At 62.8% G+C, this 56,789-nt stretch carries 52 protein-coding genes (2 of these 52 cut by a window edge); 31 read left to right on the forward strand and 21 right to left on the reverse strand.

What is annotated here, in order from left to right; genetic code table 11:
* Together PHAMO_RS15925 and PHAMO_RS15930 are read left to right on the forward strand one after the other, a co-directional pair.
* Positions 1–58, forward strand: the 3' portion of a protein-coding gene (locus PHAMO_RS15925; protein WP_235720869.1) for an NUDIX hydrolase. Its footprint begins 554 nt before the window's first position; 58 of the gene's 612 nt are visible here — the last part of the coding sequence; the start codon falls outside the window, past its left edge; it ends in the stop codon at positions 56–58.
* Entirely contained in the window at positions 45–1,373 is a 1,329-nt protein-coding gene (locus PHAMO_RS15930; protein WP_002730831.1) for a CCA tRNA nucleotidyltransferase, read from the forward strand. The genes PHAMO_RS15925 and PHAMO_RS15930 overlap by 14 nt, the downstream gene beginning before the upstream one ends.
* Here the strand turns inward: PHAMO_RS15930 and PHAMO_RS15935 are convergent.
* Entirely contained in the window at positions 1,368–1,946 is a 579-nt protein-coding gene (locus PHAMO_RS15935) for a YqaA family protein (protein ID WP_002730833.1), read from the reverse strand. The two genes, PHAMO_RS15930 and PHAMO_RS15935, sit on opposite strands and share 6 nt — an antisense overlap.
* A gap of 130 nt (positions 1,947–2,076) precedes the next feature.
* On the opposite strand from PHAMO_RS15935, the gene PHAMO_RS15940 reads away from it, so the two are divergent.
* From PHAMO_RS15940 to PHAMO_RS15955, 4 genes are all read left to right on the forward strand, one after another.
* Complete coding sequence (locus tag PHAMO_RS15940) at positions 2,077–4,491, forward strand: PAS domain-containing sensor histidine kinase (protein ID WP_155801848.1); 2,415 nt, start codon at positions 2,077–2,079, stop codon at positions 4,489–4,491.
* Positions 4,492–4,610: 119 nt separating this feature from the next.
* Complete coding sequence (locus PHAMO_RS15945) at positions 4,611–5,642, forward strand: alpha/beta hydrolase (protein ID WP_002730837.1); 1,032 nt, start codon at positions 4,611–4,613, stop codon at positions 5,640–5,642.
* Entirely contained in the window at positions 5,639–6,565 is a 927-nt protein-coding gene (locus PHAMO_RS15950) for an SAM-dependent methyltransferase (RefSeq protein WP_002730838.1), read from the forward strand. The genes PHAMO_RS15945 and PHAMO_RS15950 overlap by 4 nt, the downstream gene beginning before the upstream one ends.
* A 78-nt stretch (positions 6,566–6,643) precedes the next feature.
* Positions 6,644–7,750: a hypothetical protein gene (locus PHAMO_RS15955; protein WP_002730839.1), complete on the forward strand. Its 1,107-nt coding sequence runs from the start codon at positions 6,644–6,646 to the stop codon at positions 7,748–7,750.
* Between the two features lie 64 nt (positions 7,751–7,814).
* Here PHAMO_RS15955 and PHAMO_RS15960 read toward each other — a convergent pair whose 3' ends face one another.
* The 3 genes from PHAMO_RS15960 to PHAMO_RS15970 are packed head-to-tail and all read right to left on the reverse strand — an operon-like array spanning position 7,815 to position 12,021.
* Entirely contained in the window at positions 7,815–8,444 is a 630-nt protein-coding gene (locus PHAMO_RS15960; protein WP_002730841.1) for a carbonic anhydrase, read from the reverse strand.
* Positions 8,441–10,432: an acetyl-CoA carboxylase biotin carboxylase subunit gene (gene accC / locus PHAMO_RS15965; protein ID WP_002730843.1), complete on the reverse strand. Its 1,992-nt coding sequence runs from the start codon at positions 10,430–10,432 to the stop codon at positions 8,441–8,443. Before accC ends, PHAMO_RS15960 begins: the two co-directional genes overlap by 4 nt.
* Before the next feature lie 56 nt (positions 10,433–10,488).
* Positions 10,489–12,021, reverse strand: a complete 1,533-nt coding sequence (locus PHAMO_RS15970) for an acyl-CoA carboxylase subunit beta (RefSeq protein ID WP_002730846.1) — start codon at positions 12,019–12,021, stop codon at positions 10,489–10,491.
* A 178-nt stretch (positions 12,022–12,199) separates the two neighbouring features.
* On the opposite strand from PHAMO_RS15970, the gene PHAMO_RS15975 reads away from it, so the two are divergent.
* Positions 12,200–13,624, forward strand: coding sequence for a helix-turn-helix domain-containing protein (locus PHAMO_RS15975; RefSeq protein ID WP_002730848.1), 1,425 nt, complete (start codon positions 12,200–12,202; stop codon positions 13,622–13,624).
* Between the two features lie 8 nt (positions 13,625–13,632).
* Here the strand turns inward: PHAMO_RS15975 and PHAMO_RS15980 are convergent, their stop codons facing one another.
* On the reverse strand, positions 13,633–14,142 hold the full coding sequence (locus PHAMO_RS15980) for a DUF721 domain-containing protein (RefSeq protein ID WP_002730850.1): 510 nt from the start codon (positions 14,140–14,142) through the stop codon (positions 13,633–13,635).
* A 27-nt stretch (positions 14,143–14,169) separates the two neighbouring features.
* Here PHAMO_RS15980 and mutY point away from each other — a divergent pair, with 27 nt between their 5' ends.
* Together mutY and PHAMO_RS15990 are read left to right on the forward strand one after the other, a co-directional pair.
* Positions 14,170–15,264, forward strand: a complete 1,095-nt coding sequence (gene mutY, locus PHAMO_RS15985) for an A/G-specific adenine glycosylase (RefSeq protein WP_002730851.1) — start codon at positions 14,170–14,172, stop codon at positions 15,262–15,264.
* 14 nt (positions 15,265–15,278) lie between these two features.
* Positions 15,279–15,890 carry a hypothetical protein gene (locus PHAMO_RS15990; RefSeq protein ID WP_002730852.1) on the forward strand — a complete coding sequence of 204 codons (612 nt, stop codon included), beginning with the start codon at positions 15,279–15,281 and terminating at the stop codon, positions 15,888–15,890.
* 71 nt (positions 15,891–15,961) lie between these two features.
* Here the strand turns inward: PHAMO_RS15990 and PHAMO_RS15995 are convergent, their stop codons facing one another.
* Positions 15,962–16,306, reverse strand: a complete 345-nt coding sequence (locus PHAMO_RS15995; protein WP_002730853.1) for a hypothetical protein — start codon at positions 16,304–16,306, stop codon at positions 15,962–15,964.
* Positions 16,307–16,445: 139 nt separating this feature from the next.
* Here PHAMO_RS15995 and nudC point away from each other — a divergent pair, with 139 nt between their 5' ends.
* On the forward strand, positions 16,446–17,387 hold the full coding sequence (gene nudC / locus PHAMO_RS16000; protein WP_002730855.1) for an NAD(+) diphosphatase: 942 nt from the start codon (positions 16,446–16,448) through the stop codon (positions 17,385–17,387).
* Positions 17,388–17,426: 39 nt separating this feature from the next.
* On the opposite strand, the gene cobD is transcribed toward nudC, so the two are convergent.
* The gene (cobD, locus tag PHAMO_RS16005; RefSeq protein WP_002730857.1) at positions 17,427–18,437 is read right to left on the reverse strand and encodes a threonine-phosphate decarboxylase CobD; all 1,011 of its coding nucleotides are present in this window, start codon (positions 18,435–18,437) and stop codon (positions 17,427–17,429) included.
* 281 nt (positions 18,438–18,718) lie between these two features.
* Between cobD and PHAMO_RS16010 the strand changes: the two genes are divergently transcribed.
* Complete coding sequence (locus PHAMO_RS16010; RefSeq protein WP_002730858.1) at positions 18,719–19,651, forward strand: ribose-phosphate pyrophosphokinase; 933 nt, start codon at positions 18,719–18,721, stop codon at positions 19,649–19,651.
* Positions 19,652–19,723: 72 nt separating this feature from the next.
* Here the strand turns inward: PHAMO_RS16010 and PHAMO_RS16015 are convergent, their stop codons facing one another.
* From PHAMO_RS16015 to PHAMO_RS16030, 4 genes are all read right to left on the reverse strand, one after another.
* Entirely contained in the window at positions 19,724–20,743 is a 1,020-nt protein-coding gene (locus PHAMO_RS16015; protein WP_002730860.1) for an aspartate-semialdehyde dehydrogenase, read from the reverse strand.
* 327 nt (positions 20,744–21,070) lie between these two features.
* On the reverse strand, positions 21,071–22,348 hold the full coding sequence (locus PHAMO_RS16020; RefSeq protein WP_002730862.1) for an HlyC/CorC family transporter: 1,278 nt from the start codon (positions 22,346–22,348) through the stop codon (positions 21,071–21,073).
* Positions 22,349–22,352: 4 nt separating this feature from the next.
* Entirely contained in the window at positions 22,353–23,462 is a 1,110-nt protein-coding gene (aroB, locus tag PHAMO_RS16025) for a 3-dehydroquinate synthase (RefSeq protein WP_040567615.1), read from the reverse strand.
* Complete coding sequence (locus tag PHAMO_RS16030) at positions 23,459–24,046, reverse strand: shikimate kinase (RefSeq protein ID WP_051002466.1); 588 nt, start codon at positions 24,044–24,046, stop codon at positions 23,459–23,461. The genes aroB and PHAMO_RS16030 overlap by 4 nt, the downstream gene beginning before the upstream one ends.
* 354 nt (positions 24,047–24,400) lie before the next feature.
* On the opposite strand from PHAMO_RS16030, the gene PHAMO_RS16035 reads away from it, so the two are divergent.
* The 6 genes from PHAMO_RS16035 (at position 24,401) to PHAMO_RS16060 (ending at position 32,233) form a co-directional block, all read left to right on the forward strand.
* Complete coding sequence (locus PHAMO_RS16035) at positions 24,401–26,104, forward strand: hypothetical protein (protein ID WP_002730864.1); 1,704 nt, start codon at positions 24,401–24,403, stop codon at positions 26,102–26,104.
* Positions 26,101–26,505, forward strand: coding sequence for a site-specific integrase (locus PHAMO_RS16040; RefSeq protein ID WP_002730868.1), 405 nt, complete (start codon positions 26,101–26,103; stop codon positions 26,503–26,505). Before PHAMO_RS16035 ends, PHAMO_RS16040 begins: the two co-directional genes overlap by 4 nt.
* Entirely contained in the window at positions 26,502–29,966 is a 3,465-nt protein-coding gene (gene addA / locus PHAMO_RS16045; protein ID WP_002730872.1) for a double-strand break repair helicase AddA, read from the forward strand. The genes PHAMO_RS16040 and addA overlap by 4 nt, the downstream gene beginning before the upstream one ends.
* Before the next feature lie 85 nt (positions 29,967–30,051).
* Entirely contained in the window at positions 30,052–30,324 is a 273-nt protein-coding gene (locus PHAMO_RS16050; protein WP_002730874.1) for a hypothetical protein, read from the forward strand.
* Between the two features lie 34 nt (positions 30,325–30,358).
* Positions 30,359–30,832, forward strand: coding sequence for a YbaK/EbsC family protein (locus tag PHAMO_RS16055; protein ID WP_002730877.1), 474 nt, complete (start codon positions 30,359–30,361; stop codon positions 30,830–30,832).
* Positions 30,833–30,862: 30 nt separating this feature from the next.
* On the forward strand, positions 30,863–32,233 hold the full coding sequence (locus tag PHAMO_RS16060) for an MATE family efflux transporter (RefSeq protein WP_002730879.1): 1,371 nt from the start codon (positions 30,863–30,865) through the stop codon (positions 32,231–32,233).
* Between the two features lie 46 nt (positions 32,234–32,279).
* Here the strand turns inward: PHAMO_RS16060 and PHAMO_RS16065 are convergent, their stop codons facing one another.
* A complete protein-coding gene (locus PHAMO_RS16065; protein WP_002730881.1) occupies positions 32,280–33,497 on the reverse strand; it encodes an MFS transporter in 1,218 nt (405 codons plus the stop codon).
* Positions 33,498–33,970: 473 nt separating this feature from the next.
* On the opposite strand from PHAMO_RS16065, the gene PHAMO_RS16070 reads away from it, so the two are divergent.
* The 5 genes from PHAMO_RS16070 (at position 33,971) to PHAMO_RS16090 (ending at position 38,070) form a co-directional block, all read left to right on the forward strand.
* The gene (locus PHAMO_RS16070; protein ID WP_002730883.1) at positions 33,971–34,198 is read left to right on the forward strand and encodes a hypothetical protein; all 228 of its coding nucleotides are present in this window, start codon (positions 33,971–33,973) and stop codon (positions 34,196–34,198) included.
* Positions 34,199–34,552: 354 nt separating this feature from the next.
* Positions 34,553–35,707, forward strand: a complete 1,155-nt coding sequence (locus PHAMO_RS16075; protein ID WP_002730885.1) for an MlaE family ABC transporter permease — start codon at positions 34,553–34,555, stop codon at positions 35,705–35,707.
* Positions 35,708–35,709: 2 nt separating this feature from the next.
* Entirely contained in the window at positions 35,710–36,510 is an 801-nt protein-coding gene (locus tag PHAMO_RS16080; protein WP_002730887.1) for an ABC transporter ATP-binding protein, read from the forward strand.
* Complete coding sequence (locus PHAMO_RS16085; protein ID WP_002730888.1) at positions 36,507–37,436, forward strand: MlaD family protein; 930 nt, start codon at positions 36,507–36,509, stop codon at positions 37,434–37,436. Before PHAMO_RS16080 ends, PHAMO_RS16085 begins: the two co-directional genes overlap by 4 nt.
* 1 nt (position 37,437) lies before the next feature.
* Complete coding sequence (locus PHAMO_RS16090; protein WP_002730891.1) at positions 37,438–38,070, forward strand: PqiC family protein; 633 nt, start codon at positions 37,438–37,440, stop codon at positions 38,068–38,070.
* Positions 38,071–38,118: 48 nt separating this feature from the next.
* Here the strand turns inward: PHAMO_RS16090 and pufA are convergent, their stop codons facing one another.
* Positions 38,119–38,292 (reverse strand): light-harvesting antenna LH1, alpha subunit, encoded by a 174-nt coding sequence (gene pufA / locus PHAMO_RS16095; RefSeq protein WP_002730894.1) that lies wholly within the window; start codon positions 38,290–38,292, stop codon positions 38,119–38,121.
* Positions 38,293–38,326: 34 nt separating this feature from the next.
* Positions 38,327–38,467, reverse strand: coding sequence for a light-harvesting antenna LH1, beta subunit (gene pufB, locus PHAMO_RS16100; RefSeq protein ID WP_002730895.1), 141 nt, complete (start codon positions 38,465–38,467; stop codon positions 38,327–38,329).
* Positions 38,468–38,956: 489 nt separating this feature from the next.
* Between pufB and PHAMO_RS18725 the strand changes: the two genes are divergently transcribed.
* Together PHAMO_RS18725 and PHAMO_RS20245 are read left to right on the forward strand one after the other, a co-directional pair.
* Positions 38,957–39,409, forward strand: coding sequence for a BLUF domain-containing protein (locus tag PHAMO_RS18725; protein WP_002730899.1), 453 nt, complete (start codon positions 38,957–38,959; stop codon positions 39,407–39,409).
* Between the two features lie 348 nt (positions 39,410–39,757).
* Positions 39,758–39,892 carry a hypothetical protein gene (locus PHAMO_RS20245; protein ID WP_268869809.1) on the forward strand — a complete coding sequence of 45 codons (135 nt, stop codon included), beginning with the start codon at positions 39,758–39,760 and terminating at the stop codon, positions 39,890–39,892.
* Positions 39,893–40,182: 290 nt separating this feature from the next.
* Here the strand turns inward: PHAMO_RS20245 and guaA are convergent, their stop codons facing one another.
* The 4 genes from guaA to ilvC form a co-directional block, all read right to left on the reverse strand.
* Positions 40,183–41,736 carry a glutamine-hydrolyzing GMP synthase gene (gene guaA / locus PHAMO_RS16110; RefSeq protein WP_002730901.1) on the reverse strand — a complete coding sequence of 518 codons (1,554 nt, stop codon included), beginning with the start codon at positions 41,734–41,736 and terminating at the stop codon, positions 40,183–40,185.
* Between the two features lie 175 nt (positions 41,737–41,911).
* Positions 41,912–42,580 (reverse strand): arylesterase, encoded by a 669-nt coding sequence (locus tag PHAMO_RS16115; RefSeq protein WP_002730903.1) that lies wholly within the window; start codon positions 42,578–42,580, stop codon positions 41,912–41,914.
* A gap of 67 nt (positions 42,581–42,647) precedes the next feature.
* A complete protein-coding gene (locus PHAMO_RS16120; protein ID WP_002730904.1) occupies positions 42,648–42,887 on the reverse strand; it encodes a hypothetical protein in 240 nt (79 codons plus the stop codon).
* Between the two features lie 168 nt (positions 42,888–43,055).
* Positions 43,056–44,075 (reverse strand): ketol-acid reductoisomerase, encoded by a 1,020-nt coding sequence (ilvC, locus tag PHAMO_RS16125; RefSeq protein WP_002730905.1) that lies wholly within the window; start codon positions 44,073–44,075, stop codon positions 43,056–43,058.
* 222 nt (positions 44,076–44,297) lie between these two features.
* On the opposite strand from ilvC, the gene PHAMO_RS16130 reads away from it, so the two are divergent.
* Positions 44,298–46,592 carry an ATP-dependent helicase gene (locus PHAMO_RS16130; RefSeq protein ID WP_002730906.1) on the forward strand — a complete coding sequence of 765 codons (2,295 nt, stop codon included), beginning with the start codon at positions 44,298–44,300 and terminating at the stop codon, positions 46,590–46,592.
* Between the two features lie 18 nt (positions 46,593–46,610).
* Positions 46,611–47,510: a 50S ribosomal protein L11 methyltransferase gene (locus tag PHAMO_RS16135; protein WP_002730907.1), complete on the forward strand. Its 900-nt coding sequence runs from the start codon at positions 46,611–46,613 to the stop codon at positions 47,508–47,510.
* A 59-nt stretch (positions 47,511–47,569) separates the two neighbouring features.
* On the opposite strand, the gene PHAMO_RS16140 is transcribed toward PHAMO_RS16135, so the two are convergent.
* The gene (locus PHAMO_RS16140) at positions 47,570–49,243 is read right to left on the reverse strand and encodes a methyl-accepting chemotaxis protein (protein WP_162136968.1); all 1,674 of its coding nucleotides are present in this window, start codon (positions 49,241–49,243) and stop codon (positions 47,570–47,572) included.
* 186 nt (positions 49,244–49,429) lie between these two features.
* Between PHAMO_RS16140 and PHAMO_RS16145 the strand changes: the two genes are divergently transcribed.
* Positions 49,430–50,899 carry a carbohydrate porin gene (locus PHAMO_RS16145; protein ID WP_002730909.1) on the forward strand — a complete coding sequence of 490 codons (1,470 nt, stop codon included), beginning with the start codon at positions 49,430–49,432 and terminating at the stop codon, positions 50,897–50,899.
* Positions 50,900–50,986: 87 nt separating this feature from the next.
* Here the strand turns inward: PHAMO_RS16145 and PHAMO_RS16150 are convergent, their stop codons facing one another.
* Complete coding sequence (locus PHAMO_RS16150; protein WP_002730910.1) at positions 50,987–51,736, reverse strand: ABC transporter permease; 750 nt, start codon at positions 51,734–51,736, stop codon at positions 50,987–50,989.
* A complete protein-coding gene (locus tag PHAMO_RS16155) occupies positions 51,733–52,452 on the reverse strand; it encodes an ABC transporter ATP-binding protein (RefSeq protein ID WP_002730911.1) in 720 nt (239 codons plus the stop codon). The genes PHAMO_RS16150 and PHAMO_RS16155 overlap by 4 nt, the downstream gene beginning before the upstream one ends.
* A gap of 204 nt (positions 52,453–52,656) precedes the next feature.
* Between PHAMO_RS16155 and PHAMO_RS16160 the strand changes: the two genes are divergently transcribed.
* From PHAMO_RS16160 to mreD, 4 genes are all read left to right on the forward strand, one after another.
* Positions 52,657–54,201: a 2-isopropylmalate synthase gene (locus PHAMO_RS16160; RefSeq protein WP_002730913.1), complete on the forward strand. Its 1,545-nt coding sequence runs from the start codon at positions 52,657–52,659 to the stop codon at positions 54,199–54,201.
* Between the two features lie 102 nt (positions 54,202–54,303).
* Complete coding sequence (locus PHAMO_RS16165; protein ID WP_002730915.1) at positions 54,304–55,344, forward strand: rod shape-determining protein; 1,041 nt, start codon at positions 54,304–54,306, stop codon at positions 55,342–55,344.
* Positions 55,345–55,415: 71 nt separating this feature from the next.
* Positions 55,416–56,300, forward strand: a complete 885-nt coding sequence (gene mreC, locus PHAMO_RS16170) for a rod shape-determining protein MreC (RefSeq protein WP_002730917.1) — start codon at positions 55,416–55,418, stop codon at positions 56,298–56,300.
* Positions 56,300–56,789, forward strand: the 5' portion of a protein-coding gene (mreD, locus tag PHAMO_RS16175) for a rod shape-determining protein MreD (RefSeq protein ID WP_002730919.1). It continues 26 nt past the right edge of the window; 490 of the gene's 516 nt are visible here — the first part of the coding sequence; it begins with the start codon at positions 56,300–56,302; its stop codon lies beyond the right edge, outside the window. Before mreC ends, mreD begins: the two co-directional genes overlap by 1 nt.

Genomic DNA, 56,789 nt, shown 5'->3' on the forward strand with positions numbered 1-56,789 from the left:
GGCCACCGCCGGAATTCTGGTCAATCTGTCCGAGGTGCTGGCGGATGCCGAAGGCTGATCCGTCCGTGCCGGATGGGCTGTACCGGCCATCTCTCACCGAACCAATCGGTCAATTGTCGCCGCAGCGCTGGATGCAAGCGCCCGAAACCCGTGCGGTGATCGCGGCTTTGATGGCCGATGGCGTCACGGTGCGGTTCGTCGGCGGTTGTGTCCGCGATTCGGTGCAGAACCGTCCGATCTCGGATATCGATATCGCCACGCCCGATCCGCCCGAACGGGTGCTGGCGCTGCTTGACGACGCTGGTATCCGGGCGATCCCAACCGGGCTGGCGCACGGCACCGTTACCGCCGTGATCGGCGAAGCCCATTTCGAGATCACCACGTTGCGCCGTGACGTCGCCACCGATGGCCGTCACGCCAGCGTCGTCTTTACCGACGATTGGGTTGCCGATGCCGCTCGGCGCGACTTCACCTTTAATGCGATGTCGGCCGATCCACAGGGGCGGATCTATGACCCGTTCAACGGTCTGGCCGATCTTGGAGCAGGGCGGGTGTGCTTTGTCGGCAATCCGGTTCACCGGATCGAGGAAGATACTCTTCGGCTGCTGCGATTCTTTCGCTTTCAGGCTTTCTACGGCCGGGGGGCTGCCTGCGATAAGTCCGCTCTGGCCGCCTGCCGTCAATTGGCTCCGCGTCTGGTCGATCTGTCGGGCGAGCGGGTGGCGTCCGAGTTGCTGCGGTTGCTGGGCTCCGACGATCCGGCGACGATCCTGCTGGTGATGCAGGGGGTGGGGGTGCTGTCGGTGATCCTGCCCGAGGGCGAGGACGTGACCCGGCTGCGTCAACTCGCCTGGCTGGAACGCCGGGGCTTGGTTCGCTCCGATATCCATCCCGATCCGTTGCGACGGTTAGCGGCGTTGCTTGGCTCCGATCCCGTCGCGGCTCGGTCGGTTACGGCCCGGCTGAAATTGTCGGGAGTGGCGCGTGACCGATTGGTGGCGATGGCCGCGCCCGATTCCGAAATCGCTCCCGGTCTCGATTCCGCCGCCCGTCGCCGGATACTGCGCCGCCTGGGTAGCGATTTGGTCCGCGATCTGGTTCTGCTGGCCTGGGCACGGCACCGGATCGGGATTGTCCATGCCGATCCGGTCGATACCGTCGGCTGGATCGGCCTACTTGACGACGCTGCCGCCTGGGTGCCGGTTGAACTGCCGGTTAAGGGCCGCGATCTGCTGGCCCTTGGCGCGCCCGCTGGACCGGAGATTGGCCGCGTGCTGGCTCGCCTCGATGGGTGGTGGGAAGAACGGGACTACCGCCCGACGCGGGACGAATGCCTAGAGGCGGCGCGTCGGGCGGTGGCAGGATCGTTATAGGAACTTCAGAGCGAAGAACCCGCCTATCAGCAACAAGATGAACACGGTGGTGACCAGGGTCAGCCGCCGTTCAACGAAATCGCGGATTGGGGCGCCAAAGCGCCATAACAGCGCCGCGACCAGGAAAAAGCGCATTCCGCGGGCGATGATCGAGGCGACGGTAAAGTGGGCCAGATCGAAATCGAACGCCCCGGCGGTGATCGTCACCAGTTTGTAAGGGATCGGCGTCATGCCCTTGATGATGATGAACCACACCCCCCACTCGTCGATGATCGGCTTTAAGGCGTGGAACTTGTCGCTGAGGTGGAAGGCCGAGAGGATCGCCGCGCCGATGGTGTCCATCGCGAAATAGCCGATGGCATAGCCGAGATAGCCGCCCAGAACCGAGGAGATGGTGCAGACCAGTGCGATTCGCCACCATTGGGTCGGCGCGGCCAGAACCATTGGGATCAGCATGATGTCGGGGGGAATCGGAAAGACCGAGCTTTCGATGAACGAAACCGCCGCCAGCCACCAGAGGGCATGGCGATGGGACGCCTTGGCCATCATCTGGTCGTACAAAGCCTTCAACATCGCAACACCTCTCGTGGGGAAAGCCGGTATTATCAGTCGGGGCGGAGGACGGCAACCGTGGCCGCCCGTGCGCCCTTGTCTTTTTATCTCTGGCCCGGCACCCTCGTTCGTGACAGGGGAGGCATAGGTGATGCGCGCGGCTGTCGCGGCGGGAATGACGATGCTGGTCGCGGGATCGGCGGTAGCGGTGGCGGCGGATCCGGTGGTTCTGGCCGAGTTGGTGGGCGAGCTTGATCCGTTATCGCTGGCGGTTGGCGCGATAGCCGCCGTGCCCGCACTGGTCTGTCTGGGCTGGCGGTGCTGGCAACTGGCCGAGGCGAGGCAAACGGCGGCGGCAGCGGTCGCCGAGGCGGAGCGGCTGCGTCGTGGCCTTCAGACCGCTCCCGACGGCTTCTTCGCCTGGATCGGGGGCGGCGGTGGCGAAATCTGTTCGCGCCGTCTGGCGGTGCTGTTGGGGTTGGCACGAGGGACGCAAGCCGGATTCGCCGAAATGCTGGACGCCTTCGCGGTCGCCGATGCCGCCCGGCTTGATGCCGCCGTGGCGCTGTTGCGCAGCGAGGGCGAAGGTTTCGAACTGGATCTCGATTTACGCGATGGGTCGCGCCGGGTGCGGGCGGTCGGGGTGCGGGCCGAGGCTCCCGAGGGTGACGAAGCGGCGGCGGGCGCGGTGGTGTGGGTCCAGGATGTGACCGAGGCGGCCTCGGCTCTGGCCGATCTGACCCGGCAATTGAGCATCGCCACCGCCGCGCGCGAGCGGCTGGAGGGGTTATTGGATGTCGCCCCGATGCCGGTATGGGTCCGTGACGACGACCTGTCGCTGGTTCAGGTTAATCGCGCCTATGCTCAGGCGGTCGAGGCCGACGCGGCTTCGGCCGCAGTGGCGGGACAGATCGAGTTGGCCTCCGACTCAATGGTGCGCGAGGCTCGCGCCCTGGCCGCCCGTGCCCGCGCCGCCGGAGAACGGCGCGCCGAGACCTTTCACTTTGTTCTGGGCGGACAACGCCGCTTGGCCGAGATCACCGAAGCGCCCTTTACCGTGGCGGGAGGGCTGCTGACTGGCGGTTTTTGTGTCGATCTGACCCGGATCGAGGAGCTTCAGGCCGAACTGGATCGCCATATCAGCGCCCAGGCCGAGGTGTTGGAGCGTTTGGCCACCGCAATCGCGATCTATACCCCCGACACCCGGCTCGCTTTTTTCAATACGGCCTTCGTCCGGTTGTGGCGGCTGGACCGCGACTGGCTGGCGACGCAGCCGACCAACGGTGCGGTGCTGGATGCCTTGCGCGAGCGGCGGTTGTTGCCCGAGGTGGCCGATTATCGTGCCTATAAGGACAGCGAACTGAAACGCTTCGTCTCGCTGATCGATGCCGACGAGACCCTGCTGCATCTGCCCGACGGTCGCACCCTGCGCCAGATGATCTCGGCCCACCCTCATGGCGGGCTGATCTTTACCTTCGAGGATGTAACCGACACCCTGGCGCTGGAACGCTCGTTCAATACGGTCTTGGCGGTGCAGCGCGAAACCCTCGACCACCTGCACGAAGGGGTGGCGGTGTTCCGGGGTGACGGACGGTTGAGCCTGTTCAACCCCGCCTTCGCCCGGATTTGGGCGCTCAATCCGGTCAATCTGGGCGAAGAGCCGCATCTTTCCGAATTGATCGCCGCGCTGGGCGGCTATTTTGTGGGACGCCGCGACCGCGCTTCGGACTGGCCGGCGGTCCATGAGCGGTTGCTCGGTCTGTTCCGCGACCGGGTGCCCCGTGCCGGGCGGTTGGAGCGTCAGGACGACACCGTGGTCGATTACGCCACGGTGCCGCTGCCCGATGGGGCGATGCTGCTGACGTGCCTCGACGTTACCGATTCGGTACGGGTCGAGCGAGCCTTGCGCGAGCGAAACGAGGCGCTGGCCGCCGCCGACCGGCTGAAAAGCGAGTTTATCGCCAATGTCTCGGCCGAAGTCCGTCAGCCGCTGACGGCCCTGATCGGTTTTGCCGAAATGCTGGCTGCCGAATATGTCGGTCCGTTGGTCGAGCGTCAGAAGGATTACGTCCACGGTATCGTCGAGGCCGGGCAAGGTCTGGAGACGCTGATCGCCGATATCCTTGATCTTGCCGCGATCGAGGCCGGGCAGATGACGCTGGAACTCGATACCGTCGATATCCATCCGCTGCTGACGGCGGTGCTGGGATTGGCGCGTGAGCGGCTGCGGGAGAAGAAGCTTGCGCTCGATCTCGATTGCCCGATCGATATCGGTTGGTTGGTGGCTGACGAGCGGCGGCTGAAGCAGGTTCTGTTCAATCTGGTCGGCACCGCGATTAAGCGTGCGCCCCAGGGCGGGCATATCGCGGTGCGGGCCGAGCGTCGCGCTGCCGAAATCGCCTTTTCCGTCAGTGACGGAACAGTGGAGCCGATACCCGAGCTTGGTTCTGGGTTGGCTCTGGTCGAACGTTTTGTCGAGCGCCATGGCGGCCGTATCGAGACCGCCTTCGTCGATGGCCGTGGCACCGTTGTCACCGTGCGGCTGCCTACCGGAACCGAGTCCTAGTAAGATATCGGGTTGCCTTAAAGTCCGTATCTTATACCAAAAGCCCAGGGGGGGTTTTATCGCCGTGGCGGTGCGGCCATCATGCAGCACGCTTCCCATCGCGAGAAGGTGATAGAACGATGAGGCATCCGGCGAGGTTCGTGGGCCTGTTTTTGCTGATCTGGTTGGTTCTGATCCCGCCGGCCCTGGCGGTTGACGTTGTTACCGAGGAGTTCTCGGTTTCGTCCCGTCTGTCGGGGGTTGACCTCTATCTCCGCAACAAGCACCGCGATGGCTCGGTCGAGCCGAGACCGGATCGGACGATTTTGTTTCTGCACGGAGCATCCTACCCGGCACATACCGCGTTCGATCTGCCAATCGAAGGGCGGAGCTGGATGGACTGGCTGGCGGCGCGTGGCTACGACGTCTACAGCCTCGATATAAGGGGCTATGGCCGGTCGGGTCGCCCTTCCGAGATGTCTCAGCCCGCCGAGTCCAATCCCGCCATTGTCGATAGCGCCCAGGCAGTCGAGGACGTAACCCGCGCGGTTGATTTCATCCAATCGCGCCGGGGCGTGTCAAAGGTGACTCTGATCGGCTGGTCGTGGGGGGCGACGATTGCCGGTCTTTACGCCACCCAGGTTCCAGACCGGGTTGAGCGGCTGGTTCTGTACGCGCCGCAATGGCTGCGCGATGGCCCCACTCCCTCCGAGGCCGAGATCGCCCGAGTACCGGCATGGCGTCAGATCGACCCGCGCGACGCCCGCGATATCTGGCTGAAATCGGTTCCGCCCGACCGCCGCGACAGCGTGTTGCCCAAAGCGGTGTTCCTTGACTGGATGAAGGCGACTTTGGCCAGCGATCCGGCCCCGACCGCACCGGGAACGGTGCGGGCACCGAACGGGGTGGTGGTTGACACCATGCGCTATTGGGCCTCGGGCAAGCCGCGCTGGTCTCCCGAGCGGTTGTCTGTTCCGGCTTTGGTAATTCAAGGCGAGTGGGATTCCGAAGCCCCTCCGGCAATGGGAATGGCGTTGTTCAATCATCTAACCCGCTCGCCGTTCAAACGGTATGTTATGGTCGGCGGCGCGACCCATGCCGCTTTGTTCGAAAGCAACCGGGTCCAGCTCTATAATGCAGTCCAACAATTTCTCGAAGAACCTGTCCGTTGAGTTCCTCTGTCACCGCTTATCTTGCCGCTCCAGGGTTCGAGGCCGATTTACGCGCCGAACTGGGCGATGTCGTTGCCGAGCACGGCCGACTGATGTTGGCCCCCGGCCCGGCACGTCCCGCCGCCTGGGCGCTTAATATCTGGCGCGATCCGGTCGAGATCGCCGCCGATTCGATTGGAACCGCCGCCAAGGCGTTGCGGGCGATCCAGCGCAATTGGTGGCCCTATGCCTTTCACCTGCACCGCCGCACCGGATTGCTGGTCGAGAAGCTGCCCAAGGTATCAGCCAAGCCGCTGATCTTCGGGCAGGCCGCGCCGACCGCGCCGCTTGGCTCGTTCGTGTGGCTGGACGAGGGGCGCCTGCTGGCGGCGGCGGATTGTTCCAGTCGCTTTCCCAATGGCGAGGTCGGCTTTGTCGAGGACCGCGCCGTCCCCCCCAACCGCGCCTATTTGAAGCTGTGGGAAGCCTTGACCCTGGCCGGACGGAGACCGGGACCGGGCGAACTCTGCCTTGACCTGGGAGCCAGCCCCGGCGGTTGGACCTGGGTTCTGGCTTCGGGCGGTGCCCAGGTGATCGCGATCGACAAGGCTCCGCTGGCTCCCTCTATCGCCGCGATAGAGACCGTCACCTGTCGGCAGGAGAGCGCTTTCGGGCTTGATCCAGTCTCAATCGGCCCAGTCGATTGGCTGTGCTCAGACGTGATATGCTATCCGGAACGGCTGCTGCGGCTGGTCGAACGCTGGCGCGACTCGCGGCTTGCCCGTAATTTTATCTGTACCCTGAAGTTCCAGGGCGAGACCGATCACGCTATTGCCGCCCGCTTCGCGGCGGTGCCGGGATCGCGGTTGCTGCATCTGTCGCACAACAAGCATGAGCTGACATGGATGCTGATCGAAGGTGATAGGGCAACCAATGGTCGCTGACGACTAGGCCAACTGCCTTGCCTAGGCCAGACCTTAGGAGTAAACCTAGACCATTCGCGAATAGGATGCGGGTGAGCCATGGACGTAGCAATACTTCCGCCTCCGATCGAAATCGATACGGAGACCAAGAAATCCGTGATCGGCGGATTGAAAAAGGTGCTGGTCACCTTTCAGAAATCCGGCCATTTCGATCCGGCCGTAACCTATCAGGCGCTGATCGCCGACCCGGCGCTGCTCCGCAGCTTTATTGAGGCGTATCTGGCTCATCGCGAGGAGGTCGATGATATCGTCCGTACCGCCGACGCCGCTTATCCCGTTCGTGACGAGCAGGTCGAACTGATCTGTGGCGTGACGTTGGCCCAGGTGCAGCAATTATTGGTTCGGACCTGCGCCCGTAAGGTGTTCGACTCACTTAAGATCGTCGAGACCGTCACCGAGACCGTCACTCGCAAAAGCATGTTCGGCCTGATCAAAAAGACCGAGCAGATCGAGCGTCTGAGCGTCGATCCGGCCGAGGAGCGCAAGGCCCGCGAGTTGCTGCGCTATATCGCTTTTGCGTGGCAATTGCCGTTGATCGAAGCCTATCTGGCCAATCTCAGCTATCCACATCTCTTCGAGATTGGCGAGGACATCCTATGTCTACCAACGGTCGAGAAGATTGAAGCGATCGCGAAATTCGAACCGGCTCAGATCAAAAAGGTCAAGGCCGCAACCGGTGCCGATTTCGGTGCCATTCTGGCCGACCGGCCCCAGGCCATCGCCGGGATCGCGGTATGGAACCGCGAAATGTACGAGTTCTATCGCAATTTGCTGGGCGATCAGTCCTGGACGTTCTTCTCCCGCGAGAACGCTTTCTTCAACGTCTGCGCTTCACTCGATAAGTCGGTCCTGAAGCTGTTCGGCGATATGCTGTGCTACATTGCCACCGAGAACCTAGTCGAGATTCAACGCCTGAATATCGATAAGGTCGAAGTGGTGGTCTATGCGCTGAAATCCGCCCTCGGTCCCCGCTTGCCGGAGATCCTGTCGGTGCCAGCCTTCGCCAAGGACATCCTGCGTAAGGTGGTGGACAATCTGATCCACACCAACCAGGAAAAAGACAAGCTGATGACCGCCTTTGCGATCAGCTTTAAGGCGATGGCCCCTAATATCGAGGAATGGCTGGTCGCTATCCGCGCGGGTTGACGCGGTATCCATTCGCTTGCGCGACTGGGCTATCGCCCAGTTTCGCTTGTGGGTGGCGGTCGCTCTAAAGACCGGCTTTGGCCGGACTGGGGCCGTCGAGCGACGGGGCGAGCGTGCGGACCAGTCCGTCACGCAGGCCATAGATCCACGAATGGATCGACAGCGCCTGACCGCGTTGCCACGCCCGGCGGACAATCGGGATACGGCACAGGTTGCGGACCTGCTCCAACACGTTCAGTTCGCACAAGCGATCAACCTGCGCGTCTCCGCCCTCAAGGCGGCTCAGTTCGTCCTGGTGGCGGTGGGCCAGCTCACGTAAGGGGTGAAGCCAGTGTTCAGCGATCCCCAGGCTATCCTCGCGCAAGACCGCCCTGACTCCGCTACAGCCGTAATGACCGCACAGGATGATGTCGCGGACCTGTAGCTGGTCGATGGCGAATTGCAGCACCGACAGACAATTGAGGTCGCCGTGCTGGACCAGATTGGCGATGTTGCGATGAACGAACAACTCGCCCGATGCCAGACCGACGATTTCGTTGGCCGGAACCCGTGAATCGGCGCAGCCGATCCACAGGTAGCGGGGGGCCTGCTGCCGCGCCAGATCGGCGAGCAGGCCCGGTCGGGTACGCTCGACCATTTCCGCCCACTGGCGGTTATTGTCGAGCAGCCGGTTAATGCCGGCTAGGTCTGTCACGCAGCGAACTCGATGATCTTCTGATCGACCGCGAGAGAATCGCCGGCATTGGCATGCAGCTTGGCGATGACGGTATCGCGCTCGGCTCTCAGAGTGTTTTCCATCTTCATCGCTTCGACGACTGCCAAAGCCTCGCCAGCCTTGACCTCCTGGCCTTCCTCGACCATCAGACGGACCAGCAGGCCGGGCATCGGCGACAGCAGGTACTTCGACATATCCGGCGGCAGCTTGAACGGCATCAGGCGATACAGTTCGGCGGTGCGGCGGGTGAACACGAACGCTTCGGCGCGCAGGCCCGCATGAGACAGCCGGAACGACACGCCGGTACGATCGACCTGGACACAGACCGGACGGCCATCGACGGTAGCGCGGATCAGCGGATCACCGACCTGCCAGTCAGTTTTGACCTCGACCGCTTCGTCCTTGATCACCACGGCATAGCCGCCCGGAGCCGGGTGGACATCGACGTCGTGATATTGCTTGTCGAAATAGACCGACCACTGTACCGGCGGCTTCATTTCGTGGCCGGGGAACTGACCGGAAATACGAACATTGCGTTCGATGATCCGCCGCTTCATCGCGGCGGCGACCGCGATCAGGTCCGAGGGATCTTCGGCGGGCAGCTGGTCGGTGGTCAGGCCGTGGGGGTATTCCTCGGCGATGAAGTTGGTGGTGATGTCGCCCCGCACGAAGCGTTCTTTCGAGAACAACGAGGCGAGGAACGGGATGTTGTGCGACAGGCCGCGGATATAATACTCGTCCAGCGCCTGACGCATGTGGTTGATCGCCGCGTCGCGGGTCGGGCCGTGGGTGATCAGCTTGGCGATCATCGGATCGTAATACATGCTGATCTCGCCGCCCTCATCGACGCCGGTATCGACGCGGACGTGGTTGCCTTCCTGCGGGGGCTGATAGCGGGTCAGCCGCCCGGTCGAGGGCAGGAAGTTGCGGAACGGGTCTTCGGCATAGATGCGGGCTTCCATCGCCCAGCCATCCAGTTTCACCTCGTCCTGGGTGAAGCTCAGCTTCTCGCCATTGGCGATGCGGATCATCCACTCGACCAGATCGAGGCCGGTGATCATCTCGGTGACCGGATGTTCGACCTGGAGACGGGTGTTCATTTCCAGGAAGTAGAACTGTCCGGTCGAGCCACCGACGATGAATTCGACGGTGCCGGCCGACTTGTAATTGACGGTGCGGGCCAGGGCGCAGGCCTGTTCACCCATCGCCTTGCGCATTTCGGGGCTGAGGAACGGCGACGGCGCTTCCTCGATGACCTTCTGATGGCGACGCTGGATCGAGCATTCGCGCTCGCCGAGATAGACGGTGTTGCCGAACGAATCGGCCAGCACCTGGATCTCGATATGGCGCGGTTGTTCGATGAACTTTTCGATGAAAACGCGGTCGTCGGCGAAGGAGGATTTCGCTTCGTTGGTGGCCGAGACAAAACCCTCGCGGGCTTCGTCGTCGTTCCAGGCCAGACGCATGCCCTTGCCGCCGCCGCCCGCCGACGCCTTGATCATCACCGGATAGCCGATTTCGCGGGCGATCTTCACCGCTTCTTCGGCATTCTGGATGACGTCGAGGAAGCCGGGGACGGTCGAAACACCTGCCTCGCGCGCCAGCTTCTTCGACTCGATCTTGTCGCCCATGGCGAAGATGGCGTGGGCATCGGGGCCGATGAAGGTGATTCCGGCGGCGGAGAGCGCCTCCTGGAATTCACGCTTTTCGGACAGGAAGCCGTAGCCGGGATGAACCGCCTGAGCGCCGGTCTTTTTGCAGGCGTCGATGATGGCGTTGATCTGCAAATAGCTCTGAGCCGACGGTGCCGGGCCGATATAGACCGATTCATCGGCCATCAGGACGTGCGAGGCTTGCTTATCGGCTTCGGAATAGACCGCAACCGTCTTGATACCCATCTTGCGTGCGGTCTTGATGACCCGGCACGCGATCTCGCCGCGATTGGCGATCAGAATCTTCGAAAACATCCGTTTATCCCCCGTTGGAGACCCGCGCGGGCAACGCGCGAAAACCCTGATGAACCTTAGAGCGGAATGTTCCCGTGTTTCTTCCACGGGTTCTTCAGATCCTTGCTTCTCAGCATCGTGAGAGACCGGCAGATCCGCTTGCGGGTGGTGCGCGGCATGATGACGTCATCGATGAAGCCGCGATGGCCGGCGATGAACGGGTTGGCAAACTTCTGGCGGTATTCTTCCGTCCGGGTGGAGATCTTTTCCGCATCGCCGATGTCGCCGCGGAAGATGATCTCGACCGCGCCTTTCGGCCCCATCACCGCGATTTCGGCACTGGGCCAAGCGAAGTTGACGTCGCCGCGCAGGTGCTTCGAGCTCATGACGTCATACGCGCCGCCATAGGCTTTGCGGGTGATGACGGTGATCTTCGGCACGGTGCACTCGGCATAGGCATAGAGCAACTTGGCGCCGTGCTTGATGATGCCGCCGTATTCCTGGGCGGTGCCGGGCAGGAAGCCGGGCACATCGACGAAAGTAACGATCGGAATATTGAAGGCATCGCAGAAGCGGACAAAGCGCGCCGCCTTGATCGACGAGGCGATATCGAGACAGCCCGCCAGGACCATCGGCTGGTTGGCGACGATGCCGATGGTGCGTCCTTCCATCCGGGCGAAGCCAACGATGATGTTGCCCGCGTAGTCGGGCTGGATTTCGAAGAAATCGGCCTCATCGACGACCTTCAGGATCAATTCCTTCATGTCGTAGGGCTTGTTGGGATTTTCGGGGATCAGGGTGTCGAGCGAGCGCTCGATCCGGTCGGGAATGTCGGCGGTGGGGCGGTGGGGCGGCTTTTCACGGTTGCTGGCGGGCAGGAAGTCGATGAAGCGGCGCAATTGCAACAGCGCCACCACATCGTTTTCAAAGGCCAGATCGGCCACGCCCGACTTGCTCGAATGGGTGACGGCCCCGCCCAGTTCCTCGGCGGTGACGGTCTCGTGCGTCACCGTCTTGACCACGTCCGGCCCGGTGACGAACATGTAGGAGCTGTCCTTCACCATGAAGATGAAGTCGGTCATGGCGGGGGAATAGACCGCGCCGCCCGCGCACGGACCCATGATCAGGGAAATCTGCGGCACGACGCCAGAGGCCAGCACGTTGCGCTGGAACACTTCGGCGTAACCGGCGAGGCTGGCGACGCCCTCCTGGATGCGCGCGCCGCCGGAATCGTTCAGCCCGATCACCGGAGCGCCGACCTGGACCGCCTTGTCCATGATCTTGCAAATCTTCTCGGCGTGGGCTTCGGAGAGCGAGCCGCCGAACACGGTGAAATCCTGGCTGAAGACGAACACCAGACGGCCGTTGACAGTGCCATAGCCGGTAACGACGCCATCGCCGGGGATCGACTGTTCCGCCATGCCGAAATCGTGGCAACGGTGTTCGACGAACATGTCCCATTCTTCGAACGAATCTTTATCGAGCAACAGCTCGATGCGTTCGCGCGCTGTCAGCTTGCCTTTGGCATGCTGGGAAGCGATGCGCTTCGTTCCGCCACCGAGGCGGGCGCGGTTCCGCTTCTCTTCAAGCTGGCGAACAATATCTTGCATTGACCAAGACCTCCGGGCGGGCAGGGGGGGAACGAACCGCCCCCTGTTATTCACAATCCCGTAACCGTGGCAACCTTGACGCCTTGAGAAAAGGGTGGTGGTGCAAATGTGTTCGCAAACATGCCCTCGTGGTTTGCGAATGTTGCGAATTGGCGCTGGATCGGGTATTAAATTCACCATGAGTGGAAAGCTATATATCGGCCACAAATTGCGGCGTCTGCGGGAACGCCACACCCTAAGTCAGGCGGCTTTAGCCGCCCGGTTGGGTGTTTCCCCCAGTTACCTCAATCAAATCGAAAACAATCAGCGCCCGTTGACGGTGCCGGTTCTTTTACGAATCGCCCAGGTTCTCGATGTTGACCTTGCAAAACTTGTCGAAGACGAGGAATCCAGACTCGTCGCCGATCTGCGCGAGGCGTTGAACGATCCTTTGTTCGGCGGCGACGGGATTCCGTTGGCAGAACTACGTAACGCCGCCGCCGCCTCGCCCGATCTGGCCAAGCGTGTGCTCGCTCTGTACCGAAGCTTTCGTCAGGCCGATGAGCGTCTGCACGCCTTGACGGAAGATCTGTCGAAGGGCGGGGGAGAAATGCGCACGGGGCGTGCTCACTTCCCCTACGAAGAGGTGCGCGACTTTTTTTATTACCGCGATAATTATGTCGGCGGACTGGACGAGGCCGCCGAGGCGCTGGCGATGGCCGAGGGCTTTAGTCTGGGTCAGATGTATAATGATCTTGCGGCCTATCTCGACATTCATCTCGGGGTGCGGGTGCGGATCATTCCCGCCGATGAGGCCGAGGGAATGCGGCATTTCGATCCGATCTCCGGCACGCTGACTTTGTCGTCGCAATTGCCGATGCCGTCTCGCAACTTTCACCTCGCCCATCAGATCGGGATGCTGGCCTATCGCTCTTTGATCGATGGCATCGTCGATACCGCCGATCTGTCGTCCGACGAGGCCTGCGCGATCTGCCGGGTCGAGTTGGCGAATTACTTCGCTGGGGCGCTGTTAATGCCTTATGGCGTTTTCTCGGAGCAGGCACGGGCGTTGAAGCACGATATCGAACAGCTTCAGGGCCGCTTCGGTGCCAGCTTCGAACAGGTCTGCCACCGCCTGTCGACTCTGCAACGGCCCGGTGCGCGGGGAATTCCGTTCTATTTCGTCCGGGTCGATCGCGCCGGCAACATTACCAAGCGCCATTCCGCCACCCGCTTTCACTTCACTCGTTTCGGCGGGGCTTGCCCGCAATGGAACGTCCACGAAGCCTTTGCCCAGCCCGGCCGTATCCTGGTCCAACTGGCTCGGATGCCTGACAATGTTAGTTATGTCTGCATCGCCCGCACCGTGACCCGGCGCGGCGGCGGTTGGAAGCGTCCCAACCGATTATGCGCGATCGGGTTGGGTTGCGAGGTCGCTCACGCTCCAGATTTTGTCTATTCCGCCGGGCTTGACCTCAGCCATGACGAATCGGCGACGCCAATCGGAGTCAATTGTCGCATCTGCGAGCGCCGCGATTGCCGCCAGCGCGCATTTCCTCCGATCGGCAGCCGGATCAGCATCGACGAGAACACGCGCGGCTTCGTCCCCTATCAATTCTGTTAAGGGGGGTGTCAAGACTTGGCGATGCGGCGGCCCAGGCGGGCGAGAGCCTCGCGCAGGTCGGGGTCTTCGACGCGGGCGAGGTTGATTGCCGCCTGACTGTCGGGGGGGAGCGGGGGCGGTTCGGGCGCGGGCGGCTTGCGCCGTGTCGTCTCGGGCAGCGGCCCCTGGATCAGCCTCAGCCGCGCCACGGCGTTCCAGCCGAAATAGCCGTTGATCTTTTCCAGAATCAGCGGCTCCAGATGCTGCATCTCTAATGCAAAAGCGCCAGAGGCAACCTTGACGATTAAGGTGCCATCGGTGCGTTCCTTCGCGGGAAAGCGAATCCGTACCGGCAAGGTGTGGTGAGCGATTGCCGCGCCGACGATGGCGGGCCAGTCGGTGACCAGCGCGCCCTCGGCAAAGCCGTGGCGGCCAAAAACCGGACGGGTCACCCGCCCGGACGGCACCGCCACTGCCACCAATCCATAGGTGGGGCGGGGGGGAGCCGGAACTGGCGCTGGCTTGGGCGGCTGGGTCATCCTAGAACCATACCGCAATCGGCTGGGATGCTCTATTCTTCCCCGATGCCCCTGTCCAATGCCCGTGCCCTGTCCGACCGTCTTCTCGCCTGGTACGACCGCGACCGCCGCATATTGCCGTGGCGGGCGGCGCCGGGGGAGCAGGCCGATGCCTATCGAGTCTGGCTGTCCGAGGTGATGCTCCAGCAGACGACCGTCGCGGCGGTGATCCCCTACTTCAACACCTTCCTGACCCGCTGGCCGACCGTCGAGGCTCTGGCTGCCGCTCCGGTCGAAGAGGTGATGCACGCCTGGGCCGGGTTGGGCTATTACGCCCGTGCCCGGAATCTGCACCAATGCGCCAAGACGGTGACGGAATGGCGGGGCGGGCATTTCCCCGAGGACGAGGACAGTCTGCGCCGCCTTCCCGGTATCGGCGATTACACGGCGGCCGCGATCGCCTCGATAGCCTTCGGTCATCGGGCGGTGGTGGTTGACGGCAATGTCGAACGGGTGATGGCGCGGCTGTTCGCGGTGACCGATCCGTTGCCGGGAGCCAAGGCACGGCTGAAGGCGTTGGCGGGGGAACTAACGCCATCCGAGCGGGCGGGCGATTATGCCCAGGCGGTGATGGATCTGGGCGCGACCCTGTGCAGTCCGCGCAATCCGGCCTGTGGGCTGTGTCCATGGCGCGAATCCTGTGCTGCGCTGGCTCAGGGACTCGAGGCCACTCTGCCCGCGCGGACGCCCAAGCCGGAGCGGCCGACCCGGCGTGGTATCGCTTTCTGGATCGTCGCCCGCGATGGGGCGGTGTTGCTGCGCCGCCGTCCGCCCCAAGGATTGCTGGGCGGAATGATGGAAGTGCCATCGACCGAATGGCGGCCCGAGCCGTGGGAGATTGACGAGGCTCAGTCCTTCGCGCCTCTGCCTGCTGACCGGCTGGCTGGACCATGGCGTCCGCTGCCAGGGCTTGTTCGCCATACTTTTACCCATTTTCACCTGGAACTGATGGTGGCGGCGGCGCGGGCGACCGGCCAGCCCCCCGTGCGCGGTTTGTGGTGTCCGCTCGACCGGCTGGCCGAGCAGGCGTTGCCGACCCTGATGCGTAAGGTGGTGCGCCTCGCTTTGTCCAAAGCCTATTGACCCGGAGAACCCCGATGTTCCGCTTTGTTGCTGTTCCCGCCCTGGCCATCCTGGGGCTGCTTGCTGCCGCCCCCGTCCTGGCTCAATCGTCTCCGGCTCCGGCCCAGGAAGCGGTGCAGCCAACCGAGCGGTTGGTGATGATCCCGCCCGAGGGCTGGCAGAACGGCGGTTCGTCCGCCAGCCGGACCGCAATTGCCACCCACTTATTTCCGCCGGGCCAGAACAGTGAGAACTGGACCGAGATGCTGACAATTCAGGTGATCGTCGATCCTCGCGCCGAAGCCCGCGCCTTTGTTCAGCGGGTCGTCGATGCCAGCCGCTCCGGCTGTGACGCCGCCGGTCCCAGTCCGGCCTCGGAGGGCATGACCAACAATTATCCCGTCGCGACGCTGACCGTGACCTGCACGCGGGGCCATCAATCGGGGATGGGGGGGCTGGTCGCGGTCAAGGCGATCCGGGGCCAGCAGGCTTTGTTTGTCGTCGAGCGTCTGTGGCGTGGTCCAGCCTTCGCTCGTGACGATTCCGCTCCGATTCCGAAATCGACCTTGCAGGAATGGTCAACGTTTTTGCGCGGCGTGTCGCTGTGCGATCATGCCGACCCGATTCGCCATCCCTGCCCGCGCTGAGGCCGCCATTGCGGCGGCGGCCAAGCGAGCGGATGCTCGCGCCCGGCGAGGGACATTGATGAAAGCCTAGATCATGCCGGGTCGTCGTGGCGGGTTTCCCGGCTTTTGCCTAGTTCGGTGGTGAAGACGCAGGTGGTTTGCAGCACGCTGATGGCCCCGGCAAGTCGGCCTTTCGCTTCGACTTGCTCGGGGGTTTCGGCGCGAAGGCGGCGCAGATCGACCAGCATTCGCATCAGGGCGCGGGCGGGGAGCGCCCCTAGTGGCGGCGGGACGGGAGCTTGGCCACGGAAAGCATCGTGCAAGGCGTCCAGCGCGCTCGCGATATAATCGCGGTCGGCCGGTTCAAGCGGTAGAACCCGGTCCGGGGCAAGCCGGACCAGCCTTTCACCGGAAAAATCGATGGGGGGGCTGTCCATGATCGACCGTCCTTGCATCCGTGGGGCGGAGTGCGTGTCCTCATCCTATCCTAATATGGTGGATCGTGGACGATCCGGGAAGCCCTGGCCTGCGTCGTGGCCGCTTGAGGGGGAAAGCGGGGCATGCGAAGCTGCTGCGATGACAATCCTGCTTTCTTATCGCGGCGGCACGCTCGATCGGGCCAATCTGCTGCGTCATGCTGCCGACCCAGCCGAATTGCTCCGCCGTCCCGACGCTCGCTTCCTGGTCTATTGGCGCGGCTTGCATCCGGTCGATCCGGCACGGTCCACAGCGTTGCGGCTTGATCCCCTGCGGGTATTGCCGTTGATCGAGGCGCTCGACCCGCCTTCTCTGCTGCTGGGAATGGAAGATGACGCTCCGCTGATCGCGCTCGATCTGTCGGCGGCGGACGGACACGGTGACGGTGGCCCGGTGCTGGATCTGCCGGATGGCTGGGTCTGGCAGGGACTCCGTGCGGTGGGGGCGTTGCTGCCCGCCGAGGAAACCGCGCTGTTGGCGTATGCGCGCGGGATGCTGCTGTGGCGTGCCCGGACCCGGTTCTGTTCCGTCTGCGGTGCGCCGTTGCGGTTCGAGGATGCGGGGCATATCGGTTCCTGCACCGCTCCTGCCTGCGCCACTCAACATTATCCGCGGACCGATCCGGCGGTGATTGTCCTGGTCGGCGATCCCGCCGGACGGATTTTACTGGGGCGTCAGCCGCAATGGCCTGCTGGCCTCTATTCCTGCCTCGCCGGGTTCGTCGAGCCGGGCGAGGCCTTGGAGGATGCGGCGGCTCGTGAGGTGTTCGAGGAAGCCGGGGTTCGAATCGATGACGTTCGCTATGTCGCCAGCCAGCCCTGGCCGTTTCCCTCCTCGCTGATGGTCGGTTTCACCGCGAGCGCTTGCGGAGCCGATCCGGTGCCCGACCATAGCGAGATCGAGGATGTCCGCTGGTTCACCCGCGCCGAACTCGACCGTTTCGGCGCGGATGGAACTCCTGGTCCCGACGGCTACCTGCTGCCCGGCCCGGATTCGATCGCCCGTCTGTTGATCGAACGCTGGCGGCGATCGGTGGATTGATGTCACGGGGCTTTGCCCCATCCTTTCCGCCGATTTCCGTTATGCCAAAGCCCGCGCCAGTCGTTCGAACTCGGTATCGTCGGCGGGAAGCCCAATCCGCAGCCAGTCCGGTTGTCCTTCAAAAGCGCGGACCAGGATGCCCGCCTGTCCCAGTTCATCCCAGATCCGGGCTGCTTCGGAATGGCGGACCAGGGTGAACAGCGGCGTTCCTCCCACCAGTTCCAATCCGGCCGAGGTCAGCACTGCGATCAGCCTGGCCTGATCGGCGGCGAGGCGAGCACGGCTGGCGCTGGCCCAGGCATCGTCGTCAAGGGCGGCGGCTCCCACCGCCAGGGCCGGGCCGGAAACCGCCCAGGGGCCAAAGCCGCGGTGCAGTCCTTCCGCCAGTTCGGCCTCCGTGGTGACGGCAAAGCCCAGCCTTAGTCCGGCCAGTCCGTGGAACTTGCCAAACGAGCGCAGCACCACGGTTGCCGCAGGAAGAGTCGGGATCAGCGACATCTCCGGCTGGGGATCGGCGAAGGCCTCATCGATCACCAGCAACCCGCCCGCAGAGGCGAACCGCGCCGACAGTTCGGCCAGAGCGGCCGGGTCGAAACACCGGCCGGTGGGATTGTTGGGATTGACGATCACCAGGACCCCGGCGGGATTGGCGGCGGCGGGATCGGTCAGTAACGAGACGGTATGGCCGGCTCTGTTCCAGGTGCGGCCGTGTTCGGCATAGGTGGGGGTCAGGATCGCCACGGGACCGGGGGCGCGCAACCGTGGCAGCGCCTGGATCAGAGCCTGACTTCCTGGAGCGGCGACGATCTTTGCCGCTGCCGGGGCGTTGAAACGATGCTGTGCCGCCCGGATCAGTTCTGCTTCCGCCTCGGCTCCAGGCAGGCGCGCCCACAACGAGGAGGGGATCGGCGGCAGCGGATAGGGGTGAGGGTTGATCCCAGTCGAGAGGTCGAGCCAGCCTTCCACCGGACGGCCCCAGCGGGCCTCGGCGGCGGCAATATCGCCCCCATGCAGCGGCAACGCGGTAGAGGACGGGGCGGAAACAGGCATCGGATGTACTCCGGGAAGACGGAAACAGGAGGGCAGGGAAGCAGCCCAGCCCCCCGCCGGTCAACCACCATGGGCAGGAATGTCACACTCTCTTCATTTCGGGGGTAAGGCGGTTTACAGCGCCGATAACGGCTGATATACGGAAGCCGGTTTTTCGGAGCGAAATGTCGTGTCGCGCGGGCAGGTTCGGGGGGCGAGGCCCCTGGCCCAGGGATGCCCGGCAAGTCGAATTCTGGTGTCCTCGCCGCCACTGGTCACGCACGCTCCACGGATATCTCACCATGAAAATTCTCGCCTGTAATAGCAACCGGCCGCTCGCCGAAGCGATCGCCGAGTATCTCAACATGTCTCTGACCAAAGCGGTGGTGCGCCGCTTTTCGGACATGGAAGTGTTCGTCGAAATTCACGAGAATGTTCGTGGTGAAGACGTCTTTCTGGTCCAATCGACTTGTTTCCCCGCCAACGACAATTTGATGGAATTGCTCGTGACGCTCGATGCGTTGCGGCGCGGTTCGGCCCGACGCATCACGGCGGTGGTTCCCTATTTCGGTTATGCTCGTCAGGATCGCAAGTCCAGCCCGCGCTCGCCGATCTCGGCGAAGCTGGTTGCCAATCTGATCACCACCGCCGGAGCCGACCGGGTTGTGACCCTCGATTTGCATTCCGGTCAGATCCAGGGCTTCTTCGACATTCCGCTCGATAATCTGTACGCCGCTCCGGTGTTCACCAATGACATTCGTGCCCATTACGTCGGTGACGACGTGATGGTGGTGTCGCCCGATGTCGGCGGTGTGGTTCGCGCCCGCGCCATCGCCCGGCGCATCGACGCCGATCTGGCGATCATCGACAAGCGCCGCGAAAAAGCCGGCGTGTCCGAGGTGATGAATATCATTGGCGATGTGCGGGGCCGCCGCTGCATCATGGTTGACGATATCGTCGATTCCGCAGGCACCTTGTGCAACGCTGCCGAAGCGCTGATAAAGGCCGGAGCGACTTCGGTGTCCGCCTATGTCACCCATGGCGTTCTGTCGGGTGGCGCGGTCGCCCGTGTCACTGCGTCGCCGCTTGAGGAACTGGTGATCACCGATTCGATCCCGGCGACCGAGGCGGTGAAGCTGGCCCACAACATCCGTCACGTCACCATCGCGCCGCTGATGGCCGAATCGATTCAGCGCATCAGCGAGGAGCGTTCGGTCTCCAGCCTGTTCGATTAAAGGCTTCGTCTCGGTCTTGGATCGGGTGCGTCGGCAAAAGGGCCGGAGCGGAAACGCTCCGGCCCTTTTTGCTTACTTCTTCAGGTAATCGCTGGCCAGAACTTCGGCGATCTGAACGGCGTTCAGGGCGGCACCCTTGCGCAGATTGTCGGCAACGCACCAGAAGGACAGACCGTTTTTCACCGTCGGGTCCTTGCGGATGCGGCTGACGAACACAGGATCGTCACCGGTGGTTTCGATCGGAGTGGCATAACCGCCAGGCTCGCGGGTGTCGAGCACCACCACGCCGGGGGCGTCGCGCAGCGCCTCGGTTGCCGCTTCGACGCTGACCGGGCGGGCAAACTCGACATTGATCGATTCTGAATGGCTGACGAACACCGGCACGCGGACGCAGGTGGCGTGAACGGCGATATCGGGATCGAGAATCTTGCAGGTCTCGACCGTCATCTTCCACTCTTCCTTGGTCGATCCGTCATCCATGAAGACGTCGATCTGCGGAATCACGTTGAAAGCGATCTGCTTCGGGAACTTCTGGGGGGTAATCGCGTCGTTGACATAGATGGCGCGGGTCTGCTCGAACAGTTCGTCCATCGCCTCCTTGCCGCCGCCCGACACCGACTGATAGGTCGAGACGACGACGCGGGTGATCTTGCCCAGATCGTGCAGCGGCTTCAGCGCGACCACCATCTGAATGGTCGAGCAATTGGGGTTGGCGATGATGCCGCGCTTCTTGTATCCAGCGATCGCCTGGGGATTGACCTCGGGCACCACCAGCGGAACATCAGGCTCCATCCGGAAGTGCGACGTGTTGTCGATGACGACGCATCCGGCGGCGGCGGCGCGGGGGCTGTGGATCGCCGAGACCTTGGCTCCGGGCGAGGACAACGCGATGTCCCAGCCCTTGAAGTCGAACTTGGCGAGATCCTTGACCTTTAGAATCTTCTTGTCGCCGAACGAGACCTCGCGCCCGACCGAGCGCTCGCTCGCCAGGGCAACGATGTCGTCGATCGGGAAATTCCGCTCGAACAGCGTCTGCAAAATCTCGCGGCCGACATTGCCGGTGGCGCCGATTACAGCAACCTTATAGCCCATCGTCTGTAACTCTCCGTTGTTCGGGGCCGCCCGGCCTGTCCGTTCCGTGGCACCCTCCGGATACGGAAAGGCCCGCAGAGCGCGCTATCGCCGCGGGCCTTGGTCGTTTTGTCGTGACGAACCGGCCCGCGTCAGGCGGTCTTGGGAGTGCCGGTTTTGAGAAGGGTGTCAGAGAACGTCACCGGGGCGAAACCCCGGACCAAATCAGCATCCGTAGCGTTGCGGCGCCGCATCATGACGTCCTCCATCAACGGCGATGCTTACCGGAACCCGCCCCCAGGCGCAAGCGGAAAGGGGCCGGGGCGTCCGCCTCAAATCCGTCTCGTTTTAACTCTGTCGTTGCTGTTTCGGTGGCGGTGTAACGCGCAACGCGGTGATCTGGTTGCGTTGCCGCCGGGCGATTTCGAACCGGAAGCCGTAAAAGCGAAAAATCTGCCCGACTTCAGGGATGCGCCGGGCCTCGTGCAGCACCAGACCGGCGATGGTTGCGGCCTCTTCGTCGGGCAGCCGCCACTCGAACTCGCGGTTGAGATCGCGGATCGGCACGGCGCCGTCGATGATAAAGGTTCCATCCGATTGCGGCCGGACCCCGGTGGCGGCGACGTCGTGTTCGTCAACGATGTCGCCGACGATCTCTTCCAGGATGTCTTCCAGCGTCACGACTCCCATCAGCGAGCCGTATTCATCGACGACCAGGGCGAAATGTTCGCGCCGCTGGCGAAAGGCCTGAAGCTGTTCCTGCAACGTCGTCGAATCCGGGATGAACCACGGATCGGAGGCCAGGGCGCAGACGTCCAGCCCCTCGATTCCTTCGTCGCGGGTGCGCACCGCGCGCAGCATGTCCTTGGCATGGATCACGCCGACGATATTGTCGGGGTCGTCGCGCCAGAGCGGGAGGCGGGTGTAGGGGCTGGTGATGATCTGATCGAGGATGGCGGCGGCGGGTTGTCCGCCATCGATGGTGACGAGGTTGCGGCGGTGGGTCATCACCTGTCCGACCTCGACATCGGCCAGTTCGAGAATCGAACGCAGCATCCTCCGTTCTTCGCGGACTTCGGCCTCGCCCGCATGGACCTCGATTGCTCCCCTCAGCTCCATCATCGACGCTTCGGCGGTGACGCTCACGCCGTTGCTGGCTCCGAACAGGCGGAAGATCAGCCGCACGATCAGCTCAAGGGCGCGAACCACCGGCGTGAACACCAGAACCACCGCCGTCACCGGGGCGGCGACTCGCAGCGCGACCGTATTGGCGTGATAGATCGCATAGGTCTTGGGCAGCACTTCGCCGAACAGCACGATGATCGCGGTCATGCCGATGGTTGCATAGACGATGCCCGCATCGCCGAACAGGCCGACCATCAGACCGGCGGCCAGCGACGAGGCAAGGATGTTGACCAGATTATTGCCCAGCAGCAGCGAACCGAGCAGACGGTCGCGGGTCTTCAACAGGGTGTTGATCCGCTTGGCGGCGCGGCTGCCATCCCGCTCCATCTGGTGCATCAGCGGCTTCGACACTGCTGTTAGTGCCGTTTCGGAACCCGAAAAGAATGCTGACAGCACCTGGAGCGCGATGACGGCGAGCAGGGTCAGGGTCAATCCGTCCATGCGTTTATCTCCCGGCGGCCATCTCCGCCAGCAGGGCGGTCAGCGACTCTTCAGGCACGTCGCGCGACAGGAAGCCGCCGCCGATGCCTCGGGCCAGAACGAAGGTCATGGCACCGTCTTTGACTTTCTTGTCGCCGCGCATGTGGCCGATCAGACGGGCGACATCCCACAGCCGGGGACCGGCGAGGCCCGAGGGCAGCCCGATCGCGTCGAGGTGGCGGACCAACCGTTCGGCGTCGGCGGCGGGAGACAGGCCCAGCATCGCCGACAGGCGTAGCGCCATCACCATTCCGATCGCCACCCCCTCGCCGTGGAGAAGCTCGTCGGAGAATCCGGTCTCGGCCTCCAGCGCATGGCCGAAGGTGTGGCCGAGATTGAGCAGGGCGCGGACGCCGCCCTCGCGCTCGTCGGCGGCGACGATCCGGGCCTTGGCCCGGCACGAGGTCGCTACCGCGTGGCGTCGGGCGTCCGGGTCGCCGTCGATCAGGGCGCTGCCGTTGGTTTCAAGCCAGGAAAAGAAATCGGGATCGTCGATGATCCCGTATTTGAGCACTTCGGCATAACCGGCCAGCACCTGCCGACGCGGCAGGCTGTCGAGCAGGGCGGTATCGGCCAGCACCAGCCGGGGCTGGTGGAATGCGCCGATCAGATTTTTGCCGTGGCGGGTGTTGATGCCGGTCTTGCCGCCGACCGAGCTGTCAACCTGGGCCAGAAGGGTGGTCGGGATCTGGACGAAATCGACGCCGCGCAGCAGGATCGAGGCGGCAAAGCCGGTCAGATCGCCGATGACGCCACCGCCCAGCGCGACGATCAGGGTACCGCGTTCGACTCGGGTCGAAAGCATCGCGTCGAGCAACGCTTCGAGGTGGGGGAAGTCCTTGGTCTTTTCGCCCGCCGGCATCACCGTGTGCATCGGCATCGCTCCGGCGGCGGCCAGACTGCGTTCAAGCCGTTCCAGATACAGCGGCGCGACCTGATCGTCGGTGACGATCAGGACACGGTTGCCGGACATCACCGGCAGGATCAGTTCCCCCGCACGGTCGAGCAGGCCGGGGCCGATATGAATCGGATAGGTCCGGTCGCCGAGGTCTACCGTCACGATTTCGGAGCTCATCTCTTCTCCTCTGCGGTCTCGGCCGCGTTCAAGTGGTCGGCCAGGCCGGTCAAGACGCGGGCAACCGTGGCATCCGGTGCTTCGTCGGTCGAATCGACGATGATATCGGCCTCGGCATAGATCGGATGGCGGGTTTCGATCAGCCGCCCCAAAATCTCGGCCGGGTCGCCCTGTTTCAGCAGCGGACGGTGGTCACGTCCGACCGTGCGCTTCAACAACAGCGGCAGATCGGCCCGTATCCACACTGAAACCGCGCCTTCGCGAATCCGGGCACGGGTGGTCGGGTCGATGAACGCACCGCCGCCAGTGGCCAGGATCATTGGCTCCTGTTCGAGCAGGCGGGCAATCACCTTGCGCTCGCCCTCGCGGAAATCGGCTTCGCCATGGCGGGCAAAATACTCGCTGATGGTGCAGCCGGCCGCCGCTTCGAACGCGGTGTCGGCATCGACGAACGCCAGATTCAGCCTCGCGGCAAGGCGGCGGCCGACGCAGGACTTCCCTGCGCCCATCAGCCCGACCAAAACCACGGTGCGTTTGATCCGACCGTTTAGCGCTGTCGCCAACGGGTTCAGATCATCGGCCATTGCGCCACCTCCATCGGTTGTCTGGTCCCGACCGCGCGACCGGCGTTGATCGACGGCGGCGGGGCCGATAGACTGAGCACGGTTCACCATGCACGGTCCCGGTGCGCTCGCCCCAGGTCCGGCGCGGAAATCAAAGGGGGCAGGTTGCCCCAATCCGCCGCTTTTAGCCGCGTGGAGCCGGGTCTGTCCAGAAGTCGATGCTGTGTGTCGTTCGATGAGGTCCATCGTTTCCCATGATTAGAATTATCGGTCTTGCCATTATCCTGTTGCTGGCGGTGATTACCGGCGGCGTTTTGATTGTTTCGGCCTGGGATCCTTCGCCGCCGACAGCACGGATTGAACGAGTGGTTCCGGATGATCATTTCCCACGCTGACCGCCTGCGGGCGCTGATCCTGGTCTTGTTGCTGGCGGCGACACCGGCCATCGCGGACCCTTCCGACGGTGAGGCGGAGTCGTCGCCGATTGCGGACGAGGGGGTGTTTACCCCCGGTCCGGCCCGGCAGGCGGGGGGAAGCTCTCGTTTTGAGGTACGCGAACTGACCGCGCCCGATCCCGAAGCGGTCGGCATTCTCGACGACCGTCATGGCGGGTTGGGCAGCGGTCTGTGGGGCGGCACCGCCGCCGCGACAGTCCGTCGGCTGGTGCCGCGCTTGCCGGTGGCCGAGTCGCGGGCGATGCGGGCGCTGACCCGACGGTTGCTGCTGACCGCCGCTATCGCCCCGGATAAGATCGGCGTCGAGACGCCATCGCTGCTGGAATTGCGTGCCGAGCGTCTGGCCGCATTGGGTGAAACCGAAGGGCTGACCGCGTTAATGAAGGCGGTGCCGTCCGCGTCGGCCTCGCCCGCTTTGGCTCGGATCAGGGCCGAGACGTTGCTGCTGTCCGGCGACAACAAGGCCGCCTGTGCCGAGATCGCCGCCCGTGGTCCTGACGATTCGCGCTTCAAGGTGTTCTGCGCCTTGTCCAGCGGCAAGGTGCTGGAAGCCAACATGGCGCTCGACCTGATGCGTGACCGCAAAGAGTCCGATGCCACCTTCGTCGTTGCCGCCGATGCGATGGCGGGGACGCCGCCGCCCAAGCTCGACAAGCTGCCGGTTCTGACGCCGCTGCATCTGGCCGCCTTCCGCGCCGCCAAGATTCCCTTGCCGCTCGAAACCGTTCCGACCCTCGCCCCCGGATCGCTTGGCGCGGTCATCGCCAATCCGGTCAATTCGCTCGATACCCGGCTGCTTGCCGCCGAACGGGCCGAAGCGTTGGGGTTGCTTGATACCGACACGCTGCGCCGTCTCTATGCGGAACTAACCTTCAATGCGGCCGAGGCGCAACTGGCCCAATCTCAAGGCGACCGCACCCCGCGCGGCCGCGCTCTGTTGTTGCGCTCCATCCCGGTCGAAGCCAGTCCGGCGGTACGGGCCGGGCTGATCGTTCGTGTTCTCGCGGCTGCGGCGGAGCGGGGGGCGTTTCCCGCCACGGCCCGGCTGTACGCCCCGCTGATCGCCGATCTGGCACCCACTCCCGATCTGGCCCCGTCAGCGCCGTCGCTGGCCCGCGCCCAGATTGCCGCCGGGCGGCCCGATGCCGCCGGGCCGTGGCTGGCCCTGGCCAGAAGCGACCCTGCGGCGGCCAAAGCGGCCAAGTCGGTCGCGTTGCTCTACCGTTTGGCTCTTCCGGGGGCCGATCCTGCCCCGATCGAATTGCCGTCCGGCGACGGGCTTGCGCCCGATGCCGTCAGCCGCCGTGCCGAGGTGTTATTGTCGCTGCTGGCCGGGGTGGGGGAAAAGATCCCATCGGGTCTGTGGCTGTCTTCTCTGCGCGATCCGTCGGTCGCGCCCGCCCTGGTGCCGCGTTCGGCGCTGAGGATCATGGCGCGGGCCGCCGCCGAGGACGTGCGGACCGGCGAGACGGTGTTGCTGACCCTGGTCGGGCTGGGCGATGGCGGACTGGATCGGGCCGATCCCGAGATGCTGAATCGCGCGGTGACACATCTGCGGATGATCGGACTGGAGCGCGAGGCCCGCGCCCTGGCGGTCGAAGCTGCCTTCGCCAACGGTCTATGATGGATCGCTATATCGAGTCCTTTCTGGAGATGATGGCCGCCGAACGCGGTGCCGAGGCCAATACTCTCGACGCCTATCGCCGCGACCTGGAGGATTACCAGGAGTTTCTGAGCCATCGGGGGGCGTCGGAACTGACGGCCGATGCCGACGCGGTGCGCGACTGGCTGGCCGATCAGGCGGCGCGGGGGATGGCCCCCCGGACTCAGGCGCGGCGGCTGTCTTGTCTGGGGCAGTTTCATGCGTTCCTGGCGGGCGGGGCCGATCTGCGGGTGGTCCAGGCGATGCTGGGCCATGCCGATATCGCCACCACCGAAATTTATACCCACGTTCAGGAAGATCGCCTGGTTCGGCTGGTTCAGAACCATCACCCCCTGGCCAAAGGCGCGTCGATCTTTCGATGAATTTGACCCAGGACGCCGACGAGCGCCAGCGCCGCGCCGCCAATCCCGCCGCCAGCGTCTGGGTCGCCGCCAGCGCGGGCACCGGCAAGACCAAGGTGCTGACCGACCGGGTTCTTACCCTGCTGTTGGCCGGGTCGGCACCGGGTCGGCTGCTTTGTTTGACCTTTACCAAGGCTGCCGCCGCCGAAATGGCGCTGCGGCTCAATCGGCGGCTGGCGCGTTGGGCCACCGCCACCGATCCCGATCTCTTTGGCGAACTGACGGCGCTTTTGGGGCGTCCGCCCGAACCCGCCGAAAGCGTGCGGGCGCGGCGGTTGTTCGCCCTGGTGTTGGATGCGCCGGGGGNGATGCCGATTGAGACCATTCACGCCTTTTGCCAGTCGTTGCTGCGCCGCTTTCCGTTGGAGGCCGGAATCGCCCCTCACTTCCGGGTGATGGACGAATCCGATGCTGCCGAAGCGCTGGAAGCCGCGAAGACAGAGGTGCTGTCGGCCGCCCGTGGCGGCACCGATGCCGATCTGGCCCGTGCTTTGGCGCTGGTGACGGCGCGGGTGCATGAAACGGCATTTCCCGACCTGCTGGGCGAGCTGTCTTCCGAGCGGGGGCGGCTTGACCGTGCCATCCGTCGTCACGGCGGGCTGGAGGGCGTAAAGGTGGCGCTGGCTCGCCGGTTAGATCTGGAGCCGGGTGAAAGCGTCGCCAGTCTGCTCGCCCAGGCTTGCGCCGACGAGTCGTTCGACGCGGCCGGTTTGCGTGCCGGATTGTTGGCGTTGCAGGGTGGCGGCAAGACCGATCAGGAGAAAGCGGCGACGATGGCGGCGTGGCTAGCCGATCCCGCTGGCCGTCCCGCCGGGTTTGACACGTGGTGCGGCGTTTTTTTGACCCGCGAGGGGAGTGTGCGCAAGACCCTCGCGACCAAGCCGGTACGCGAGGCCAATCCCGGTCTGACCGAACGGCTGGAGACCGAGGCGTTGCGGCTGGTGGCGGTGGCCGAGCGGATCAAGGCGGCGGCGATCGCCGAAGCCACCGGAGCGCTGTTGACCTTGGGGGCGGCGCTGCTGGAAGCCTATCGCCGTCACAAATCGGCTCGTGCCGCGATGGATTACGACGATCTGATCCTGGCGGCGCGGGGGCTGCTGTCGCGGCCGGGAGTCGCACCGTGGGTGCTGTACAAGCTGGATGGCGGTATCGACCACATTCTGATCGACGAAGCCCAGGACACGAATCCCGACCAGTGGGCGGTGGTGGCGGCGTTGACCGAGGAATTCTTCGTCGGACAAGGCGCGCGCGAGATCGTTCGCACCGTTTTCGCTGTCGGCGATGCGAAGCAATCGATCTACTCGTTCCAGCGGGCTGACCCTCGCGCCTTTGAAGAGATGCGGACTCGCTTTGCCGAGAAGGTTCCCACCGCGGCGGGAATCTGGGACGAGGTGGCGCTGAACCTGTCTTTTCGTTCGGGGCGGGCGGTGCTGGAGGCGGTCAATGCGGTGTTTGGCCCGGACAGCCCCGGCCGTGAGGGCGTTGCGGCGATGGACGAGGACATCACCCATCTGGCCCATCGTCAGGGCGCCGCCGGAACGGTTGAGATCTGGCCTGCCGTTGCCCCCCGCGCGATTGACGATTCGCCGCCGTGGAAGCCGCCGGTCGAACGCATTCGGGGCGATTCGCCGCCAACCCGGTTGGCGCGGCTGCTGGCCCGTCGCATCCGGGCGATGATCGACAGCGAAAGGTTGGAGTCGCGAGGCCGTCCGGTGCGTGCGGGCGATGTGTTGGTGCTGGTGCGCCGTCGCGGCGGCTTTGTCGAGGATCTGGTCCGCGAGCTGAAATCACAAAAAGTCGCCGTCGCCGGGGCCGACCGGATGGTTCTGGCCGACCAGATGGCAGTGATGGATCTGATGGCGCTGGGGCGCGTCCTGCTGCTGCCCGAGGACGATCTGACCCTGGCGACGGTGCTGAAGGGGCCGTTGATCGGGCTGTCCGAGGAACAATTGTTCGCTCTGGCTCACCGGCGTGGCGATGCGACTCTGTGGCAGACGCTGAAGCGGCGCATCCTCGACGATCCTGCGTTCGAGGCCGCCTATCTGTATCTGCTCGATCTGCTCGCCGTGGCCGACCGCTTGTCGCCTCAGGCCCTGTTCGCCCGTATCCTGGGACCGCTGGGCGGACGGCGGGCGCTGCTGGCCCGGCTGGGGCAGGAAGCCGAGGACGCGATCGATGAGTTCGTCGCCCTGGCTCTGGCGTTCGAACGCGCTCATCCGCCGTCGCTTCAGGGCTTTCTGCACTGGCTGGAGGCCAGCCAGCCCGAGATCAAACGCGATCTGGAGCAATCCGGCCGCGACGCGGTGCGGATCATGACCGTTCATGGCGCGAAAGGGCTTCAGGCGCCGATTGTGATCCTGCCCGATACGCTTCAGGTGCCGACCCGCAGTGGGTGGTTGTTGTGGCTGGAGGAGGAGGGCGGCGATGATCTGCCCGCTTGGCCCCCCCGTACCGAGGACCAGGACCCGGTCTGTCGCGCTGCGGCGGAGGCGCGCAAGCTGGCCCGAGAGCGTGAATATCGTCGCTTGCTTTATGTGGCGATGACACGGGCCGAAGACCGGCTGATTGTGTGCGGCTGGCAGACTCGCAAGGCTCCGCCCGAGGGGAGCTGGTACAATCTGATCCGTGCCGCGGTCGAACCGCTGGCCGAGCCGGTCGAGGATCATTGGCTGGCCCAGGCGGGCGAGACAATCGATGCGACGGTGCCGACTCTGCGTGTCCTCCAGACCGTGCCGCCTGAATCTGGCGGCAGCGGTTCCGCTGAGTTCGCTCGTCCGCCTGCGACTCTGCCCGATTGGGCCATCCTCCCGGCGGGGGATGAGCCGTCGCCGCCCCGTCCGTTGACTCCGTCGCGGCCTGACGAGGATGAACCGGCGGTACGCTCGCCACTCGACGGCCCCGAGGATACTCGGCGCTGGCGGCGTGGCTGGCTGATCCACCGTCTGCTCCAGACTCTGCCGGATTTGCCTGTGTCCGGGCGTTCCGCCGCGATGGCCTCTTTCCTGGCCCGTCCGCTGTGGGAACTGAGCGCGGCCGAGCGGGTGGCGATTGGCGGCGAGGTGGCGGCGATTTTGAACGATCCCGCCTTTGTCGCTTTGTTTGGGTCCGCCGCACTGGCCGAGGTGCCGCTAATCGGTCGGATCGGTGATCGCATCCTGTCGGGACGGCTCGACCGGCTGGTGGTGACCGCCACCGAGGTTCTGGCGATCGATTACAAGACCAATCGTCGTCCCCCCACCGATCCTGCCGATATCCCGCCCATGTACATTCGACAGATGGCGGCTTACCGGCTGGCGCTGGCTTGTCTCTATCCGGGCCATACCGTTCGTTGCCTGCTGTTATGGACCGACGGCCCCCGGATAATGGAAATTCCCGCCGCCCGCCTTGATGACGCTCTGGCCGGTATTGCTCCGGCCGATTGACGAGGGGAAGGGTCCCGAGAGTGATCTGCTTGACTAGATGTTCTCTTTATGTTCTAAATGGCGAGGTCAGATGACGGAGCGTGCGATGACCCAATTCCGAACGCCTGGTGCCGATGAACTGGAGCGCCGGTTCGACGGCCCGGTGCTTCCGGCCGATCCAGCCCTGACCGGGCGACCGATGGCGGCGGCGCGAGGGGTGTTGTTCCAGCGTCTTGCCGCCGAGCAGCGTCAGGCGATTGCCCGTCGCCGCATCGGACTTTCGGCCGTCGCTGTCCGTACCGACGAACGGCTGTGCGCCGCCGGTCGCTCGCTTTATTATTACCGGAATCAGGGCGCGGCCTGGATCGGCCAAGTCTGAGCTTGCCCTTGCATGGTTCCGGGAGGCCTTGCCGATGAGTCTTGAGTCCGTCCGCCGCTTCTTGGCCGAGGCCGCGCCCGACCTGTCCATCATCGAACTTGAGTCCAGTACGGCGACGGTTGCCCTGGCGGCCCAGGGGCATGGCGTCGAACCGGCGCGGATCGCCAAAACCCTGTCACTGAAAGTCGGCGATCGTCCGTTCCTGGTTGTGACAAGGGGTGATGCCCGCCTGGACAACCGCAAGGCCAAGGCGGCGTTCGGCGGAAAAGTCAGGATGCTGACCGCCGAGGAAGTCGAGGCCGTCACCGGCCATCCGGTCGGCGGAGTTTGCCCGTTCGGCCTCGCCACACCGATGACGGTCCATTGCGATGTCTCGTTGCGGGCGTTCGAGGAGGTGGTGCCCGCCGCCGGCTCGATCAACAGTGCGGTTCGGATCTCTCCCGAGCGGCTGGCCGAACTGGTGGGGGCGGACTGGGTTGATGTATGTCAGGAAGGCAGTACGTCCTGACCGGGGCGACCGTGCTATACACGGTCGATCATGACCCGATCCCTTTCTGTTTGGAAGGTCGAGACCCGCGCGATGATCGCGCTGGCTTGGCCGCTTATTCTCACCAATCTCGCCCAAGTCGCCATCGGTGTCACCGATACCCTGATGCTGGGGTGGCTGGGCCCCGATACCCTGGCGGCGGGCGCGCTGGGGGCCAATCTGTATTGGGCGGTCTTCGTGATCGGGATTGGCCTGGTCACCTCGACCGCTCCGCTGTTGGCCCAAACCCTGGGGCGTCGCCGCCATGCTTTGCGCGATTGCCGCCGCACGGTCCATCAAGGTCTGTGGCTGGCGGTGCTGCTCTGTCTGCCCGCCTGGGCGGTGATGTGGAACGCCGACCCGGTGCTGCGGGCGCTGGGGCAAGACCCCGCCCTGACCGGCGAGGCCCAACGCTATCTTCGCTTCATGCAATGGGGTGTGCTGCCCGCTTTGGGCTTTGCCGTTCTGCGCGCCTTTATCGCGGCGCATGAGCGTCCCCGCGCCGGGTTGATGGTGACGGTGGCGGCGATTCTTCTCAATGCCCTGCTGTGCTGGCTGCTGATTTTCGGTCATGCCGGTTTGCCCGCCTTGGGAGTCGCCGGAGCTGGTATCGCCACCACCGTCTCCGAGATTTTCATGTTCTCCGGGCTTCTGGTTTTCCTGATGCTCGATCATCGTCTGCGCCGCTATCGCCTGTGGTGCGGGTTCTGGCGTCTTGATCTGGACAGACTGCGCGAATTGCTGCGGATCGGTCTGCCGATGGGGCTGTCGATGGGATTCGAGGTCACCGGAATCAACGCTGCCGCTTTTCTCTGTGGAATGATCAGCGCCCATGCCATCGCCGCGCATGCGATTGCGATTCAGGTCGCCTCGATCACCTTCATGGTGCCGCTGGGTCTGGCTCAGGCCGCCACTGTGCGGGTCGGATTGGCCGCTGGAGCCGGTGACCGCGCCGGAATTGGCCGCGCCGGATGGGTCGCGATGGCGCTGGGGATCGGCTTCATGGCCGCGATGGCGGTGGTGTTGACAACCCAGTCCGCGCGGGTGGTCGGGCTGTTCCTCAATCTCGACGATCCCGCCGCCCTGGCCGTGGCTCAGGTGGCCGTGCCGTTATTGGCTGTCGCGGGCCTGTTCCAGGTTGCCGATGGTGCTCAGGTGGTGGCCGCCGGAGCCTTGCGTGGGCTGAAGGACACGCGGATACCGATGCTGTTCGCGGGGCTGGGATGCTGGGTGCTGGCAGTCCCGTTGGGGGCCATGCTGGCTTTCCCCGGTGGACTGGGCGCACGCGGAGTCTGGCTTGGTCTGGCCCTGGGGCTGGCGGTGGTGGCCGCGCTGATGACGGTACGGTGGTCGCGTCATCGTCGGTTGAAGGTGTTTCGGTAGGACGGCCAGGAGGCGGCTCGCGCCGCCTCCTGGTTCGCCGATAGGCTTATCCGAGCTTGTGACGCAGCGTTTTCCAGGCCGGGCTGAAAGCGATGATCGTCAGGGTGATCACGGCACCCAGCATGATCGCCACAGCCGGACTCATGATGAAGCCAGTCTTGGTCACGGTGAACTGGAGCACCATCGGCATCGAGCCACCGACGATTCCCTCGGCGACGTTGACCGAGATCGCCAGCCCGGTCGAGCGGACATCGGGCGGAAAGATATCGACCATCAGCACATAGCTGGGCAGCAAAATCAGAGCCAGGATGCAGAACAGAATGGTCTCGCACAGCAAGATCACCGTATAGCCGCCGCCGCTCATCGACAGATACAGCGGATAGGCGGCGAAGATTGCCAAGACCAGACCGATCCGGAGAACTCGCATTGCGCCGAACTGGTCGGCCAGATATCCGGCACCGATGAACACAACCATGCCGATGCCCAGAACCAGGGTCCCGATCTGGAGTGAATCGCTGGTGGATAGCCCGGCATAGGAGGTCGTCCAGCCGACCGAGTAGACCGCCAGAGTGTAAAAGAACACGGTCCCGCCGACGACGGCGCCAAAGGCGCCCAGCAGGGCAGGCCGATGTTGCCGCCACAGCCGCAGCAGCGGAATAGAGGTCTCGTGCTCGGGTGGCTCGTAATTGTCTTCCAGGCCATGGCGGAAATAGAGCCCGGTGGCCGAGATCAGGACGCTGAGGGCGAACGGAATCCGCCATCCCCATTCGGTCATGTCATGGGGGTCCAGTGCCGAGGTGACCAGATAACAGACGAAACCACCCAGCAGGATGCCGAACAATCCCCCAGAGGTGGCGATCGCGGTCATCACGCCCTTGAACCGGCTGGGTCCGCTTTCATTGGCGAAGACGATCGAGCCGCTGAACTCGCCCCCGACCGACAGTCCTTGCACCAGTCGCAGCACGACCAGAGCGATCGGCGCGAACAGCCCGGCCTGCTGATAGGTCGGCAGCAACGCGAACAATCCCGTCGGGATCGCCATCGTCAGGATCGATAACAGCAGAACAGAGCGGCGGCTGAGGGAATCGCCCAGATGGCCAAATACGATTGCGCCGATTGGCCGCATCAGTGCCCCGGCGGCAAAGGCGCCGAACGAAGCCAGGGTTGCTGCCGCCGGATCGTCAGAGGGGAAGAAGTTGGCGCCAATGATCGCTGCCAGATAGCCGAAGATCGCAAAGTCGTAATATTCAATGACGTTCCCCATTACGACGGCGCCGACGATTTTAAACCGTGAGTTACCTTTTCTCAAATCGCCCCCTGATGCGTAATCCGCATTTGAAATGTATGAACTCGCGCGGATGATATCACGACATTATTATTCCGATAATGATCTCTGATCAGCTCTGAATAGATTGTGCGCCTTGCTCTGGAAGCCCTAGGCCGCACTTGTTGATTTGTCAAAATCAGTAAGTATTGATTGAAATAATTAGATAGATAATTCCGTATTAAGGCGCTGAGACCGCGATCGGATCGGGAGTCGTTTGCGCGAATTATCGACCCATATCCTAAGCTGTATAAAATAATACATAATATTATTATTTTAGATAAAAAATGAGTATTTTCCGATTGTTGAGTGATTGTGGCTCGTTCTGAGTAAGTTGAGTGCAGATCTGTGTGGCTGGCATAATGATCTGGTCGCTCCGTCTGGTCGCAAGACGGATTTTTCAGGAGGGACTCATGTCGGAACAGGCTGAAAAATCCACTATCTCCGTTGGCGATCTATTTGAAATTGAAGGGCGTTCCCGTACTTTTTGGACGGTGGAGGCCATCACAAAGGTTCCTCGCCATGGGATACTCGTTCGCTTGTCCGAGATTGATGGGCTGGGACGGGTAACTATTCCTGCGATTGAACTTGGCATCATCAACGGGTTCCGGAGTGCGAAACAGCACAGTCTCAAATCATAGGCCTATGCTCCGGCTCTATTCGTCATCGCCTTGCGGAAGGACCATTCGGACACTTCGTTCAATCCGCTTCGATGACGAATAGAGATAACAATTATGGTGGTGTGACATCCGTCATTGTCTCTTGATAAAAGATCATTAGATGGCTGTTATAAATTAATCATTAAATTCTAGGCGGCAGGATTGTTGTTTAATTTATAAACTGTCTTATTGGTTCGCGTGTTTTCCGAACCTAGAAACTGAGATTATTTTTTCCTATAAAATATCGTTGCTATGTGTGAATAGCCGCATCTATCGAAGCGGGTTGATCCGCCACGGATCGACGCCGACCCTTGATGGCTCATCCGAGGGGATGCAATGGATCCGTCCACCGCCGACGTTCCGTCCCCGACCACGGTTGAACCGGCATGGGAATGTCGGGACGACGGCCCCAGCCGACTCGTCGTGCTATCCGGCGATTGGATCGCCCGTCTTCATGCCGTGCCGAGCGATGCGTTCGAGACGATTCTGAATGGGCCGGGCCTGTCCTCGGTCGCGTTACAGGCCGACAAGATCGGAGCGTGGGATTCCGGTTTGCTGACCTTTGTCGCCGGCCTGCGCCGTGGGGCTGACCAGCATGGTCTCACCCTCGACGAATCCGGGTTGCCGCCATCGGCCCGTCGGCTGCTGGCCCTCTTACCTCGGGATGCGTTGCCAGCCGCTCCAGCCCGACCCAGCCGGTCGATTCGCGCCGTCCTCGGGACTCAGGCGCTTACTGTTTGGGCCGAAGGGGGGGCGGTTGCAACCATGCTGGGCGAGACGATCTTGCGTGGCGGCGCGGCTTTGCGCGGGCAGGCGAGGATGCGCCGCACCGATCTGCTTGTCGCGCTCCAGGATGCCGGTGCATCCGCTCTTTCCATCGTCATTGTCGTCAACCTCTTGATGGGGGGGATTCTCGCTTTTGTCGGGGCGGTTCAGCTCCGCCGGTTTGGGGCCGACATCTATGTCGCCGATCTGGTCGGCATTGCCGTGGTGCGCGAGATCGCCGCTCTGATCACCGCTGTGGTGATGTCTGGCCGAACCGGCGGTGCCTATGCCGCGCAAATCGCCACGATGCTCGGGAATGAAGAGATCGATGCGCTGCGTACCATCGGCGTCCCGCTGCATGATTACTTGATTCTGCCCCGCATCCTGGCGCTGACTCTGATGATGCCGCTGCTGTATCTCTATGGTTCGGTGGCGGGTATTTTTGGCGGCTTTCTGGTCGCTGTGGCGATGCTTAATCTGACGCCAGCGACTTTTCTGGCTCATCTGCAAACCTCCGTGACCGGATCGCAGGTCCTCTTCGGCTTGTCCAAGAGCATCGCGTTTGGCGGGGTTATCGCGATCATCGGATGCCGGATCGGATTGAGCGCCGGACGTAGTGCCAGCGACGTTGGCCGGGCCGCAACCCGAGCCGTGGTGGCGGGGATTGTCGCAATCATTGCCCTGGATGCCGTTTGCGCCGTTTGCGCCAACGCGCTGCGTTTTTGATCATGCCGCCGCCTCTCGAGGATGGGGCGAAGATCGCGGTCGAGGGGCTGGCTTTCGGTTATGGTTCCGAGCCGATCCAGAACAATCTTTCCTTCACCGTCGCCACCGGATCGATTTTCGCCATCATGGGCGGCAGCGGCTGCGGGAAGAGCACCCTGCTGAAGGTGCTGATCGGCTTGCTGCGCCCCCTTGCCGGGACAGTGCATGTTCGCGGTGAAGATTATTGGTCTGTCTCGGCGGATCGGCGCGAGCAGATCGGCCGACGCTGCGGCGTTCTGTTTCAGAGCGGGGCGCTGTGGAGTTCGATGAGCATCGCCGACAACGTGGCTCTGCCGCTGCGGATGTTCACGGCCTTGACCGAGCCGGAGATCGACCGGCTGGTCCAGCTCAAACTCGATCTGGTCGGTCTGACGGCACCGGGCGACATGATGCCGTCCGATCTCAGCGGCGGCATGCGCAAGCGGGTCGGCCTCGCTCGGGCGATGGCGCTCGATCCCGATATCCTGTTCCTCGACGAGCCTTCCGCTGGCCTGGACCCGATCGGTGCTCGTCGGCTGGACGATCTGATCCTCGCTCTGCGCGACGGGTTCGGCAGCACGGTGGTGATGGTCAGTCATGAATTACCCAGTCTGTTCGCGATCTGTGACGGCGGTATCTTTCTCGATGCCGACACCCATACCGCGATTGCCATCGGCGCACCGCGAGACCTGCGCGATCGCTGCGACGATCCGACAGTTCATGCCTTCATGAACCGCGAGATCCCCAAATCCGACTCCGCCGTCGATGATGGAGGCCAGAAATGAAAGCCAGTCCCACGGCCGTCGGCGGGTTTGTGCTGGGCGGTCTGCTGCTTGCCGTCGCCGCCATCCTGTTCTTAGGCGGGATGCGTCTGTTCACGCCGACCTTGGGGGCTGTGGTGTTTTTCCCAACGTCTGTTGCCGGGCTGACCGTTGGCGCGCCGGTGACGTTCCGGGGCGTCCGGATTGGATCGGTCAGTAAGATCCTGTTGCGTCTCAATGTTGACGACCGTTCGTCACTGATTCCCGCTTATCTGGAACTCGATGCCGATCGGATCTCGTGGGAGGACACCAGTCCTCAGGGAGTCGAGGCGGGAGGCGATCCCGGAATCCCCCGGCTGGTCCATGCCGGATTGCGCGCGGCCCTCAGCACGCCCAATCTGGTCACCGGGCAGCTTGGGGTCGATCTCGATTTTCACCCCGATTCGCCGATATTGGCTCACGGCCCCGCGATGGACGTGCCCGAAATCCCATCGATTCCCTCCGACCTGCAAAATCTGAAGGACAAGTTCATCGAGCTGCCGTTGCGTGAGCTGGTCGATGAGACACGCACAACCCTCAGCCACATGGTTGCCGTCTTCGATGTGCTCGGCCTTCTGGTCGATGAGTCCCGGAAGACGGCCATCGATGCCCGCGAGACTCTCCGGGTTACCTCGGCAGCGGTGCGGACATTGGGCGCCGATGCCGGACGAACCCTCGGTGACATTGACCGCCTTACGCTCGACGGCAGGCGAGTGCTGGAGACCGCCGAGCGCACCACCCGCCACGCCGAGTCGCTGATGGCGTCGCTGGATAGTCTTTCCCAACCACGGTCGGATATGCGGGACGATCTGGAAGCGACCTTGCGCGATCTTGCCGCCAGCGCCAGTTCGCTGCGGAGCTTTACGCGGGATCTGGAGCGTAGTCCCATCGACACCCTGCGGAGGCAGTAGGATGCCAACTTTCGTTGCCGCCCTGGTCTTGCTCATGCTGTTGGGAGGCTGCGTTGCCCGGCCGGAACAGCATATCTATGTCTTGGGCGGCTCCGACCCTGCGTCCGACGATCGTCTTGACAGTAGACGGATGGTGATCGAGCTGAAGCCGGTGCTGATTCCAGATCATATGGACACGACCGATTTCTTGTTGCGCACCGGGATCAACGAACTGAGTCGCAGCACGACCGCGATCTGGGGGGAACGTCTGTCGATCGGCATCACCCGTACGCTTGCTTCAGCTTTGGCGACGCGCCTTCCATCTGTGCGCTTTGCAGTCAGCCCATCGGCGACTCGCCCGGCGCGACGGATATTTGTCGATATAGCGGTTCTCGAAATCCGACGCGGTGGCGCATGCACTGTTGGTGCACATTGGACTGTTTCCGCGCTCGGCGCAGAGTCCGGCCCGCAATCTGCTTTTGCCCCCGTCGGTGCGGAGGCTACCGTGACGACGGTCGCGGAGGGGGCCAGCGACGAATCCGTCGTTGTCGCTCTAACGCACGCCATCGACCAGATCGCGGATCGGATTGCCGCGACTCTAAGCGATCACATAGCAAACTCGGGCACCAAAATGAAAACGGGCGGACTCGGGTAATCCCGAATCCGCCCGCTTTCGGAGCGTAAAACGCTGGCTGTTAGCGAATTACTTATTCGCCGACTGCGCAGCGCCCAGGGCGATCCAGTTGAAGCCCGGAGCGGCCAGAACGGCGGCGTGCACGGAAATGGCGACGACAACGGCCACAACCCAGATCACCGGCAGCCAAGTCGACGGATTGATGACCAACCAAATCTTGTGGTCGTCTTTCAGAGCGCTCATAACAAAATCCTTCTAAATAAAATTTAAATTAAAATCAGAACCAGGGCTTCCAAACCCACACCAGCACGTGCGCAACGGCGGCGATGAGCAGGAAAGCGCTGAAGGTCGTCTTGAACTGCTCGTTGACTTCAACGGCTTCTTCAACGGTCAGGCCCGACAGGCTTCTCTCAGCCATGATTGTCTCCATTTATTAAGTGAATTCACTGGCCGACAACCAACTGCCGACGCCTCATTAACTTTCGGTAATCTGTCACTGCTTCACATCCGAGTCAACGTGAATTTTCTCCCGCAGGGCTGGTCAAAGGTCGGGTGGAAGCGATCGATATGCCTATCGAACGTATAGTTGTTCGTAGGATTGGCACCGCGTCTGAACGCCGATGTTTTTCTACGAAGCGCCGTTACTCGGGTACCCCAGATAGGATCACACGCAAAATCACACACAGGCGGGACGGAAGGGGGCACGCCTTGAGGTAAAGCGGGGGGCTCTGGAGAGAGTGATCTATCTGGGGGTGTGAGGCTGCATTACCAGACTCAAATTAAGGCTGAAATATATAAATATTTCACCATACAATTCTTGTAAATGAGATTGATAGGCAATACCTATCCATAAATCTGGCGGGTTACTCCCTACTCGCAATGCAAAAATTAAATAAAGGTTATAAAAATGATCCAGATCATCTATGCAAGTGCTGCCTCTGAATCCATGGTTGCAAGCGATCTTCCACTTATACTAGAGAAAGCCCGCGTGAAAAACGAGCGCCTGAACATCACAGGATTTCTCTTGTATGATGAAGGATCCTTTTTGCAGGTGCTCGAAGGGCCAAATGATGCCCTCGAGGAGGTTCTTGGCGCAATTATTGCAGACAATAGACACAAAAAAATCCGCCTCCTTTCAAAAAAGATTGTTGATGGCCGTGAATTCGGGGATTGGGCCATGGCTTATGCTGTCAAGGATGTTGAGCGTGCCAGATGTGATGGCTTCCTGGACTACGCCGCATCACGGGAAGAATTCAGCATTGAGGGGGGCGAAGTTACCCAGATCCTTTCTATGTTCCAGGAAGGGCTTCTGCGACAGGCTGACCACAGTGACGGTTTCTCCACAAAATTCAATGTCTAGTGGCAAGAATAATAGGTTCTTGCTTGATTTTTGTCGAGCATTGGCGCTAACTGTTCCAGACACACAGATCACTGTGTCTGTTGGCGATGGAAGTCTCATCAACTTTAATTTACGCCGTGACATGATGAAGGGAGAGCTTGAGCTTTTCTAGCTTTCCTATTCACTGGTCAGGTGCCAATTTCCTGGCGCAAATTTCTCTACCCCCTACCGATCAGGGGGCGGCAGAGCCCCCCCCTAGCCGGGAGCCTCGCGCCATGCACGGGCGCACAGAAATGATCAGGGGGTGTGACCAGGGACGCACCGAGATGATCCCCGAGCGGTAGGGCTGGCTCTGATCGGTGCGGCTGGGTGGTCTGCCTCCTGTCGCTGTGGTTGCTGGCTGGTGCGGCAACTGATTGGTTCCGCCATGGTGGTGTCGCTCCGGCCCCGCTGCTGCTGATCGGCCACCAGCGTTCAGCCAAGGGGGACGTTCACCAGAGTTAGGATTCATTCTAAGGGGTGCTGGAGTCGCGGAAGCCAACCCGTAGCCACTACGGTCTCTCCCTGCCCTGGGTAAGTCCGTGAGTCCCCGGTGGTCTCTTGGTGATGGTGGGGCGCATCGCAACCGCCGTTCCCTGGTTTTTTCTTGATCCTGAATGAAGGTGAACTCGATCATCCAGTGAGAGGTGTTCCGACGCGTTTGAACACGGCCATTTTCGCCTCCAGATGTGGAGGACCACACAGCAAGAAGGCTCCCGAAGGAGCCTTCTGTTGTCGTCTAACCTATTGAAACATCATTCCCACTCGATCGTCCCCGGCGGCTTGCTGGTGACGTCGTAGGTGACGCGGTTGATGCCCTTGACCTCGTTGATGATCCGGTTGGCGACGCGGCCGAGGAAGGCCATGTCGAACGGATAAAAATCGGCGGTCATCCCGTCGGTCGAGGTCACGGCGCGCAGGGCGCAGGCGTAATCGTAGGACCGGGAATCACCCATCACGCCGACGGTGCGAACCGGCAGCAGAACGCAGAACGCCTGCCAGATCACGTCATACAGACCGGCCTTGCGGATTTCGTCGAGATAGATGGTATCGGCCTGACGCAGGATGTCGAGCCGCTCGCGGGTCAGTTCCTGGCCGGGGATGCGGATGGCAAGGCCTGGGCCGGGGAAGGGATGGCGGCCGACCATATCGTCGGGCAGGCCGAGTTCACGTCCCAGCGCCCGAACCTCGTCCTTGAACAGCTCACGCAGCGGTTCGACCAGCTTCATATTCATCCGGTCGGGCAGGCCGCCAACATTGTGATGGCTTTTGATCGTGACCGACGGGCCGCCGGTGAAGCTGACCGATTCGATCACGTCGGGATACAGCGTGCCCTGGGCCAGGAAATCAGCACCGCCGATGGCGCGGGCCTCTTCCTCGAACACGTCGATGAAGGTGGCACCGATGATTTTGCGCTTCTTTTCGGGGTCGGTCTCGCCCGCCAGCTTGGCCAGGAAGAGGTCCGAGGCGTCCTTGTGCACCAGCCGGATATTGAAGCGGTCGCGGAACACCTTGACCACCTGCTCGGATTCGCCTGCGCGCATAAAGCCGGTATCGACGAAAACGCAGGTGAGCTGATCGCCAATCGCTTCATTCAGCAGCGCGGCCACCACCGAGGAATCGACGCCGCCCGACAGGCCGCAGATCACCCGGCCGCTGCCGACCTGGGCGCGGACCTTCTCGATTTCCTGGGCGCGGAATGCCTTCATCGTCCAATTGCCAGCACAGCCGCAGATGCGATGGACGAAATTCGACAGCAATTCGCGTCCGTTCGGCGTGTGGACCACTTCGGGGTGGAACTGGACGCCGTAGAAATGATGGTAATCGTCGGCGATGGCGGCGAACGGAGCACCTTCCGAGGCGGCGACGACCCGGAAATTGGGCGGGAGCACGGTCACGCGGTCGCCGTGGCTCATCCACACCGGGAATTGGGCGTTCGCTGAGGAAATTCCGTCGAACAGGGTGCACGGCGCGATCTGAGTCACGATGGCGCGGCCAAACTCACGGTGATGGCCGGATTCGACGCTGCCGCCCAATTGCGCGCACATCGTTTGTTGGCCGTAACAGATTCCCAGAACGGGCAAGCCCATCGTGAACAGTTCGGCGGGGGCACGGGGCGATCCTGTCTCGGCCACCGAGGCGGGGCCGCCCGACAGGATCACACCCTTGGGGGCGAAAGCCCGGATCGAGTCCGCGCTCACCCGGTTGAACGGGTGAATCTCGCAATAGACTCCGGCTTCACGGACGCGGCGAGCGATTAGCTGCGTGACCTGCGAACCAAAATCAACGATCAGGATACGGTCGGACATGTTTCCTCCGGGCGATGAGGCGGGGGACTTTAACCGAAGGCATCGGCGTCCGACAAGTCGCCCCGCGCGGCTTTTTCTGCTCTCGGCGAATATGTGGTCAGCCGGTCGCAATCCAAAGGACCGGGAACAGAGTGAACCGATTCGATGGCCGAGTCTCGGGTGGCGGAGCGCAGGGTTAGCGAGAACGATCCGCTGTGCGGGCGGCAAAGCGGTCGAGCAGGGTGCGAACCGAGGGCAGGATGCGGGCGACGATGACGTCGATTCCGGCCGCAGTAGGATGCAGTCCGTCGGGTTGGTTCAGCTCGGGCTTTCCCGCGACACCATCGAGATAAAAGGGATAGAACACGACGCCATGAGCTTTGGCGAGGCGGGGGAACACGGCGTTGAAAGCTGTCTCGAAATCGCGGCCGTAATTGGGGGGGGCCAGCATTCCTGCCAGCAAAACCCCAATTCCGGCTTTGTTCATCCGGGTCAGGATCGCGTCGAGATTCGCCTCGGTCAGTTTGGGATCGATCCCGCGCAGCCCGTCATTGGCACCCAGTTCAATGATCGCCAGATCGGGCTTTTCCGCGAGAGCCCAGTCCAGCCGGGCCAGACCTCCGGCGGTGGTGTCACCCGAAATCCCGGCATTGATCAGCCGGACATCCCGCCCTTCGGCGCGCAACGCCCGCTCCAACCGTACCGGCATTGCTGCATCGGCGGGCAGGCCATAGCCCGCGGTGAGCGAATCGCCGAATGCGACGATTCGCACCGGAGCCGACGCGGCAGCCCGTGCCGGGGAGGTTACAATCCCAGCAAACACGGTGGAGAGGGTTCCCAACAGCACATTGCGTCGCGTCGCCATCCTTCGTCTCCTGCTTCGAACGGTTCCTGATGATCCGACGAAACGCAGACGAAGGGAAGGCGGGCCGTTATTTCTTGTGCGAACCACCGTTATCGGCGGTCAAGCCGCCGATCGCGGCACCCGCCGCGCCGCCCAGCAGAGCGGCACCCAGTACAGGTCCGCCAGCGACATACGCGATACCGCCGCCGGCAGCCGCACCGATGGCGCCGCCTGACAAGGCGCGTTGTTCCCACCGTTTCATGTCGGAACAACCGGTGACACCGATCAGGATCAAGGTTGTGGCGAGGACGATGGCAATTGGTCTCATCGGGGGGCCTCTTCGATCTGGAGGGGACCGAAGACAATGTGACGCCAGGATCGTGGCGAATCTGTGATCGCGATCACCCTCTCCAGTGATCCGGGCACCGAATACGAAAAAAGCCCCGGCGGTGTTCCGCCGGGGCTTTTCCGAACACGATCCGAATAAACGGATAGCTTAGTTCTTGGACTTATCGACCAGCTTGTTCTTGGCGATCCAGGGCATCATGGCGCGCAGCTTTTCGCCGATCGCCTCGATCTGGTGCTCGGACTGAATACGACGGGTCGCCTTGAAGCTCGGCTGACCGGCCTTGCATTCCAGCATCCAATCGCGGACGAAACGGCCGGACTGGATGTCTTCCAGGGCACGCTTCATCTCGGCCTTGGTCGCCTCGGTGATGATGCGCGGGCCGGTGACGTAATCGCCGTATTCGGCGGTGTTGCTGATCGAGTAGCGCATGTTGGCAATGCCGCCCTCATAGATCAGATCGACGATCAGCTTCACTTCGTGCAGGCATTCGAAATAGGCCATTTCCGGCGCGTAACCGGCCTCGACCAGGGTTTCGAAGCCGTACTGGATCAGCTTGGTCAGACCACCGCACAGCACAACCTGCTCACCGAACAGATCGGTTTCGCATTCCTCGCGGAAAGTGGTCTCGATGATGCCGGACCGACCGCCGCCGATGGCGGAGGCATAGGACAGAGCCAGCTCAAGGCCGTTGCCGGTCGAGTTCTGAGCAACCGCAACCAGACAGGGGACGCCGCCGCCCTTCAGGTATTCGCCGCGCACGGTGTGGCCGGGGCCCTTGGGGGCGACCATGAACACGTCGAGGTCGGCGCGCGCCTCGATCAGCTTGAAATGGATGTTGAGGCCGTGAGCGAAGACCAGTGCCGCACCCTGCTTCAGGTTGGGGGCGAGATCGGCGTAGTACAGCTCGGCCTGAAGCTCGTCGGGGGTGAGGATCATCACCACGTCGCCCCAGGCGGCGGCTTCGGCCGGAGTCATAACCTTCAGGCCCTCGGCCTCGGCCTTCTTAATGGAGGTCGAACCGGCGCGCAGCGCCACGGCCACTTCCTTGACGCCGGAATCGCGCAGATTGAGGGCGTGGGCGTGGCCCTGGCTGCCGTAGCCAACGACGACAACCTTCTTGCCCTTGATCAAATTGACATCGGCATCCCGGTCATAATAGACGCGCATTTGAGTTCCCCGTGTGCTTTCGCGAGCTGGAAATATCACTGGCGGCGGACCATACAGGTCTCCAATCCATCTGGCAAATGCCAGAGATCGGGAGCGGTCTGCCGTTCCGGTTCCGCGAACCATACCCCTCCCGCCCGTGTCCCGCCACGGATTTTCGCGGCTTCGCACCGGGGACGATTTCGTGCTTTCGGCGGCGAGCGGGTTCGGCCAATATTCGGCCGCATGACCGATCCCTTCGCCCTTGATGATGACGCGGCCTCGCCGCCGCCGTTTTCCCCCGCTGCTGCCGGTCCGGTTCCGGTGCCGCCCGATGCCCCTTGGCTGGTCGGGCTTAATCCCGAGCAACTGGCGGCGGTGACGATTCTCGACGGTCCGCTGCTGGTTTTGTCCGGGGCCGGAACCGGCAAGACCAAGGTTCTAACGGCGCGGCTGGCGCAATTGATGGCCTCGCGCCGGGCGCAACCCTGGCAGTGTCTGGCGGTGACCTTCACCAACCGTGCCGCCCGCGAAATGCGCGAGCGCGTTGCCGCTCTGGTCGGCCCGGTGGCCAACGATCTGTGGTTGGGCACCTTTCACTCGCTGTGTCTGAAGATTCTACGCCGTCATCCCGAAGCGGTCGGGTTGGCCTCGGACTTCACTATCCTCGACGCCGACGACCAACTCCGTTTGCTGAAGCGGGTGATGGAGGATGAGCGCATCGATCCCAAATCGACGCTGCCCCAGGCGCTGATGGGGGCGATTCAGCGCTGGAAGGATCAGGCGCTGACCCCCGATAAGGTCAGCACGTCGCAGGCGGGCGATCTGGCCGGGGGGCGGGCGGTCCAACTTTATCGGCTGTACCAGCAGCGGCTGAGAAGCCTGAACGCCTGTGATTTCGGCGATTTGCTGTTGCACGTCCTGACTCTGTTCCTGTCGGACGAGGCGGTGTTGCGGTCGTGGCAGGAGCGCTTCCGCTATCTGCTGGTCGATGAATACCAAGATACCAATGTCGCCCAGTATTTGTGGCTGCGGCTGCTGGCGCGGCAGCATCACAATATCTGCTGTGTCGGCGACGACGATCAGTCGATCTACTCCTGGCGCGGGGCCGAGATCGGCAACATTCTCCGTTTCGAGAGCGATTTTCCCGGCGCGCGGATCGTGCGGCTGGAGCGTAATTATCGCTCGACCCCGCATATCCTGTCCGCCGCCTCGGGTCTGATCGCCCATAATGGCGGACGGCTGGGTAAGACCCTGCGCCCTGGACTGGAGCACGATCCCGAGCGGGTCGAGAAAATTCACACCCGCGCGGTATGGGACGGCGAGGCCGAGGCGCGGCTGGTGGTCGAGACGATCGAGACTTATCAGCGTCGGGGCGAGCCGTTGGCCAGCATGGCGATTCTGGTCCGCGTCGGTTTTCAGACCCGCGAGTTCGAAGAACGGCTGATCGCGACCGGCGTTCCCTATCGGGTGATCGGTGGCCCGCGCTTTTATGAACGGGCCGAAATTCGCGATGCCCTGGCCTATCTGCGGCTGGTGCAATCGCCGACCGATGGCCTGGCCTTCGAGCGAATCGTCAATGTCCCCAGGCGCGGGCTGGGCGAAGCGGCGCTGCGCGAGGTCGCTCTGTATGCCCGCGAGCATGATCTGCCGCTGCTTGAAGCCGCCCGTCGTCTGGTCGGGACCGACATCCTGAAGCCCAAGCCGCGCAAGGCGCTGACCGCGTTCGTCGAGGATATCGGCCGGTGGCGTGCGGTGTTGGGGAGTATGCCGCAGGACGAACTGACCGCGACGATCCTGGACGAATCCGGCTATGTCGCGATGTGGAAAGCCGATAAGGCTCCCGACGCCCCCGGCCGGGTTGATAATTTGAAGGAACTGGTTTCGGCGATCGCCGAATACGACTCGCTGGGCGCGTTCCTCGAACATGTCGCCCTGGTGATGGAGAACGACGCCAAGGCCGAGGGCGACCGGGTGGTGATCATGACCCTGCATGGCGCGAAGGGGTTGGAATTCGACAGCGTGTTTCTGCCCGGCTGGGAAGAAGAGATTTTCCCTCACCTCCGTGCCTTGGAAGAAAGCGGCGACAAGGGGTTGGAGGAAGAACGCCGTCTCGCCTATGTCGGCCTGACCCGAGCGCGGCGGCGCGTGCTGATCAGCTTTGCCGCCAATCGCCGCGTTTATAATCAGTGGAAGACTCAGCTTCCCAGTCGTTTCCTCGCCGAACTGCCCGAGTCCGACGTCAAGCGCGAGGCCGATCGCGGCCTGTTCGCCGGTGGTGCTCCGACCGATTATTCGGGTTATTCCACGCAGCCTCTGGCCGAGCCGCGTGCGAACTGGACCAACTCGTCTCGCCGAACCGGGGCGGCGGCCTCCGCCCCGTCCGTTCGTCCCGCCAGCGCCTTCAAGCCGGGTGCTCGGGTGACTCACGACCGTTTCGGCGATGGCACTGTTCTGGCGGTCGAGGGCAACACCCTTCGCGTCGCCTTCGACGGAGCCGGAATCCGCACCCTGATCGACAGCTACGTCACTGCCTTGTGACCACGGAGACTTTTTACGATGCCCCCCGCCTTTCCCGAGATCTGGCGCTTGCGCCTGACCGTCACCCCCGAGACTCTGGCACCGTTCGAAGCGGTGTTCGACCTCTATGCCGAAGCGGTGACGATGTTTATGGAAGACCGCACCGGCATGTCCGACGGCGATTGCCTGTGGTTCCTCGAAGGCTTCTCCCGCACGCCGCCCGACCGTGCGGTTGTGATCGCCGGGTTGTCGGCTGTCGCTGCCGCCAACGGAATCGATGTGCCGCCGCTTGAGATCGAGCGAGTGCCCGGCATCGATTGGGTGCTGGCCAATTTGCGCGACTTCCCGCCGATTTCCGCCGGACGGTTCTTCGTTCACGGTTCGCACTGGCGCGGCAAACCGCCACAAGGCTCGGTCGCGATCGAAATCGATGCCGGGACCGCCTTTGGCTCGGGCGAACACGCGACGACGCGGGGCTGTCTGCTGGCCCTCGACATGCTGGTCCGCCGCCGCCGCCGTTTGCGGGTGCTCGATCTGGGCGCAGGGTCGGGGATTCTCGGGATCGCCGCCGCCAAGGTATGGGCGCCGAAGGTGCTGTGCACCGATATCGATCCGCCCGCCGTTCGGGTGATGGCCGCCAATGCCGACAACAACCACGTCGGTGCGCGGGTCCGCGCTTGTGTCAGCGATGGGTATCGCAATCCCCTGGTTGCCCGTGGTGCGCCTTACGATCTGGTGTTCTCGAACATCTTGGCTCGGCCGTTATGCCGGTTTGCCCCCGATCTTGCCGCCCATCTGGCTCCGAACGGGTTGGCGGTTCTGTCTGGCCTGCTGGAGCGTCAGGAACGCCGCGTGATGGCGTGCCATGAGGCACAGGGGTTGCGGCTGAAGAAACGTATCCTCGTCGATGGCTGGGCGACGTTGGTGATTGGACGGTAAGACCGGGTTCTCCGGTTCCCCTCTTCCAGATGGAAGAGGGGAGGGGGGGCCGCATCTCGCTATGCGCGGATTCCGGCCAGGAAGTCATCGACCTCGCGGGCCAGGGTCGCTGAATTGGTGGCCAGAGCCGACACCGCTTGCAACAGATCCTCGGACCCGGAATGGACCTGTTCGACGATGCCGCCCATCATTCCGACCGTGCTGGTGACTTCGCTGGTTCCCGTGGCGGCCTGTTGGATGCTGCGGGCGATTTCGGCCGTTGCCGCCGATTGCTCCTCGACCGCCGAGGCAATCCCGGACGAGATCCCGTTGATGTCCTCGATCACCTCGGCGATGGCTCCGATGGCGCCAACCACATCGTCGGTGGCTCCCTGAACCGCTCCGATCTGGGTTGAAATTTCCTCGGTGGCCCGTGCGGTCTGGTTGGCGAGGTGCTTGACCTCGTTGGCGACGACGGCGAAGCCTTTTCCGGCCTCTCCAGCGCGGGCGGCCTCGATCGTGGCGTTAAGAGCAAGCAAGTTGGTCTGGGCCGCGATGTCGGTGATCAGGTTGATCACGGTGCCGATCCGGCGAGCGGATTCGGATAATTGCTTCACCATAGAATCGACCCGTTGCGCATCCTCGACCGCCTTGCGCGAGATCGACGAGGATTTTTGGACCTGACTGGCAATCTCGCCGATTGAAGCGGACAATTGCTCGGCAGCCGCCGCGACCGTTTCGACATTGCTGGAGGTCATTGCGGCGGAGCTGGCCAGATCGGAGGCCCGGCCATCGGCCTCGTTTGAGGCGCTTGCCAAGGTTTGCGAGATGTCGTGCAGATGCCGCGCCGCCTGATTCACGGTGTTGACGACGCCTTTGACTCCTCGTTCGAAACGGTCGGCGGTCGCGGACAATTCAGCCCGGCGCTCGTTTTCAGCCCGCTCTTTCGCGTCCTCTTGTTCGGCCTGGAGCCGGTCGGCGCGGATCAGCCCATCCTTGAAGACCCGGACAGAGCGGATCAGGGCGCCGATTTCGTCGGCGCGTTCGTGCCGATCGATTTCGACAGTCCGGTCGCCTGCGGCAAGAGCCTCGGTCACCTTGGTCAGGCGGCCGAGTGGAACCAGGACCGCTTTGGCGATCAGCCAAGCCAGCAGCGAGAACGCCACGATCACCGCGACATAAACAAACGCCCCCAGGGTGAACGTATCGGATAAGGCGTATTCTTCCGCTTTGAACCCGGTTACGACCTCGCCTTCCAGGGTCCGATCGAGAACTTCAAGCGCGGCGAGCACCCTTGACCCACTGTTATCGATCTCATCGTCCAGGTGGGCGAAGACTGCTTCATCGGCGCGGCTGCGGATCGCGCGGGGCAATTCCTCGACCGTCAGAGTACGCAGACGGGCGACATCGGTGGTCAGGGTGGCGGCGGCGGCGCGTTCTTCGGGGGTATCGAGGACCTTTTCGGCAGATTTGGTGGCTTCGGCTAACTTGCGGGCGGATTCGGTCAGAGTAGCAAGGCGCTGCGGCGAGACTTCTCCCTCGTTCCGATCGACGATTGCGTCCATCGCCGCCAAATTCAGGGTCAAGAGATCAATCCGAGCCTGGGTCAGCAACGAGCCATCGGCGAATTTGTGTTCGAGCTCGATCCGGGCATGGTCGACGGTATGGTTGGTGTAGAAAATGATCCCACCGAGGGCGGTCAGACCTATGCACCCCAGTCCCCACAAGACGATGAAACGCATTCGGATCGTCATGTGCATCATCCGGTTCCTCCCCGCTTGCCGGGGATAAACCGCCGGCCGTGTTGATTTTGGAATATGGGATGCGTTGCGATGCTCGCTGTATTTTTACCCCTTCCTATGCATAAGGCATATATTAATCGCGGTATGGCCCTTATTTTGTTGCGGCCTTGAACAGGCGTTTGTTACAGAAGGCTGTGAGTGAGAACGGATATCATTCGCGATCAATCGGGCGAGGAGCTGATGCAACAACACAATGGAACGGGTCCGGCGGCGACGGACAAGGAGCGCCCCGGTAAGACCGGCGTTCGCGCTCTACTGGGGCTTGCTGCGGTAATGGGCGGCTTGGCGACGACTCCGGCCATGGCTCAGGAAGAGGGAGGCGCGGGTTTTTGGGGACGCGACACTCTGACTGGCGATTGGGGCGGTGTGCGCTCCAACCTGGAGGAAAAGGGCATCACGGTGTCCGCGACCTATACCGGCGAGGCATTGGGCAATGTCAGCGGCGGTCTTCGGCAGCGCGCTGTGGCCTCGGGCTTGCTTCAGGCCGATGTCGAAGCCGACTTGGAAAAGGCGGTCGGCTGGCAGGGTGGCCTGTTCCATTTCACCGGCCTTTACACGCATGGCCGGTCGCTCAGCGCTAATTTCCTGCAAAACTGGATTCCGTCCAGAGATATCGAGACCGCACCCAATACCCGCCTTTTTGCGCTTTGGTTGCAGCAGAGCTTCTTCGACGACATGGTGTCGTTGAAGGCTGGTGTCGTGCCGATGCAGGAAGAATTCTTCAATTCCGAATATGCGGCCAACCTGATCGGTAGTCCGTTTGGATGGCCCGGCTCCTTCGCTCTTAACTATCCGGGTGGTGGCGGTTATCCGCTTTCCGGCCCCGGCACACGTGTGAAAGTGAAGCCGACCGAAAACTTGGCGATTCTGGCGGCGGTGTTCAGCGGCGATACCGCTCCCGGCGCGGCGGATTCCCGTTCCGATGACCCCGCCCGGCGTAATTCGAGTGGTACCGATTTCTCGTTGGAAGCGCCGACGTGGTTCGGTGAGGTCCAATACGGGATCAATCAGGAGAAGGACGCCAAGGCTCTTCCCACGATGATCAAGGTCGGCGGCTGGTACCACAATCACAGCTATAACGATCTGCGCTATGCCGAGAATGGGGAATCGCTGGCGTTTATGCCCGATGGAACCCCGGCCCAGCGCCATCGCGGCAATTGGGCTGCCTATGCGATCCTCGATCAGATGCTGTGGCGTCGCCCCGGTGATACCGGTGGCGGTCTGGGCTTCTTCGTTCGTGGCACTGTGATGCCCGACGATCGCAATCAGGCTCCTTACTACGTCGATACCGGCTTGGTTCTGAAGGGTACCTTCGAGGGGCGTGACGACGACGTTGCCGCGATCGGCTTCGCGTATGCCGGGGCCAGCGATCGCCTCGCCAGCCTGGACGGTGATCTCCGCGCCGCAGGGCGCAGCACCGCCAAGGATCACGATTACGAAACGATGCTGGAAGTCAGCTATCGCTACAAGGTCACCCCGTGGTGGACCCTGGTCCCGGATGCTCAGTACATCATGCATCCCGGCGGAAGCCGCGATCACGTCGATTCCAACAACGAGACGATCAAGGATGCCGTCATCCTTGGTCTGCGCACGGTGTTCACGCTGTAAGCAAAAGCGCGTTTGGTGGCGCGTGACGACAGGGCGTCTGGAGTAAGTCCTCCAGACGCCCTGTTTTCGTTTAAGGCAAGGCGCGTTCTATTCGCGGTAGTGAGAGACCATCCGCCCGGCCCAGCCCAGCAGCAGAGCGGCGAATAGAGCCAGAAGCCCGAGGGCGGTCAGGGCCGCCTCGTTGAAGCCGTCTTGTCGCAGCGCGATGTTGGCGTGGGTAAGCGGCAGCAGGCGCAACGGGGCGGACAGCCAGGAGGGCAGGCTGGCCAGTGGAAAGAATGTGCCGCAGAAAAATCCCATCGGGGTGATCAGAAAGTTGGTGTAGGTGGTGTGCTCTTCGGTGCTGCGGGTCTTCAGTCCGATCACCAGCCCCAGAGCCGCGAACAACGCAGTTTCGAGCAGGAGAGCGAGCGGGATGACGCCGGTCGGATCGGGCCGCCAACCGGCGGCCAGCCCAACCAGCCCGACCAGAGTCGCGGCGAACAATCCTCGCGCCATTCCGGCGGCGACGGTGCCAGCGACCACGGCCAGCGGTGAGACCGGCGCCAGCATGATGATTTGCCAGGTGCGGTGATAAAAGCGGGCGATGTTGATACCGCTGGCGACCCAGGTGAAGGCGTTGTGCATCGCCGCCATCCCCATCAGTCCCGGCACCAGAAAGGTCAGGTAATCGCCGCCATCGATCCGGACCTGCCGCCCCAATCCCAGTCCGAACACGACCAGATACATCAGCGGCGTTACCAGCGCCGAGACGACGAAAGTCGGTCGGGCCAGCTTGGCGCGGTAGAGCTGCATCTCGCGCCAAAAGATCGGACCGGCCCCGGAGAGCGGAGTCATGCCGGGTCTCCCGTCGTCAACGCCACCACCACGTCTTCCAATCGTTCGGCACCGAAGCGGGCGGTCAAATCGGCCGGGGTGCCGCTTGCGACCAGCTTGCCCCGATTGATGATGCCGACCCGGCCGCACAGCCGCTCGGCCTCTTCGACGTAATGCGTGGTCAGGATCACGGTGCAGCCCTGGTCGCGGATGTCTCGGATCAGCGTCCACAAATCGCGGCGGATGGCGGGGTCCAATCCGGTGGTCGGCTCATCCAGCAGCAGCACGCGCGGCTGGGTCAGCAGAGCGCGACCGATCACCAATCGCCGCCGCATTCCTCCCGACAGGCCGTTGACCGGGGTGTCGGCGCGCTCGGTCAGCCCCAACCGCACCAGCATCGCCGTCACGGTTTCCTCCACCGCATCGACCCGGTGCAGCCGGGCGTGAAAGGACAGGTTTTGACGCGGAGTCAGATCGCGGTCGAGGTTGTTTTCCTGAAACACCACCCCGATCAACCGTTTGACCTCGGCGGCGGCGGTGACGGTATCGTGTCCGCCTACTGATAACCGGCCCGAATCCGGGCTGGCCAGGGTCGCGAGCAGCCGCACCAGAGTGGTCTTGCCCGCGCCGTTGGGGCCGAGCAGGCCAAATGCCTCGCCTGCACCGATCGCGAGGTCGATTCCGTCCAGCGCGGGCAGGGCGCCATAGCGTTTCACTGCCGCCTCGACTCTGATCATCCGTCCGCGACTCCCCTGTCTGTTCGACCGGAGCCAACTGGTAGGTCATGGGCCATCGTTCCGGCAATCGCAAAATGCGGTTTCGCCTTGCTTTGGCGGTCTATGATCTGTTGACAGGACGACGGAAAACGGACTTCCTTGTCGTCTGGCAACAGAACAATCGAGTTCTTGGCTGCCGGCGGACGAACAGGGTCAAACAAATACATGGATCGTAACCGAGTCATCATCTTCGACACGACGTTGCGTGATGGCGAGCAATCGCCCGGTGCGTCGATGAACCAGGATGAAAAACTGCGCATCGCACTGGCCCTGGAAGATATGGGCGTCGATGTGATCGAAGCCGGTTTCCCCATCGCCTCGAACGGCGATTTCGTGGCGGTCGAGGCAATCGCTCGGGTTGTAAAGAACTCGGTGGTGTGCGGTCTGGCCCGTGCTACCCGCGGCGACATCGAGCGCTGCGCCGAGGCAATCCGTCCGGCGGCGCGCGGGCGAATCCATACCTTCATTTCCACCAGTCCGCTGCATATGAAGTACAAGCTTCAGATGGAGCCGGAAACCGTGCTGGCGCGGGTGTCGGACTCGGTGGCCCTGGCGCGCACTCTGACCGACGATGTTGAATGGTCTGCCGAAGATGGATCGCGGACCGAACCCGATTTTCTGTGTCGCTGTGTCGAGGCTGCGATCAAGGCCGGGGCAAAGACGATCAACATCCCCGATACGGTGGGCTATTCCGTTCCCGACGAATATGCCGGCTTGATCGCGCTCCTGATCAACCGGGTGCCCAATATCGATCAGGCGATCCTGTCGGTTCATTGCCATAACGATCTGGGGCTGGCGGTGGCCAACTCGCTGGCGGCGGTCGCTGCCGGTGCTCGTCAGATCGAATGCACGATTAACGGCTTGGGCGAACGCGCCGGGAATGCCGCGATGGAAGAAGTGGTGATGGCGTTGCGCACCCGCGCCGACCGTCTGCCCTATCAGACCGGCATTCGCACCGAGGCGATTACCCGGATTTCGCGGCTGGTTTCGACCATCACCGGATTTTCCGTCCAGCCCAACAAGGCAATCGTCGGTAAGAATGCCTTTGCGCACGAATCCGGTATTCATCAGGACGGGGTGCTGAAAAACGCCCAGACCTACGAGATCATGACGCCGGACTCGGTCGGGTTGGTCCGCTCCAGTCTGGTGATGGGCAAGCATTCCGGTCGTGCCGCGTTCCGCGCCAAGTTGCGCGATCTCGGCTATGATTTGCCCGATGGCGCGGTCGAGGATGCCTTCGTCCGCTTCAAGGATCTCGCCGACCGCAAGAAGGATGTGTTCGACGAGGATATCGTCGCCCTGGTCGATGATGCGGTGGTGCGCGGCAACGACACGATTAAGTTTGTCTCGCTCGAAGTGCTGTGCGGCACCCGCCATCGCCCGCCCTCGGCCGAGTTGGAACTGACCGTCGATGGTGAACTCCGTCACGTCCGCGCCACCGGCGACGGCCCGGTCGATGCAACTTTCAACGCCATCAAGGCTTTGGTGCCGCACGATGCGCGGCTGCAATTGTATCAGGTCAGCGCCGTCACCCAGGGAACCGACGCCCAGGCCGAGGTTACCGTGCGGCTGGAAGAAGATGGTAAAACTGTCAACGGTCAGGGTGCCGAAACGGATACTCTGGTCGCCTCGGCCCGTGCTTATGTCAATGCTTTGAACAAACTTGTGGTCAAGCGGCAAAAAACCGCCCCCGACACGCTCTTGGCATGATATAGCAGCGGCCATCAGGGACATATGAAACACCCGCGACACCGGGGGCACGGGCCTCTCGGGGGCGCGACATGAACGACATCGGATGTTGAGCGAGGGATTATGTTTCCGAACCTGACGGGGTGGTTTTCGGCCGATATGGCTATTGATTTGGGGACCGCCAACACCCTGGTCTATGTCAAGGGACGCGGCATCGTGCTCAACGAGCCGTCGGTGGTGGCCATCGCCGATGAAAAAGGCAAGAAAAAGGTGCTCGCCGTCGGTGACGAGGCCAAGATGATGCTGGGTCGGACTCCCGGTTACATCCAGGCGATCCGTCCTCTGCGCGATGGCGTCATTGCCGATTTCGAGGTCGCGGAAGAAATGATCAAGCATTTCATCCGCAAGGTTCATAACCGTCGCTCCTTCGCCAGTCCGCTGGTGATCGTCTGCGTCCCGTCCGGTTCGACCGCTGTCGAACGTCGCGCCATCCAGGAATCGGCCGAAAGCGCCGGTGCCCGTCGCGTGTTCCTGATCGAAGAGCCGATGGCCGCCGCGATCGGTGCCGGTCTGCCCGTTACCGAACCGACCGGATCGATGGTGGTCGATATCGGCGGCGGCACCACCGAGGTTGCGGTTCTGTCGCTGGGCGGCATCGTCTATTCCCGTTCGGTTCGCGTCGGCGGCGACAAAATGGATGAGGCGATCATCGCCTATATCCGTCGCAACCATAATCTGTTGGTCGGCGAAGGCTCTGCCGAGCGGATCAAAAAGGAAATCGGTTCCGCCTGTCCTCCCGAGGATGGCGAGGGCCGCACCATGGAGATCAAGGGTCGCGATCTGATGAACGGCGTTCCCAAGGAACTGATCATCAGCGAGCGCCAGATTGCCGAAAGCTTGGCCGAACCGGTCGGTGCTATTATAGAGGCTGTCAAGGTCGCTCTGGAGCACACCGCTCCCGAACTGGCCGCCGATATCGTTGACAAGGGTATCGTGTTGACCGGCGGCGGCGCGCTGCTGGCTAATCTCGATTACATTCTGCGCCATGCCACCGGCCTGCCGGTCTCGATTGCCGACGATCCGCTGTCCTGTGTTGCGCTGGGCACTGGGCGCGCCCTCGAAGAAATGCCCAAGCTGAAGAACGTGCTGACCAGCATGTACTAGGATTATCGGTGTAGGGTCTTTTGCTGCCGTTCAGGACCACGGCGGCAAGACTCTCGTCATGGAGGATTGAGGTGAAGCAGTCGAGTGCTGCAGGTCGTCTCGCGACGTTGAGGCTGCTTGCGCAACGCTTCGCCTTTTTGATGCTGGTTGTATCGGCTTTTGCCCTGATGATCCTGGGCAAAGCCGATATCGTTTTGGTCGAACAGACTCGCGTTCTGGTCGTCGATGCTCTGGCTCCGATGCTGGAAGCGATGGCCCGTCCGGCGGCGACGGTGGCCCGTGTTACCGCAGGCGTGCACGAACTGGCCAATCTGCGGGCCGAAAACGCCCGTCTGCGCGAGGAAAACGCCCGGTTGATGCGCTGGCAGACCGTGGCGCGGCGGCTGGAGACCGAGACGATGGTGCTCCACCAGCAACTCAACGTCGTTCCCGACCCCGATCCCGCCTTCGTTACCGCCCGTGTGATCGGCGATCTTGGTTCGGCTTTCGGTCATTCGATGCTGCTGGCCGCAGGTTCGCGCGATGGTGTGCGCAAGGGGCAGGCGGTGATGTCGGGCGAAGCCCTGGTCGGTCATATCGCCGAGGTGGGGCAGCGCTCTTCGCGGTTGCTGCTGATCACCGACATCAATGCCCGAATCCCGGTGGTGATCGAATCGACCCGGACCCGCGCCATTCTGACCGGCGACAATTCGGCGCGTCCCCGACTCAATTACATTGTCGGCAATCCCGCGATCAGTGTCGGCGACCGGGTGGTGACCTCCTCCTCCGGTGCGGCATTCCCGCCAGGGCTTCCGGTCGGCGTGGTGGTTTCGGTCGGCGAGGGCGGGATCCGGCTTGAGCCGTTCGCTCGCCGTCACCAACTAGAATTCGTCAGCATCGTCGATTACGGCTTGGGCGGCATCCTGCCGTTCGAACGCTCGCCCCCCGATCGCCGTCGGCGGGGGAGGGAGGAGTGATGAAGCCCTCGGTCTGGGTTCGAATGGACACCTGGGTGCGCCATTTGATTCCAGCGACTGCCACCATCTTTCTGCTGCTGATAACCGTGGTGCCGACGCGTTTGACCGTCTTTGCCGACATCGCGCCAATGTTGCCGCTGATGGGGGTTTATTATTGGGCGATCTACCGTCCTGATTTGCTGCCCGCCTGGCTGGCCTTCGCGATTGGGCTGTTGGGTGATATTGTCGGAGGAACTCCGCTTGGTGCCAATGCCCTGGTGCTGCTCTTGGTCCAGGGGACGGCGGCGGCCCAACGCCGGTTCTTTCTCGGTAAATCCTTCACGGTGACGTGGTGGGCGTTCGGCTTGCTTGCCGCCGGAGCTATCGCTCTCAACTGGCTGCTGGTCAGCGTGATCGTCGGTCGGGTCGTCGATCCCGCTCCGGTTCTGTTCGAATATTTGATGACGCTGTGCTGTTTCCCGCTGCTCACCTGGGTGTTGGCACGGACCC

This window comes from Magnetospirillum molischianum DSM 120 (assembly GCF_000294655.1).
Lineage (GTDB): Bacteria > Pseudomonadota > Alphaproteobacteria > Rhodospirillales > Magnetospirillaceae > Phaeospirillum > Phaeospirillum molischianum.

What these genes read in the sequence shown, in the direction of transcription:
- PHAMO_RS15945 (WP_002730837.1), top strand. Translation starts at nt 4,611, where the DNA reads ATGAGGCATCCGGCGAGGTTCGTGGGCCTGTTTTTGCTGATCTGGTTG.
- PHAMO_RS16030 (WP_051002466.1), bottom strand. Translation starts at nt 24,046, where the DNA reads ATGGCCGATGATCTGAACCCGTTGGCGACAGCGCTAAACGGTCGGATC.
- PHAMO_RS16130 (WP_002730906.1), top strand. Translation starts at nt 44,298, where the DNA reads ATGACCGATCCCTTCGCCCTTGATGATGACGCGGCCTCGCCGCCGCCG.
- mutY (WP_002730851.1), top strand. Translation starts at nt 14,170, where the DNA reads ATGCTCTATTCTTCCCCGATGCCCCTGTCCAATGCCCGTGCCCTGTCC.
- PHAMO_RS15930 (WP_002730831.1), top strand. Translation starts at nt 45, where the DNA reads ATGCCGAAGGCTGATCCGTCCGTGCCGGATGGGCTGTACCGGCCATCT.
- PHAMO_RS16070 (WP_002730883.1), top strand. Translation starts at nt 33,971, where the DNA reads ATGTCGGAACAGGCTGAAAAATCCACTATCTCCGTTGGCGATCTATTT.
- PHAMO_RS16080 (WP_002730887.1), top strand. Translation starts at nt 35,710, where the DNA reads ATGCCGCCGCCTCTCGAGGATGGGGCGAAGATCGCGGTCGAGGGGCTG.
- guaA (WP_002730901.1), bottom strand. Translation starts at nt 41,736, where the DNA reads ATGTCCGACCGTATCCTGATCGTTGATTTTGGTTCGCAGGTCACGCAG.
- PHAMO_RS15980 (WP_002730850.1), bottom strand. Translation starts at nt 14,142, where the DNA reads ATGACCCAGCCGCCCAAGCCAGCGCCAGTTCCGGCTCCCCCCCGCCCC.
- PHAMO_RS16115 (WP_002730903.1), bottom strand. Translation starts at nt 42,580, where the DNA reads ATGGCGACGCGACGCAATGTGCTGTTGGGAACCCTCTCCACCGTGTTT.
- PHAMO_RS16015 (WP_002730860.1), bottom strand. Translation starts at nt 20,743, where the DNA reads ATGGGCTATAAGGTTGCTGTAATCGGCGCCACCGGCAATGTCGGCCGC.
- PHAMO_RS16085 (WP_002730888.1), top strand. Translation starts at nt 36,507, where the DNA reads ATGAAAGCCAGTCCCACGGCCGTCGGCGGGTTTGTGCTGGGCGGTCTG.
- PHAMO_RS16160 (WP_002730913.1), top strand. Translation starts at nt 52,657, where the DNA reads ATGGATCGTAACCGAGTCATCATCTTCGACACGACGTTGCGTGATGGC.
- PHAMO_RS16060 (WP_002730879.1), top strand. Translation starts at nt 30,863, where the DNA reads ATGACCCGATCCCTTTCTGTTTGGAAGGTCGAGACCCGCGCGATGATC.
- PHAMO_RS16010 (WP_002730858.1), top strand. Translation starts at nt 18,719, where the DNA reads ATGAAAATTCTCGCCTGTAATAGCAACCGGCCGCTCGCCGAAGCGATC.
- PHAMO_RS16165 (WP_002730915.1), top strand. Translation starts at nt 54,304, where the DNA reads ATGTTTCCGAACCTGACGGGGTGGTTTTCGGCCGATATGGCTATTGAT.
- PHAMO_RS16120 (WP_002730904.1), bottom strand. Translation starts at nt 42,887, where the DNA reads ATGAGACCAATTGCCATCGTCCTCGCCACAACCTTGATCCTGATCGGT.
- PHAMO_RS16055 (WP_002730877.1), top strand. Translation starts at nt 30,359, where the DNA reads ATGAGTCTTGAGTCCGTCCGCCGCTTCTTGGCCGAGGCCGCGCCCGAC.
- PHAMO_RS16065 (WP_002730881.1), bottom strand. Translation starts at nt 33,497, where the DNA reads ATGGGGAACGTCATTGAATATTACGACTTTGCGATCTTCGGCTATCTG.
- PHAMO_RS16135 (WP_002730907.1), top strand. Translation starts at nt 46,611, where the DNA reads ATGCCCCCCGCCTTTCCCGAGATCTGGCGCTTGCGCCTGACCGTCACC.
- PHAMO_RS16075 (WP_002730885.1), top strand. Translation starts at nt 34,553, where the DNA reads ATGGATCCGTCCACCGCCGACGTTCCGTCCCCGACCACGGTTGAACCG.
- PHAMO_RS15995 (WP_002730853.1), bottom strand. Translation starts at nt 16,306, where the DNA reads ATGGACAGCCCCCCCATCGATTTTTCCGGTGAAAGGCTGGTCCGGCTT.
- pufA (WP_002730894.1), bottom strand. Translation starts at nt 38,292, where the DNA reads ATGAGCGCTCTGAAAGACGACCACAAGATTTGGTTGGTCATCAATCCG.
- PHAMO_RS16035 (WP_002730864.1), top strand. Translation starts at nt 24,401, where the DNA reads ATGATCATTTCCCACGCTGACCGCCTGCGGGCGCTGATCCTGGTCTTG.
- nudC (WP_002730855.1), top strand. Translation starts at nt 16,446, where the DNA reads ATGACAATCCTGCTTTCTTATCGCGGCGGCACGCTCGATCGGGCCAAT.
- PHAMO_RS16140 (WP_162136968.1), bottom strand. Translation starts at nt 49,243, where the DNA reads ATGACGATCCGAATGCGTTTCATCGTCTTGTGGGGACTGGGGTGCATA.
- PHAMO_RS16155 (WP_002730911.1), bottom strand. Translation starts at nt 52,452, where the DNA reads ATGATCAGAGTCGAGGCGGCAGTGAAACGCTATGGCGCCCTGCCCGCG.
- PHAMO_RS15940 (WP_155801848.1), top strand. Translation starts at nt 2,077, where the DNA reads ATGCGCGCGGCTGTCGCGGCGGGAATGACGATGCTGGTCGCGGGATCG.
- PHAMO_RS15975 (WP_002730848.1), top strand. Translation starts at nt 12,200, where the DNA reads ATGAGTGGAAAGCTATATATCGGCCACAAATTGCGGCGTCTGCGGGAA.
- PHAMO_RS16050 (WP_002730874.1), top strand. Translation starts at nt 30,052, where the DNA reads ATGACCCAATTCCGAACGCCTGGTGCCGATGAACTGGAGCGCCGGTTC.
- aroB (WP_040567615.1), bottom strand. Translation starts at nt 23,462, where the DNA reads ATGAGCTCCGAAATCGTGACGGTAGACCTCGGCGACCGGACCTATCCG.
- cobD (WP_002730857.1), bottom strand. Translation starts at nt 18,437, where the DNA reads ATGCCTGTTTCCGCCCCGTCCTCTACCGCGTTGCCGCTGCATGGGGGC.
- PHAMO_RS15955 (WP_002730839.1), top strand. Translation starts at nt 6,644, where the DNA reads ATGGACGTAGCAATACTTCCGCCTCCGATCGAAATCGATACGGAGACC.
- PHAMO_RS16090 (WP_002730891.1), top strand. Translation starts at nt 37,438, where the DNA reads ATGCCAACTTTCGTTGCCGCCCTGGTCTTGCTCATGCTGTTGGGAGGC.
- PHAMO_RS16040 (WP_002730868.1), top strand. Translation starts at nt 26,101, where the DNA reads ATGATGGATCGCTATATCGAGTCCTTTCTGGAGATGATGGCCGCCGAA.
- PHAMO_RS16020 (WP_002730862.1), bottom strand. Translation starts at nt 22,348, where the DNA reads ATGGACGGATTGACCCTGACCCTGCTCGCCGTCATCGCGCTCCAGGTG.
- PHAMO_RS15990 (WP_002730852.1), top strand. Translation starts at nt 15,279, where the DNA reads ATGTTCCGCTTTGTTGCTGTTCCCGCCCTGGCCATCCTGGGGCTGCTT.
- PHAMO_RS15935 (WP_002730833.1), bottom strand. Translation starts at nt 1,946, where the DNA reads ATGTTGAAGGCTTTGTACGACCAGATGATGGCCAAGGCGTCCCATCGC.
- pufB (WP_002730895.1), bottom strand. Translation starts at nt 38,467, where the DNA reads ATGGCTGAGAGAAGCCTGTCGGGCCTGACCGTTGAAGAAGCCGTTGAA.
- accC (WP_002730843.1), bottom strand. Translation starts at nt 10,432, where the DNA reads ATGTTTTCGAAGATTCTGATCGCCAATCGCGGCGAGATCGCGTGCCGG.
- PHAMO_RS16150 (WP_002730910.1), bottom strand. Translation starts at nt 51,736, where the DNA reads ATGACTCCGCTCTCCGGGGCCGGTCCGATCTTTTGGCGCGAGATGCAG.
- ilvC (WP_002730905.1), bottom strand. Translation starts at nt 44,075, where the DNA reads ATGCGCGTCTATTATGACCGGGATGCCGATGTCAATTTGATCAAGGGC.
- PHAMO_RS15970 (WP_002730846.1), bottom strand. Translation starts at nt 12,021, where the DNA reads ATGCAAGATATTGTTCGCCAGCTTGAAGAGAAGCGGAACCGCGCCCGC.
- PHAMO_RS18725 (WP_002730899.1), top strand. Translation starts at nt 38,957, where the DNA reads ATGATCCAGATCATCTATGCAAGTGCTGCCTCTGAATCCATGGTTGCA.